49 protein-coding genes and 2 pseudogenes (2 of these 51 running past the window's edge) are annotated in these 57,671 nt (G+C 73.1%); 33 read left to right on the forward strand and 18 right to left on the reverse strand.

The features are described 5' to 3' along the window. The 3 genes in view from QC282_RS17370 to QC282_RS17380 are tightly spaced (each overlapping or abutting the next) and all read left to right on the forward strand, a layout consistent with a single transcriptional unit that may run on beyond the window. A protein-coding gene (locus QC282_RS17370) for a Gfo/Idh/MocA family oxidoreductase (protein WP_279550350.1) crosses the window boundary here: on the forward strand, positions 1-656 show its 3' portion. Its footprint begins 466 nt before the window's first position; 656 of the gene's 1,122 nt are visible here — the last part of the coding sequence; its start codon lies beyond the left edge, outside the window; its stop codon occupies positions 654-656. Next, complete coding sequence (locus tag QC282_RS17375) at positions 653-1,576, forward strand: PmoA family protein (RefSeq protein WP_279550351.1); 924 nt, start codon at positions 653-655, stop codon at positions 1,574-1,576. Before QC282_RS17370 ends, QC282_RS17375 begins: the two co-directional genes overlap by 4 nt. After that, positions 1,570-2,331 carry a cupin gene (locus tag QC282_RS17380; RefSeq protein WP_279550352.1) on the forward strand — a complete coding sequence of 254 codons (762 nt, stop codon included), beginning with the start codon at positions 1,570-1,572 and terminating at the stop codon, positions 2,329-2,331. Before QC282_RS17375 ends, QC282_RS17380 begins: the two co-directional genes overlap by 7 nt. 61 nt (positions 2,332-2,392) lie before the next feature. On the opposite strand, the gene QC282_RS17385 is transcribed toward QC282_RS17380, so the two are convergent. After that, on the reverse strand, positions 2,393-2,692 hold the full coding sequence (locus tag QC282_RS17385; RefSeq protein ID WP_279550353.1) for a hypothetical protein: 300 nt from the start codon (positions 2,690-2,692) through the stop codon (positions 2,393-2,395). Positions 2,693-2,802: 110 nt separating this feature from the next. On the opposite strand from QC282_RS17385, the gene polX reads away from it, so the two are divergent. After that, positions 2,803-4,566, forward strand: coding sequence for a DNA polymerase/3'-5' exonuclease PolX (gene polX / locus QC282_RS17390; protein ID WP_279550354.1), 1,764 nt, complete (start codon positions 2,803-2,805; stop codon positions 4,564-4,566). A gap of 247 nt (positions 4,567-4,813) precedes the next feature. Beyond that, entirely contained in the window at positions 4,814-5,479 is a 666-nt protein-coding gene (locus QC282_RS17395) for a hydrolase (protein ID WP_279550355.1), read from the forward strand. 134 nt (positions 5,480-5,613) lie between these two features. Here QC282_RS17395 and QC282_RS17400 read toward each other — a convergent pair whose 3' ends face one another. Continuing rightward, entirely contained in the window at positions 5,614-6,678 is a 1,065-nt protein-coding gene (locus QC282_RS17400; protein WP_279550356.1) for a glycerophosphodiester phosphodiesterase family protein, read from the reverse strand. 581 nt (positions 6,679-7,259) lie between these two features. Continuing rightward, positions 7,260-9,524 (reverse strand): heavy metal translocating P-type ATPase, encoded by a 2,265-nt coding sequence (locus QC282_RS17405; RefSeq protein WP_279550357.1) that lies wholly within the window; start codon positions 9,522-9,524, stop codon positions 7,260-7,262. Positions 9,525-9,710: 186 nt separating this feature from the next. Here QC282_RS17405 and QC282_RS17410 point away from each other — a divergent pair, with 186 nt between their 5' ends. Continuing rightward, positions 9,711-10,688 (forward strand): hypothetical protein, encoded by a 978-nt coding sequence (locus tag QC282_RS17410; RefSeq protein WP_279550358.1) that lies wholly within the window; start codon positions 9,711-9,713, stop codon positions 10,686-10,688. Between the two features lie 146 nt (positions 10,689-10,834). Here the strand turns inward: QC282_RS17410 and QC282_RS17415 are convergent, their stop codons facing one another. Continuing rightward, on the reverse strand, positions 10,835-11,614 hold the full coding sequence (locus QC282_RS17415) for a DeoR/GlpR family DNA-binding transcription regulator (protein ID WP_279550360.1): 780 nt from the start codon (positions 11,612-11,614) through the stop codon (positions 10,835-10,837). 134 nt (positions 11,615-11,748) lie between these two features. Between QC282_RS17415 and QC282_RS17420 the strand changes: the two genes are divergently transcribed. Together QC282_RS17420 and QC282_RS17425 are read left to right on the forward strand one after the other, a co-directional pair. Next, positions 11,749-12,630, forward strand: coding sequence for an SIS domain-containing protein (locus QC282_RS17420; protein ID WP_279550361.1), 882 nt, complete (start codon positions 11,749-11,751; stop codon positions 12,628-12,630). Positions 12,631-12,658: 28 nt separating this feature from the next. Continuing rightward, entirely contained in the window at positions 12,659-13,531 is an 873-nt protein-coding gene (locus QC282_RS17425; RefSeq protein WP_279550362.1) for a ketose-bisphosphate aldolase, read from the forward strand. On the opposite strand, the gene QC282_RS17430 is transcribed toward QC282_RS17425, so the two are convergent. Beyond that, positions 13,521-14,666, reverse strand: a complete 1,146-nt coding sequence (locus tag QC282_RS17430) for a methyltransferase (RefSeq protein ID WP_279550363.1) — start codon at positions 14,664-14,666, stop codon at positions 13,521-13,523. The genes QC282_RS17425 and QC282_RS17430 overlap by 11 nt on opposite strands. A 53-nt stretch (positions 14,667-14,719) precedes the next feature. Here QC282_RS17430 and QC282_RS17435 point away from each other — a divergent pair, with 53 nt between their 5' ends. From QC282_RS17435 to QC282_RS17465, 7 genes are all read left to right on the forward strand, one after another. Continuing rightward, entirely contained in the window at positions 14,720-15,385 is a 666-nt protein-coding gene (locus QC282_RS17435) for an alpha-ketoglutarate-dependent dioxygenase AlkB (RefSeq protein WP_279550364.1), read from the forward strand. Positions 15,386-15,433: 48 nt separating this feature from the next. Continuing rightward, positions 15,434-16,684 carry an ROK family protein gene (locus tag QC282_RS17440; RefSeq protein WP_279550365.1) on the forward strand — a complete coding sequence of 417 codons (1,251 nt, stop codon included), beginning with the start codon at positions 15,434-15,436 and terminating at the stop codon, positions 16,682-16,684. Between the two features lie 88 nt (positions 16,685-16,772). Then, a complete protein-coding gene (locus QC282_RS17445; protein WP_336621074.1) occupies positions 16,773-17,729 on the forward strand; it encodes an NAD(P)-dependent oxidoreductase in 957 nt (318 codons plus the stop codon). 52 nt (positions 17,730-17,781) lie between these two features. After that, the gene (locus QC282_RS17450) at positions 17,782-18,204 is read left to right on the forward strand and encodes a PPOX class F420-dependent oxidoreductase (protein ID WP_279550367.1); all 423 of its coding nucleotides are present in this window, start codon (positions 17,782-17,784) and stop codon (positions 18,202-18,204) included. A 361-nt stretch (positions 18,205-18,565) separates the two neighbouring features. Further along, complete coding sequence (locus QC282_RS17455; RefSeq protein WP_279550368.1) at positions 18,566-18,841, forward strand: SHOCT domain-containing protein; 276 nt, start codon at positions 18,566-18,568, stop codon at positions 18,839-18,841. Continuing rightward, positions 18,838-19,599: an ABC transporter ATP-binding protein gene (locus QC282_RS17460; protein WP_279550369.1), complete on the forward strand. Its 762-nt coding sequence runs from the start codon at positions 18,838-18,840 to the stop codon at positions 19,597-19,599. The genes QC282_RS17455 and QC282_RS17460 overlap by 4 nt, the downstream gene beginning before the upstream one ends. Continuing rightward, complete coding sequence (locus tag QC282_RS17465; protein WP_279550370.1) at positions 19,596-22,157, forward strand: ABC transporter permease; 2,562 nt, start codon at positions 19,596-19,598, stop codon at positions 22,155-22,157. The genes QC282_RS17460 and QC282_RS17465 overlap by 4 nt, the downstream gene beginning before the upstream one ends. A 77-nt stretch (positions 22,158-22,234) precedes the next feature. Here the strand turns inward: QC282_RS17465 and QC282_RS17470 are convergent, their stop codons facing one another. Together QC282_RS17470 and QC282_RS17475 are read right to left on the reverse strand one after the other, a co-directional pair. Then, positions 22,235-22,780 (reverse strand): ATP-binding protein, encoded by a 546-nt coding sequence (locus QC282_RS17470; RefSeq protein WP_279550371.1) that lies wholly within the window; start codon positions 22,778-22,780, stop codon positions 22,235-22,237. Between the two features lie 195 nt (positions 22,781-22,975). Beyond that, positions 22,976-23,299, reverse strand: a complete 324-nt coding sequence (locus QC282_RS17475; RefSeq protein ID WP_279550372.1) for a hypothetical protein — start codon at positions 23,297-23,299, stop codon at positions 22,976-22,978. A gap of 348 nt (positions 23,300-23,647) precedes the next feature. Between QC282_RS17475 and QC282_RS17480 the strand changes: the two genes are divergently transcribed. Then, on the forward strand, positions 23,648-24,772 hold the full coding sequence (locus QC282_RS17480) for a PLP-dependent cysteine synthase family protein (protein ID WP_279550373.1): 1,125 nt from the start codon (positions 23,648-23,650) through the stop codon (positions 24,770-24,772). Positions 24,773-24,778: 6 nt separating this feature from the next. Here QC282_RS17480 and QC282_RS17485 read toward each other — a convergent pair whose 3' ends face one another. Beyond that, positions 24,779-25,249 (reverse strand): SRPBCC family protein, encoded by a 471-nt coding sequence (locus QC282_RS17485; protein ID WP_279550374.1) that lies wholly within the window; start codon positions 25,247-25,249, stop codon positions 24,779-24,781. A 94-nt stretch (positions 25,250-25,343) separates the two neighbouring features. Beyond that, positions 25,344-26,177, reverse strand: a complete 834-nt coding sequence (locus QC282_RS17490) for a DeoR/GlpR family DNA-binding transcription regulator (RefSeq protein WP_279550375.1) — start codon at positions 26,175-26,177, stop codon at positions 25,344-25,346. Positions 26,178-26,469: 292 nt separating this feature from the next. On the opposite strand from QC282_RS17490, the gene QC282_RS17495 reads away from it, so the two are divergent. Next, a complete protein-coding gene (locus tag QC282_RS17495; RefSeq protein WP_279550376.1) occupies positions 26,470-28,860 on the forward strand; it encodes a hypothetical protein in 2,391 nt (796 codons plus the stop codon). Here QC282_RS17495 and QC282_RS17500 read toward each other — a convergent pair. From QC282_RS17500 to QC282_RS17515, 4 genes are all read right to left on the reverse strand, one after another. Continuing rightward, entirely contained in the window at positions 28,830-31,268 is a 2,439-nt protein-coding gene (locus QC282_RS17500; RefSeq protein ID WP_279550377.1) for a right-handed parallel beta-helix repeat-containing protein, read from the reverse strand. The two genes, QC282_RS17495 and QC282_RS17500, sit on opposite strands and share 31 nt — an antisense overlap. A gap of 107 nt (positions 31,269-31,375) precedes the next feature. Continuing rightward, a complete protein-coding gene (locus QC282_RS17505) occupies positions 31,376-31,981 on the reverse strand; it encodes a hypothetical protein (RefSeq protein ID WP_279550378.1) in 606 nt (201 codons plus the stop codon). Positions 31,982-32,180: 199 nt separating this feature from the next. Beyond that, positions 32,181-33,008, reverse strand: a complete 828-nt coding sequence (locus QC282_RS17510; protein WP_279550379.1) for an MOSC domain-containing protein — start codon at positions 33,006-33,008, stop codon at positions 32,181-32,183. Positions 33,009-33,050: 42 nt separating this feature from the next. Further along, positions 33,051-33,485, reverse strand: a complete 435-nt coding sequence (locus QC282_RS17515) for a DUF6643 family protein (protein ID WP_279550380.1) — start codon at positions 33,483-33,485, stop codon at positions 33,051-33,053. A gap of 309 nt (positions 33,486-33,794) precedes the next feature. Here QC282_RS17515 and QC282_RS17520 point away from each other — a divergent pair, with 309 nt between their 5' ends. Continuing rightward, entirely contained in the window at positions 33,795-35,069 is a 1,275-nt protein-coding gene (locus tag QC282_RS17520) for a TerD family protein (RefSeq protein WP_279550381.1), read from the forward strand. Positions 35,070-35,081: 12 nt separating this feature from the next. Here QC282_RS17520 and QC282_RS17525 read toward each other — a convergent pair whose 3' ends face one another. Next, on the reverse strand, positions 35,082-36,275 hold the full coding sequence (locus tag QC282_RS17525) for a glycosyltransferase (RefSeq protein WP_279550382.1): 1,194 nt from the start codon (positions 36,273-36,275) through the stop codon (positions 35,082-35,084). 39 nt (positions 36,276-36,314) lie between these two features. Here QC282_RS17525 and QC282_RS17530 point away from each other — a divergent pair, with 39 nt between their 5' ends. Both QC282_RS17530 and QC282_RS17535 read left to right on the forward strand, forming a co-directional pair. Further along, on the forward strand, positions 36,315-37,100 hold the full coding sequence (locus QC282_RS17530; RefSeq protein ID WP_279550383.1) for a glutamate racemase: 786 nt from the start codon (positions 36,315-36,317) through the stop codon (positions 37,098-37,100). 126 nt (positions 37,101-37,226) lie between these two features. Further along, positions 37,227-37,784 carry a hypothetical protein gene (locus tag QC282_RS17535; RefSeq protein WP_279550384.1) on the forward strand — a complete coding sequence of 186 codons (558 nt, stop codon included), beginning with the start codon at positions 37,227-37,229 and terminating at the stop codon, positions 37,782-37,784. Positions 37,785-37,940: 156 nt separating this feature from the next. Here QC282_RS17535 and QC282_RS17540 read toward each other — a convergent pair whose 3' ends face one another. Continuing rightward, positions 37,941-38,942, reverse strand: a complete 1,002-nt coding sequence (locus QC282_RS17540; protein WP_279550420.1) for an O-antigen ligase family protein — start codon at positions 38,940-38,942, stop codon at positions 37,941-37,943. Between the two features lie 354 nt (positions 38,943-39,296). On the opposite strand from QC282_RS17540, the gene lnt reads away from it, so the two are divergent. From lnt to QC282_RS17560, 4 genes are all read left to right on the forward strand, one after another. Next, complete coding sequence (gene lnt / locus QC282_RS17545) at positions 39,297-40,907, forward strand: apolipoprotein N-acyltransferase (protein WP_279550385.1); 1,611 nt, start codon at positions 39,297-39,299, stop codon at positions 40,905-40,907. Between the two features lie 67 nt (positions 40,908-40,974). Continuing rightward, entirely contained in the window at positions 40,975-41,454 is a 480-nt protein-coding gene (locus QC282_RS17550; protein WP_279550386.1) for an NUDIX domain-containing protein, read from the forward strand. Between the two features lie 54 nt (positions 41,455-41,508). Then, positions 41,509-42,309 (forward strand): 3-hydroxybutyrate dehydrogenase, encoded by an 801-nt coding sequence (locus QC282_RS17555; RefSeq protein WP_279550387.1) that lies wholly within the window; start codon positions 41,509-41,511, stop codon positions 42,307-42,309. A 73-nt stretch (positions 42,310-42,382) separates the two neighbouring features. Continuing rightward, positions 42,383-44,509 (forward strand): GAF domain-containing protein, encoded by a 2,127-nt coding sequence (locus tag QC282_RS17560; RefSeq protein ID WP_279550389.1) that lies wholly within the window; start codon positions 42,383-42,385, stop codon positions 44,507-44,509. 105 nt (positions 44,510-44,614) lie between these two features. Here the strand turns inward: QC282_RS17560 and QC282_RS17565 are convergent, their stop codons facing one another. Together QC282_RS17565 and QC282_RS17570 are read right to left on the reverse strand one after the other, a co-directional pair. Beyond that, positions 44,615-46,000 (reverse strand): MFS transporter, encoded by a 1,386-nt coding sequence (locus QC282_RS17565; RefSeq protein WP_279550390.1) that lies wholly within the window; start codon positions 45,998-46,000, stop codon positions 44,615-44,617. 459 nt (positions 46,001-46,459) lie between these two features. Next, positions 46,460-47,143, reverse strand: a pseudogene (locus tag QC282_RS17570) (SDR family NAD(P)-dependent oxidoreductase); the annotation flags it as partial. 129 nt (positions 47,144-47,272) lie between these two features. On the opposite strand from QC282_RS17570, the pseudogene QC282_RS17575 reads away from it, so the two are divergent. The 8 genes and pseudogenes from QC282_RS17575 to QC282_RS17610 all read left to right on the forward strand — a co-directional run. Further along, positions 47,273-47,368 (forward strand): annotated as a pseudogene (locus tag QC282_RS17575) (IS5/IS1182 family transposase); the annotation flags it as partial. A 333-nt stretch (positions 47,369-47,701) separates the two neighbouring features. Then, on the forward strand, positions 47,702-49,141 hold the full coding sequence (locus QC282_RS17580) for a cytochrome P450 (RefSeq protein ID WP_279550391.1): 1,440 nt from the start codon (positions 47,702-47,704) through the stop codon (positions 49,139-49,141). 3 nt (positions 49,142-49,144) lie between these two features. Then, entirely contained in the window at positions 49,145-50,131 is a 987-nt protein-coding gene (locus QC282_RS17585; RefSeq protein WP_279550392.1) for a UbiA family prenyltransferase, read from the forward strand. A 42-nt stretch (positions 50,132-50,173) separates the two neighbouring features. Continuing rightward, entirely contained in the window at positions 50,174-50,866 is a 693-nt protein-coding gene (locus QC282_RS17590) for a ubiquinone/menaquinone biosynthesis methyltransferase (protein WP_279550393.1), read from the forward strand. A 102-nt stretch (positions 50,867-50,968) separates the two neighbouring features. Beyond that, on the forward strand, positions 50,969-52,768 hold the full coding sequence (locus tag QC282_RS17595; protein ID WP_279550394.1) for a non-ribosomal peptide synthetase: 1,800 nt from the start codon (positions 50,969-50,971) through the stop codon (positions 52,766-52,768). Then, a complete protein-coding gene (locus QC282_RS17600) occupies positions 52,765-53,544 on the forward strand; it encodes a thioesterase II family protein (protein WP_279550395.1) in 780 nt (259 codons plus the stop codon). Before QC282_RS17595 ends, QC282_RS17600 begins: the two co-directional genes overlap by 4 nt. Further along, entirely contained in the window at positions 53,541-54,725 is a 1,185-nt protein-coding gene (locus QC282_RS17605) for a cytochrome P450 (protein ID WP_279550396.1), read from the forward strand. The genes QC282_RS17600 and QC282_RS17605 overlap by 4 nt, the downstream gene beginning before the upstream one ends. A gap of 68 nt (positions 54,726-54,793) precedes the next feature. Then, a complete protein-coding gene (locus QC282_RS17610) occupies positions 54,794-56,134 on the forward strand; it encodes a DUF711 family protein (protein WP_279550397.1) in 1,341 nt (446 codons plus the stop codon). On the opposite strand, the gene QC282_RS17615 is transcribed toward QC282_RS17610, so the two are convergent. Beyond that, positions 56,020-56,901, reverse strand: coding sequence for a LysR family transcriptional regulator (locus QC282_RS17615; protein ID WP_279550398.1), 882 nt, complete (start codon positions 56,899-56,901; stop codon positions 56,020-56,022). The two genes, QC282_RS17610 and QC282_RS17615, sit on opposite strands and share 115 nt — an antisense overlap. Positions 56,902-56,972: 71 nt before the next feature. Between QC282_RS17615 and QC282_RS17620 the strand changes: the two genes are divergently transcribed. Continuing rightward, positions 56,973-57,671, forward strand: the 5' portion of a protein-coding gene (locus tag QC282_RS17620; RefSeq protein WP_279550400.1) for a thiolase family protein. Its footprint extends 483 nt past the window's final position; only the first 699 of its 1,182 coding nucleotides appear in the window; the start codon lies at positions 56,973-56,975; its stop codon lies beyond the right edge, outside the window.

A 57,671-nucleotide genomic window follows, 5' to 3' on the forward strand; every position in this document is an offset into this window, starting at 1 on the left:
TCGCGCACTGCCAGACCACGTGGCACCGCGACGCCGCGTACTACGCCGTGCCCTGGCGCGGACGCTGGGCCACGGAGGGCGGCGGCCCCACCATGGGCCACGGCATCCACCAGTACGACCTGCTGCTCCACCTGCTCGGCGAGTGGGAGGAGATCCGGGCGATGACCGCGCGGCTGGTGCACGACACCGAGAGCGAGGACGTCTCGACGGCCCTCGTCCGGTTCCGGGGCGGCGCGCTCGCCACCGTCGTCAACAGCGTGCTCTCCCCGGACGAGGTGAGCCGCATCCGCGTCGACTGCGCCGACGCGACCGTCGAACTCACCCACCTCTACGGCCACGGCAACGACGACTGGACCTACACCCCCGCCCGGCACGTCGCCCCGGAACGCGCCGCCGCCTGGCGCACCCCCGCCCAGGACGTGCCCAGCTCCCACACCGCGCAGCTCGGCGCCGTCCTCGACGCCCACGACAACGGCGTACGCCCGCCCGGCAGCGGGCCCGAGGCCCGCGCCACCCTGGAGTTCGCCGCCGCCCTGTACAAGGCGGCGTTCACCGGACTGCCGGTGCGGGCCGGCGAGATCGGCCCCGGCGACCCCCACTACCCGGCCATGCACGGCGGCCACCCCGGCTGGGCGCCGAGGGAGGAGAGCGCATGACCATCCGCGTCACCCACACCCACGGCGAGCACGTCGCGGTCACGACGGCCGGCGGCACGGAGATCCTGCGCTACGTCTACCGCCCCGACCCCGACCCGTTCGAGTCCCGCAAGCCGTACGCCCATCCCGTGCGCACCCTCGCCGGACACACCGTGACCGGCTACCGGCCCAACGACCACCGCTGGCACAAGGGCCTGCAGATGACCGCGAGTCACCTGTCCGGCCAGAACTTCTGGGGCGGCAACTCCTACCTCCCCGGGGAGGGTTACCAGCGGCTCCCCGAGCGGGTCGGCTCGATGCGGCACGACGGCTTCTCCTCCTTCACCGCCGACGACGACCGGCTCGCGTTCACCGAGGACCTGACCTGGGTCGCCCACGGCGGCCAGGAGTGGGCCGCGGAGGAACGCGGCCTCGCCGTCCACTCCGTCGACGAGGTGGCCGGCGCCTGGGCGCTCGACTGGTCCATCCGCCTCACCAACGTCCGTGACGAGCCGCTGGCCTTCGGCTCCCCGACCACCGCGGGCCGCGAGATGGCCGGGTACACGGGACTCCAGTGGCGTGGGCCGCGCGACTTCACCGGCGGCGGCGTCCTCACGCCGGACGCCCTGCCCGCCGACGAGGTCATGGGCACCCGGGGGCCGTGGCTGGCGTTCACCGCCGAGCACGACGAGACCGACGGGCACTCCACCCTCGTCTTCGCGCACGCCCCCGAGAACCTGGACGAGAAGACCGCGGTCCACCCCTCGCACTGGTTCGTGCGCTCCGAGCCGTTCCCGACGGTCGCGTTCTCCTGGGCGTTCTTCGAGGAGTTCGAGCTGGCGCCGGGCGAGTCCTTCGCCTACCGCTACCGGATCGTCGTCGCCGACGGGGCGTGGGACCGCGACCGGATCGCCGCCCACCTGGAGAGCCTGCCGTGGTGAGCGGGCCGGGCCCCGCCCTGCCCCGTCCGCTGCCCGGCGCGGTCGGGCTGTCCCACCTGAGCCCGTACGACTGGGAGGCCGCCGACGGCGTGTGCGGCGGCAGCCCTCACCTGCACCTGGTGTGCACGGAGGCGTACGTCGTCACCGGCGGGCGCGGCGCGGTGCACACCCTGGGCGCCGACGGCCACCGGGAGATCCCGCTGGAGCCCGGCTCGGTCGCCTGGTTCACGCCGGGCACCGTGCACCGCATGGTCCAGGGAGCCGGCCTGCGCGTCACCGTGCTGATGCAGAACAGCGGCCTGCCCGAGGCCGGGGACGCCGTGTTCACCTTCCCGCCCGAGGTGCTCGCCGACCCCGACGCGTACGCCGCGGCGGCGTCCTTTCCGCCGGGCACGGGGCCGGACGCGGAAACCGCCGCGCGGCGCCGCCGGGACCTCGCCGTCGAGGGTTACCTCGCGCTGCGCGAGGCCGCCGAGGCCGGGGACCTCGGTCCGTTCCTCGGCTTCCAGCGCGCCGCCGCCCGTCTCGTGCGGGACAAGGTGCCCCGCTGGCGCGAGCTGTGGCGGGCCGGCGCGCTGGCCACCGCCGAGCGCACCGGCGCGCACCTCAACGCGCTGGAGACCGACGACCCCGCCCACCTCGCCGAGGCCGCCGCGTACGAGACCACGCCCACGCGCCGCGGCGGCCTCGGCATGTGCGGCCGCCGCGACGAGTACGCGCTGCCGGGCACCACCGCGCCCCGGGGCGAGGAGTAGGACCCCGCGCGGGACCCGGGCTTGCCCGGCACCGGCGCCCGGCAGCCGGGTTCAGGACGGATCAGGCGTGCGCGTCCCGGTTCCGTATGCCGTCCCAGATGGTGGCGTCGTCGGCCGGGCGGCGCTCGCGTTCCTTCTTGCGGCGGCGGTGCGTCCTCGCCGCCGACATCAGCGCCAGACCCAGGCAGAAGATCAGCGCCAGCGCGAGGCCGGAGCAGAAGACGGCCAGCGTGTTCATGGTCGCGATCTCCTGGCCCAGGACCGACACCGTGTACTCGGGGCCGCCGGACAGATTGTCGGCGATCACGAGGACGGTGAAGGCGGCCGAGCCCGCGAGGAGCAGTAGTCCGAGGATCAGCATCCGAGTCATCTCCCCTGCTAGTCGTGCCGTCCCCGGGTACCCGCCGCCGCCCGCGCCTACCGTCTCGAACCCGCACGCATGACTGCCCGATCGCTGCCTACTCGTGCCGTGTGACTCGGTCCAACGACGAGGTCGGCGCGCTGTTCTCCGAGTACGCCGACCTGATCTCGATCACCGGCGGGGACGCGTTCCGGGCACGCGTCTACGAAAAGGCCGCCCGTGCCATCGCGGGCCACCACGCCGACGTCGCGAAACTCGACGTCAAAGGGCTCCAGGAGATTCCCGGCGTCGGCGCGTCCATCGCCGAGAAGGTCGTCGAGTACTTCCGCGAGGGCAGCGTCTCCGCGGTCGAGGAACTACGGGCCAGGATCCCCGCCGGGGTGCGTCGGCTGACCGCCGTCCCCACCCTCGGCCCCAAGAAGGCCCTCGTGCTGTACGAGGAACTGGGCATCGCCTCCGTCGAGGAACTCACCGACGCCGTCCACGCCGAACGGCTGCGCGACCTCAAGGGCTTCGGGCCGAAGACCGAGGAGAACATCCTGCACGGCATCGCCCTGCTCCAGTCCTCAGGCGACCGTGTCCTGCTCGACGCGGCGACCGGCCTCGCCGAGGACGTCGTCGCCGCGCTGTCCCGCGTGCGGGGCTGCCGCGACTGCGCCTACGCCGGCTCCCTGCGCCGCTTCCGGGAGACCGTCGGCGACATCGACGTCCTCGCGGCGGCGACGGACTCGGCGCCGCTGATGCGGGCGTTCACGGAACTGCCGTACGTCACCGAGGTCGTCGCGCACGGCCCCACCAAGACGTCGGTGCGCACCAATCGCGGACTCGCCGTCGACCTGCGCGTCGTACCGCCGGACTCCTGGGGCGCGGCCCTGCAGTACTTCACCGGCTCCAAGGCCCACAACATCCGCACCCGGGAACTCGCCCTGCACCAGGGGCTCAAGCTCTCCGAGTACGGCCTGTTCGACGCCGAGAGCGGGGAGAAGACCGTCTCCAGGACCGAGGAGGACGTCTACGCCCGGCTCGGCCTGCCGTGGATCCCGCCGCCACTGCGCGAGGACCGCGGCGAGATCGAGGCCGGGCTGCGCGGCGAGCTGCCCGACCTGGTGCGCGAGACGGACATCCGCGGCGACCTGCACACCCACACCGACCTCACCGACGGCCTCGCCCCGCTGGAGGAGATGGTCGCCGCCGCGGCCGAGCGCGGCTACGCCTACTACGCGGTCACCGACCACGCCCCCAACCTGTACATGCAACGCATGACCGACGACCGGATGCTCGCCCAGCGCGAGCGGGTCCGGGAACTCGACGGGGCGTACGGCAGGCGGCGCGGCGGGCGCGCGGGCATGCGGCTGCTGCACGGCACCGAGCTCAACATCGATCCGGACGGCGAGGTCGACTGGCCGGCGGAGTTCCTGGCCGGCTTCGACCTGTGCGTGGCCTCCGTGCACTCGCACTTCAACCAGGACCGCGACGCCCTGACCCGGCGCATCGTCCGCGCCTGCGAGAACCCCCACGTCAACATCATCGGCCACCCCACGACCCGCCTCATCGGCAGGCGGCCCGGCGTCGACGCCGACCTCGACGCGGTGTTCGAGGCCTGCGCCCGCACCGGCACGGCCCTGGAGGTCAACGCCCACCCGGACCGGCTCGACCTGCGCGACGAGGACATCCTGCGGGCCCGGCGGCACGGAGTGAAGTTCGCCGTCGACAGCGACGCCCACGCCGTCCTCCACCTGGCCCACCTGCGCTACGGCATCGGCACCGCGCAGCGCGGCTGGCTCACCAAGGACGACGTGATCAACACCTGGCCGGAGGCCCGGCTGCGCCGCTTCCTGCGCAAGGGACGCGCGAAAGGCCGCCCGGCGTCCTGAACGGCCGTCCGGCGTCCTGAACGGCCGTCCGGCGTCTGACACGGCCGTCCGGCGACTGCCCGGACCTCGTCCGGCGCAGGATCACCGTCCGGCGCCCGGCTGGATCATCGTCCGGCGTCCGGCGGATCACCGTCCGGTGGCGGGACGGGCCGCCGCGATCCGGTTCGCCTTCCGCGGGTACCCGGCACGGGCGGAGTTCGAGACAGCGGCCCACGGGGCCGACCGGTCCGAGGAAACGGGTGATTTCATGATCTCCGAGATGGTGTCGGTGCCCGCCGACCGTGTCACGCTCGGGGGCGATCTCGTCGTCCCGGCGCGGGCCCGGGCGATAGTGCTGATCGCGCACGGCATCGACAGCCCTCGGCACAGTCCGGGCAGCCGTACGGTCACCGCCGCGCTGCACCGGGCGGGCTTCGGCACGCTGTCGCTCGACCTGCTCAGCGAGGCCGAGGACCGCGGCGTCACCCCGGAGGGCGACCGGCGCTTCGACGTCCGGCTGCTGGGCCGCCGCGCCGCCGCCGGCACCGACTGGCTGAAGGCCCAGCCCGAGACGCGGACGCTGCCCATCGCCCTGTTCGGCTCGGGCGTCGAGTCGGCGGCCGTCCTGGAGGCCGCCGCGGAACTGCCCGACCGGGCGCTGACCGCCGTCGTCTGGGGCGCCCGGCCCGACCTGGCGGGCGACGCGCTCGGCCGCATCCGGGTACCGGTGCTGTTCGTCGAGGGCGACCGGGACCCGGGCCTGCTGCGCCTCGACCAGCAGGCCGCGGACCGGATCCCGGCGGCCAACGCGGTCCGCGTCGTGCGGGACGCGGGGCCGCTGTTCCAGGAGCCCGGCGCGCTGGACGAGGTGGTGGCCCTGGCCACGGCGTGGTGCGACGAGCAGCTGCGCGGCGGGACGGACACCGGCCGCTGACTGGCGCGTGCGGGACGGGACGGACACCGACCGCTGACGCGCACGTGCGCGACGGAAGGTACACCGGCCGCTGACGCGCGCGGCGCCGGCGGCCGGGGCAGTGGCACCCGGGGACGGGCCCCGCGACCCGCGGCTCAGCGCGGGCCGTAGGCCTTCGGCAGGCGCATGCCGCGTTCGGCCATGACGGTGCGGAGCCGGTCCGGGTAGTCCGTGATGATGCCGTCCACCCCGAGGTCGATCAGCGCCTCCATGGTCGCCGGGTCGTTGCACGTCCACGGCACGACCTTCAGGCCCCTCGCGTGCGCGGCGTCGACCATCGCCCGGTCGGGGTAGAAGCGGAAGCCGGGGTCGCCGACCTTGCCGCTCTGCGGGAAGCCGTAGTTGGGCGAGAGCGCCGTCACGCCGGGGACGGCCGCGGCGGCCTTCACGAAGTCGCCGTCGTGGTCGTCGACGTCGATCCCGCCCAGCCAGGGGGACGCGCCGGGCTTGCCGACCTGGAGGAAGTCGTAGTTGGTGAGCGCCACCAGCGGCCACCCGGGGGCGAGCCGGTGCATCGCCTTCAGCGCGCCCCAGTCGAAGGACTGCACGGTGACCTGGTCCTCGATGCCCGAGGCGCGGATCTCCTCGTACACCCGGCGCACGAACAACTCGCGCGGCGCGGTCTGTTCGGGGGCGCCCGCCTCGACCTTCGTCTCGACGTTGAGGGTGACCTGCTTGGCCCTGTGGCTCCTGACGAGGCCCAGGACGTCCTTGAGCTCGATCATGCGGTGGCCCCGGACGACCTCCTGCCCGGGGTGGCCCGCCAACTGCTGGAACCCGCAGTCCATGGTGCGGATCTGCGCCAGCGTCAGGTCCTTGATGTACTTGCCGACATACGGGTACATCGGGTCGCCCGCCACGACCGGTGCCGTGTCCCGGCACTTCTGCGGGCTGACCTGCCGGTCGTGCGTGACGACGACCTTCTCGTCCTTGGTGACCTGGGTGTCCAGTTCCAGGGTGGACACGCCGAGCCGCAGCGCCTTGGCGAAGCCCTCCAGGGAGCTCTCCGTCGTCAGGCCGAGACCGCCGCGGTGCGCCTGGAGGTCGAAGTGGGTCTTCTGCGGCGGTACGTGCGGGCCACCGGGCGGTGCCGCGTGCGCGGTCGCGGGGACGGCGAACAGGGCGGCCAGGGCACAGGTGAGCAGTCGTCTGGAGGGCATCGCAACCTCACTCGGGTCGGTCGGGGCCCCGCAGACGCTAATGGCAGCGCGGGCGTGCGCAACGGCCCGGAGGTGAGGGTGTCGTGAACGCCGGGGGAACTCAGCCCGCGCGCCGGAGCGCCTCGCGCCTCGCCCGCCGCCGCGCGCGGTCGCGGTGCCGCGCGGTCGCGGTGCCGCAGGTGATCAGGGTTCCGTTGTGGCCCGTGGTGCCGCATGGTGGTCGAGGTCCCGTCGTGCGGCGTGACCCCGTCCCGCACCAGCCCGGCCGGTCCGCGGACCGACGGCGCCCCGGCACGGCCGTACGGGCGACGGGGCGTGGGCGTATGGGCGACGGGGCGTGGGCGTATGGGCGACGGGGCGTGGGCGAGGCGGGCGACGAGGCGTGGGCGAGGGGGGTGGCGTCGGGGGAGGCGGCCGTCCGGCGGGGACGGCGGTGCGAGGCCCCCGCCCCCGCGCAGTGCCGCACTGCGCCGCCGCCGGTCGGCGTGAGGCCGCCCGCCGACCGGTGAGTGGTCGACGGGCGGAGTCCGCTTTGTCTCAGCGTTGCCTCAGCGTTGCCTCAGCATTGTCCCAGGGGTGTGTCAGGCCTCGGCCCGGAAGGACCGCAGCCGCAGGGAGTTGCCGACGACGAAGACCGAGGAGAAGGCCATCGCCGCGCCCGCGATCATCGGGTTGAGCAGCCCGGCCGCCGCGAGCGGCAGCGCGGCCACGTTGTAGGCGAACGCCCAGAACAGGTTGGAGCGGATGGTGCCCAGCGTGCGGCGGGACAGCCGGATGGCGTCCGCCGCGGCCCGCAGGTCACCGCGCACCAGCGTCAGGTCGCCCGCCTCGATCGCCGCGTCCGTCCCGGTGCCCATGGCGAGCCCCAGGTCGGCCTGGGCGAGCGCCGCCGCGTCGTTGACGCCGTCACCGACCATCGCGACCGAACGTCCCTCGCCCTGCAGCCGCTTGACGACGTCGACCTTGTCCTGCGGCAGCACCTCGGCGATGACGTGCTCCGGCGCGATGCCCACCTCACGGGCGACGGACCCGGCCACCGCCCGGTTGTCGCCGGTCAGCAGGATCGGCGTCAGACCGAGCGAACGCAGCCGGGTGATCGCTTCCGCGCTGGTGTCCTTCACCGCGTCGGCCACCTCCAGGACGGCACGCGCCGCACCGTCCCAGGCGACCGCGACGGCCGTACGCCCGGCGGCCTCCGCCTGCGCGCGGGCCCGCTTCAGCTCCTCGGGCAGCTCCATCGCCCACTCGCCGAGCAGCCGCTCCCGGCCGACGAGCACCGCGTGCCCCTCGACGACGCCCTGCACACCGAGCCCCGGCACGTTCGCGAAGTCCTCCGGGGAGGGGAGCGAACCCAGCTTCTCCAGCGCCCCGTCGGCGACCGCACGGGCGACGGGGTGTTCCGAGGAGTGCTCCAACGCGCCGGCAAGGCGCAGCACTTCGGCCTCGTCGGTGCCGGCGCCCGGGTGCACGGCCAGCAGGGTCATGCGGCCGGTGGTGACGGTGCCGGTCTTGTCGAGGACGACGGTGTCGACGCGGCGCGTGGACTCCAGGACCTCGGGGCCTTTGATGAGGATGCCGAGCTGGGCGCCGCGCCCGGTGCCGACCATCAGCGCGGTCGGCGTGGCCAGGCCCAGGGCGCAGGGGCAGGCGATGATGAGGACGGCGACCGCGGCGGTGAAGGCGGCGGCCGGTCCGGCGCCGTTGCCCAGCCAGAAGCCCAGGGTGCCCAGCGCGAGGGCGATCACGATCGGCACGAACACGGCCGAGACGCGGTCAGCGAGCCGCTGCGCCGCGGCCTTGCCGTTCTGCGCGTCCTCCACCAGCCGCGCCATGCGGGCCAGTTGGGTGTCGGCGCCGACCCGGGTGGCCTCCACGACCAACCGGCCGCCGACGTTGACGGTGGCACCGGTGACCGCGTCGCCCGCCGCGACCTCCACGGGCACGGACTCGCCGGTCAGCATCGAGGCGTCCACGGCGGACGATCCCTCGACGACCGTGCCGTCGGTGGCGATCTTCTCGCCGGGGCGGACCAGGAAGCGGTCCCCGGCCTTCAACTCGGCGGTGGGAACCGTCTCTTCACGCCCGTCGGCGCGCAGCACCGTGACGTCCTTGGCGCCCAGCTCCAGCAGGGCCCGGAGCGCGGCGCCCGCCCTGCGCTTGGAGCGGGCCTCGAAGTACCGCCCGGCGAGGATGAACGCCGTCACGCCGGCCGCGGCCTCCAGGTAGATGTTCCCTGAGCCGTCCCCGCGGGCGATGGTCAGCTCGAAGGGGTGCGTCATGCCCGGCGTGCCCGCAGACCCGAGGAACAGCGCCCACAGCGACCAGCCGAACGCCGCCGACGTGCCCACCGAGATCAGCGTGTCCATGGTGGCCGCACCGTGCCGGGCGTTGGTGACCGCCGCCCGGTGGAAGGGCCAGGCGGCATACGTCACGACGGGCGCCGCCAGCGTCAGGGACAGCCACTGCCAGTACTCGAACTGCAGCGCCGGGACCATGGCCATCGCGACGACCGGCACGGCCAGCAGCACCGCCGTGATCAGCCGCTGCCGCAGCGGGCGCAGCTCGTCGTGGGCCTCGGCGTCGCCGTCCCCGTCGTCGGGCCGGTCCCGGGGCGGCGCCGGCTCCCGCGCCGTGTAGCCGGTCTTCTCGACGGTCGCGATCAGGTCCTGCACGGAGACGTCGCCGCCGTAGCTGACCTTGGCCTTCTCGGTGGCGTAGTTGACCGTCGCCGTGACCCCGTCCATGCGGTTGAGCTTCTTCTCGATCCGGGCCGCGCACGAGGCGCAGGTCATGCCGCCGATGGCGAGCTCGACCTCGGCCGCGGTCCCGGTCGGGGTGATGGTCATGGCTGCTCCCTCAGGAAGGTCACTGCGTCGATACGGGGTGGGGGTATCCTCGGTGCGAGATCCAGATATACCCCCTCCCCGTATCAGAAGCAAGCGTGGGAGGCGCTTGACTTCATACCCCCTAGGGGTATTGTGAGCTGCGTTGGGTCACCGCCGAAGCCGTGGCCCGGTTCCCGAGGAGACACCATGAACACCGGACTGAGGATCACCGCCTTCGCCGCCGCGCTCGCCGCGACGTTCGGCACCGCCTACGGCGTGGGCAAGGGCGTCGACCCCGTCGTCGCCGACACCGCGCCCGCACCCCACGAGGACGCCCACGGCGCGCCCACCGGTGAACCGGAGGGAGGGGGAGGGCACGGCGGCCACGAGACGCCACCGGCCGGCGGGCTGCAGATCTCCGAGAACGGCTACGCCCTCGACCTGCAGACCCCGCGAGTCACCGCCGGCGAGCGTGCCGATCTGCGGTTCACCGTCCGCGACGGCAGCGGTCGCGCGGTCACCGCCTACCGCCGCGAACACGGCAAGGAGCTCCACCTCATCGTGGCCTCGCGGGACCTGGGCACCTACCGGCACCTGCACCCGGACCGGGCGGCCGACGGCACCTGGAGCATCCCCGTCGACCTGCCCCGCGCGGGCGGCTACCGCCTCTTCGCCGACTTCACCCCGGCCCGGGAGAACGCCGGGAACCTCACCCTCGGCGCGGACCTCGCCGCCGCGGGCCCGTACACCCCGAAGGACCTGCCGGCGCCGAACCGCACCGCCCGCGTCGCCGGGTACGAGGTCGCACTGTCCGGCACCCTGCGTCCGGGCACCGCGAGCGAGGTCCGCCTGAAGGTGTCCCGCGACGGCAGGCCCGTCACCGACCTCCAGCCCTACCTCGGCGCCTACGGCCACCTGGTCGCCCTGCGCTCCGGGGACCTCGCCTACCTCCACGTCCACCCGAACGGCGAACCCGGGGACGGGAAGACGAAGCCGGGCCCGGAGATCTCCTTCACGGCGACGGCACCCAGCGCCGGCAGCTACCGCCTCTTCCTGGACTTCCGGCACGAGGGCAGGGTCCACACGGCGGCCTTCACCGTGCGGGCGGGCGAAGCGGCACCCGCCCGCACCGGGGAGAGCGGCGAACCGGCCGAGCCGCACGCGTCGGACGGTCACGGACACTGACCGCGCGACGGGCGGCGCGGGCGGCGCCTCACGGGCGGCGACCCAACCGTTCCGGGCCGGGACGCCCGCTCGGGCCGCCCGTGACACCCTCCTCGGGCCCGGGGCACGCACCTGGCCTTCCAGCTCGGGCGCGCCGGGCCGGGCCGTCAGACCGTGAGCACGGTCAGGCCCGCCTCCTCGAACCGGCGCACCGTGTCCGCGTCGGCCGCGCTGTCCGTGACCAGCGTGTCCACCGACTCGGCCGCACAGATCCGGGCGAACGCGCGCCGGCCCAGCTTGCTGGAGTCGGCGGCCACCACCACGCGCTCGGCGCGCTCGCACAGCAGCCGGTTGATCGCCGCCTCCGCGTCGTCGTGGGCCGCCGCGCCGTGCGTCACGTCGAACGCGACCACGCCGAGCACGGCCACGTCGATCGTGATCTGGCTCAGCACCCCGTCCGCGAGCGGCCCGATCAGCTCGTACGACTGCGCCCGCGCGACCCCGCCGGTCACCACGATCTTGAACTGCGGGCGCACGGCCAGCTCGTTGGCGATGTTCAGCGCGTTCGTCACGACGGTCAGGGCCGGGGACCCGGACGCCAGGTCGCCGCGCACCGCGAGGGCCCGCGCCACCTCCGTGGTGGTCGTCCCGCCGGTTAGCCCGACCGCCTCGCCCGGCGCCACCAGCTCCGCCACCGCCGCCGCGATCCGCTGCTTCTCCGAGGCGCGCCGGGCCGTCTTGTAGCGCAACGGCAGCTCGTACGACACCCCGTGCACCACCGCGCCGCCCCGGGTGCGCACCAGCATCTGCTGTTCGGCGAGCTGGTCGAAGTCGCGCCGGATCGTCGCGGCCGACACCTCCAGCTCGGTGGCCGCCTCCTCGACGTCGAGCCGGCCGCGCTCCACGAGCAGTTCCAGCAGCGTCTTCCAGCGGGCGTCGCGCGACATCCGCAGCCTCCGTCCCGGGCCGTCACCTTGCCTGCCGGCGACCCTAGCGCACCCGATCACCGACACATGCTTGATTGTGCTCGAAAGCTCGCGCTATCTTGCAAGAACAATCAGAACCGGGGAGGGTGTGCGGCATGACGCATGTCGAGGACGAGCTGACCGGCCAGCCCGAGTGCTGGCTCCGCGCCGCGTCGGAGGCGGCCGACCACGCGCGGGCGCTGCCGCGGCCGGGGGAGCGGGTCGCGATCGTCGGATGCGGCACCTCGTACTTCATGGCCCAGGCCGCCGCCGCGCTGCGCGAGAACGCGGGGCAGGGCGAGACGGACGCCTTCGCCGCCTCCGAGTTCCCGCACGGCCGCGCCTACGACCGGATCGTCGCCCTCACCCGCTCCGGCACCACCACCGAGGTCCTCGACCTGCTGGACCGCGTCAGGGGCCGCACCCGCACGACCGCGCTCACCGCCGACCCGGACACCCCGGTCATGACGGCGGCGGACGACGTCGTCGTCCTCGACTACGCGGACGAACGGTCCGTCGTGCAGACCCGGTTCGCGACCACCGCCCTCACCCTGCTGCGCGCCCACCTCGGCCTGCACCCCGCCGCGGCCGTCACCGACGCCCGCACCGCGCTCGCCGAACCCCTTCCCGAAGGGCTGGTCGGCTGTACGCAGTTCACGTTCCTGGGACGCGGCTGGACGGTCGGCCTCGCCAACGAGGCCGGGCTGAAGATGCGCGAGGCCGCGCTCGCCTGGACCGAGGCCTACCCGGCGATGGAGTACCGGCACGGCCCCATCAGCGTCACCACCCGCGGCACCGCCACCTGGATGCTCGGCACCGCCCCCGAAGGGCTCGCCGAACAGGTCCGCGCCACCGGCGGACGCTGGATCGCCGGCGGCCTCGACCCGCTCGCCGAACTCGTCCGCGTCCAGCGGCTCGCCGTGGCCGTCGCCGCCGCCCGCGGCCTCGACCCGGACCGGCCCCGTCACCTCACCCGCTCGGTGATCCTCGCCCCCTGACGTCCGGCAGCCCCGGGAAGGACCCGCCGTGCCCCTCGCCACCACCGGTGACCTCGTCACCCGCGCCGCAGCCGCCGGATCGGCCGTCGCCGCGTTCAACATCATCACGCTGGAACACGTCGAGGCCGTCCTCGCCGGCGCCGAGTCGGTGTCCGCGCCCGTCGTCCTCCAAGTCAGCGAGAACGCGGTGCAGTTCCGGCACGGCAGGCTCCTGCCGCTGGCCCGCGCCGCCGTCGCCGCCGCCGAACAGGCCGCCGTGCCCGTCGCCCTGCACCTCGACCACGTCAAGAGCGACGCCCTGCTGCGTCAGGCGGCGGACGCCGGATTCAGCTCCGTGATGTACGACGCGTCCGGGCTGCCGTACGAGCAGAACCTCGCCGCGACGCGGGCCGCCGCCGACTGGGCACATACCCAAAGCCTGTGGATCGAGGCCGAGTTGGGGGAGATCCGCGGCAAGAACGGCGAGCCGCCGCCCGACCCGCACACCCCCGGCGCGCGCACCGACCCCGCCGAGGCCCGCGCCTTCGTCGCCGATTCCGGCGTGGACGCCCTGGCCGTCGCCGTCGGCAGCTCCCACGCCATGACCAGCCGCACCGCCACCCTCGACCACGCCCTGCTCGGCCGCCTGGCCGGCGCCCTCGACGTGCCGCTCGTACTGCACGGCTCCTCGGGCGTCCCGGACGGCGAACTGGCCGCGGCCGTCGCCGGCGGCATCGCCAAGGTCAACATCGGCACCGCGCTCAACATCGCCATGACCGGCGCGATCCGGGAGTTCCTCGCCGCGCACCCCGAAGCCGTCGACTCGCGCGCCTACCTGACCGTCGGCAGGGAGGCCATGGCACGGACGGTCGCCAACCTCGTCGGCGTCCTCGGCCGGCCCGCCCGCCCCGCTACCGTTTGACGGCCTTCAGCACCACGAACTTCCGGTCACCGGCCACCAGTTGGCTGTTGCCGAACAGGCGCCGCAGCTTCACGTGGTAGCCCAGGTGCCGGTTGCCGACCACCCACAGCTCCCCGCCGGGCCGCAGCACGCGCCGCGCGCCGGTGAACATCCGCCAGGCCGTGGCGTCGGTCGTCGCCTGGTGCGAGTGGAACGGCGGGTTGTTCAGCACCACGTCGACACTGCCGGACGGCACCCCCGCCAGGCCGTCCCCGACCCGGAACTCCGCATGCCCCGGCACACCGTTGGCCCGGTACGTCTCCTCCGCCGACGCCACCGCCTGGAACGACTCGTCCACGAACAGCACCTCGGCCTCGGGATCGGCCAGCGCCACCGCCGTACCCACCACGCCGTTGCCGCAGCCCAGATCCACCACGCGTCGACCGCCGCGCACCTGCGGCAGATGCCCCAGGAAGAACCGCGTGCCGATGTCCAGCCGGTCGGCGCAGAACACCCCGGCGTGGTTGACGACCGTGCGCCCCGACACCGCGCCCACACCGTCGGGCAGCGTGTAGCGGTACGGCCACGGACTGGCGGGCGGCTCCAGCGCGGGGTCCGGCGTGCAGAAGATCAGCCGGGCCTTCTTCTCGGCGAGCGAGGTCCGGGTCGGGCCGAGGATCCGCTCGAACAGCCGCAGCGTCGAGGTGTGGATCTCCTTCACCATGCCCGTGCCGACCACGACCGTGCCCTCGTGCACCGCCGGCGCGAGCCGCAGCAGCTGGTCCTCCAGCAGCGCCAGACTCTTCGGCACCCGCACCAGCAGGACGTCGATCCGGCCGGGCGGCGGGTCCTGCGTGATCAGCAGCCGGACCGTGCCCGGTGCGACACCGGCCCGCGCGAGGTTGACGCGGGTCGCCTCCTGCGCCAGGAACGAGTCGGTGATCTGCACCGGCTCGTGCTCCGCCAGCGCGGTCACCAGGGCGCCCCAGCGGTCGCCGACCACCACGACCGTCCCGGTCAGCGGAACGTCCTGCCCGGCGAGGTGCCCGAGGAGGTACTCGTCGGAGGCGTCCCAGGCACGCAGCTGCTCGCGCGGGTCCTCGGGGAAGCGGGTCAGCGCCAGCTCGCCCCACGGCGTCGTCATACGGTCGTTCATCGCGCCCAGGCTAACCGAGCCGCATTTCGGACCGCGTCCGGCAGGATGGGGGCATGGACGCCGAGCTGTTCCCCAGGCCCCGCACCCAGGTGGCGCCCGGCGCGGTGCACGTCCCCGACTGGCTGGACCCGGCACAGCAGCGCGACCTGCTCGCCGCCTGCCGCGACTGGGCCCGCCCGCCCGCCGGACTGCGCACGGTACGCACCCCCGGCGGCGGCACCATGACCGCACGGCAGGTCTGCCTGGGACGGCACTGGTACCCGTACGGCTACGCGCGCACCGTCGTCGACGGCGACGGCGCCCCGGTCAAACCGTTCCCCGCATGGCTCGGCGAGCTGGGCCGCCGCGCCGTGACCGACGCGCTCGGCCCCGGCGCGGCCCAGGACGCCGCGTACGACATCGCCCTGATCAACTTCTACGACGCCGGCGCCCGCATGGGCATGCACCGCGACAGCGACGAGAAGTCCGACGCGCCGGTCGTGTCGCTGAGCCTCGGCGACACCTGCGTCTTCCGCTTCGGCAACACCGGGACACGCGGCCGCCCCTACAGGGACGTCACACTGCGCAGCGGCGACCTGTTCGTCTTCGGCGGCCCCTCCCGACTCGCCCACCACGGCGTCCCCCGGGTGCACCCGGGCACGGCCCCGCCGCGGCTGGACCTCACCGGACGCCTGAACATCACCCTACGGGTGAGCGGCTTCCCGGACGCCGGACCCTAGGTCACGGCGCCGGTCACCGTAGGGGCGGATCATGACAGACTCGCCCTCATGAGCGGCAAGGCGGACCCCCGGGCGGCGGGGGAAGGGACCACGTCGAGGACGCGGCTGGACCGGGGGCGCGGCGCGCTCGGGCCCGCGCTGGAGCTCGTGCACACCGGCCGCGCGCCCACCCGGGCGGTACTCACCGCCGAACTCGGCGTGACCCGGGCCACGGCCGGCGCGGTCGCCGCCGAACTGGAGGCACTCGGCCTGATCCGCGTCGACGCCCGGCCCGGCGCCGCGGCCGGTTCGCAGGGCCGCCCCTCCCACCGCCTCGCGGTCGCCGAGGAAGGCCCCGTCGCCCTGGCCGCGCAGGTGCACGCCGACGGCTTCCGGGCGGCGCTCGTCGGGCTCGGCGGCCGGATCGTCGCGACCGCGCCCGGCTGCGAGGTCGTCGACGCCGACCCGGCGAAGGTGCTCGGCTCGGTCGTCGAGGCGGGCGCGCGACTGCTGCGCGAGACCGGCCGGCGCTGCGTCGGCGCCGGACTCGCCGTGCCGTCGGCGGTCGCCGAACCGGAAGGCCTCGCGCTGAACCCCCTGCATCTGGCGTGGCCCGCGGGCGCGCCCGTGCGGGAGATCTTCGCCGAGTGCGTCCGCGCGGCCGGCATCGCCGGGCCCGCCTTCGCCGCCAACGACGTCAACCTCGCCGCGCTCGCCGAGCACCGGCACGGCGCCGGGCGCGGCTCCCGCGACCTGCTGTGCGTGGCCACCGGGCACCGCGGCGTCGGCGGCGCCCTCGTCCTCGACGGGCGTCTGCACAGCGGCAGTTCGGGACTGGCCCTGGAGGTCGGCCACCTCACCGTGAACCCCGGGGGAGGCCGCCCCTGCCACTGCGGCGGCCGCGGCTGCCTCGACGTGGAGGCGGACCCGCTCGCCCTGCTGACCGCGGCCGGACGCGCGCCGGGCCCCGAGGTGTCGCTGCTCAAGCAGGCCCAGGACCTGATCCGCGGCCACTACGACGACCCGGCCGTCCGCACCGCCACCGAGACGCTGATCGACCGTCTGGGTCTCGGCCTCGCGGGCCTGGTGAACATCCTCAACCCCGACCGCATCATCCTCGGCGGCCTGCACCGCACCCTGCTCGACGCCGACCCGGAACGGCTGCGCGCGGTCGTCGCCGACCGCAGCCTGTGGGGCCGCAGCGGCGGCGTCCCCATCCTGGCCTGCACGCTCGACCACAACAGCCTCGTGGGCGCGGCCGAACTGGCCTGGCAGCCGGTCCTTGACGATCCGCTGGGCGCACTGACGCGTTCGGCGTAGAGCGGGCGTACGCCGGTCGCGGTCCGGGCGCGGGCGCGGCGCGCACCCGGAGCAGCCGCCGCACCGCCGCGGAGAGGATCGCGGCCCGATGGGGCAGGCTGATCACAGGCACCGCGAGAATCCGCAGGCCCGCACAGAACAGGAAGCCGACGTCATGACCGACAAGCTCACCGTGAGCGTCCTGGGCACCGGCATCATGGGTGCCGCGATGGCCCGCAACATCGCCCGCGCCGGGCACACCGTCCGCGTCTGGAACCGCACCCGGGCCAAGGCCGAACCGCTCACCGCCGACGGCGCGCACGTCACCGGCACCCCCGCCGAGGCGGTCCGGGACGCCGACGTCGTCCTGACCATGCTGCACGACGGCCACGCCGCCCTGGAGGTGATGCGCGAGGCCGCCCCCGCCCTGCGCCACGGCACCGCCTGGGCGCAGTCCACCACCGCGGGACTCGACGGCATCGCCACGCTGGCCGGTTTCGCCGCCGACCACGAACTCGTCTTCTACGACGCCCCGGTACTGGGCACCCGGCAGCCGGCCGAGGCCGGACAGCTCACCGTCCTCGCGGCCGGACCGGCCGAACACCGTGCGACGGTCGCGCCCGTCTTCGACGCGGTCGGCGCCCGCACCGTCTGGACCGGCGAGGACGGCGCGGCGGGCAGCGCGACCCGCCTGAAACTGGTCGCCAACAGCTGGGTCGTCGCCGCCACGGCCGCCACCGGCGAGGTGCTCGCCCTGGCCGAGGCGCTCGGCGTGGCGCCCGACAGCTTCTTCGACCTCATCGACGGCGGCCCGCTCGACATGGGCTACCTGCGCGCCAAGTCCGCGCTCGTCCTGGAAGACCGGCTCTCCCCGCCCCAGTTCGCCGTGCGCACGGCGGTCAAGGACGCCCGGCTGATCGTCCGGGCCGGTGCGGACAACGGCGTCCGCCTCGACGTCGCCGCCGCGAGCGCCGAACGCCTGGAACGCGCCGCCGCCCAGGGCCACGCCGACGAGGACATGGCCGCCGCGTACTTCGCCAGCTTCGACGAACAGCCCCCCGCCTGAGCCCCGTTCACCACCGACACCCCCACGACCCGCGAACTTCGGAGGAGACCCCGTGTCCAAGCCCCCGCTCCCGCCCGAGGCCGTCGCCATGCTGGGCCACGCCAACCCGTGCGTCATGGCCACCCTGCGGTCCGACGGCTCACCGGTGTCCACGCCCACCTGGTACCTGTGGGAGGACGGCCGCGCCCTGATCAACCTCGACGCCGGCCGGGTGCGCCTGAAGCACCTGCGGCGCGACCCGCGGGTGACCCTGACCGTCCTGGACAAGGACGACTGGTACACGCACGTCACCCTCATCGGCCGCGTCACCGAAACGCACGACGACGTGGGCCTGGCGGACATCGACCGCCTCTCCCGGCACTACACCGGCAGCGCCTACCCGGACCGGGAGCGCCCCCGCGTCAGCGCCTGGATCGAGGTCGACCGCTGGCACGGCTGGGGCGCCCTGCGCGACAGCGACCAGGCGGCGACCTGACCGCCCGCACCACCGCCGCCCCGGGGCGGCCGGTCCCGCCCCGGGGCCCCGCGTCCCCGGCCCGCCGCGTACTCCCTCGGAGGCAGCCCGGCTCTCGCGCGCCGTCCGCGCCCGATCGCCGCCCAGGGCGGGGGCAGGCTCGCCCGTGCACGCGGTCCGGAGCGCGGCCACGCGGGCATCAGCCCCGAGCCCGGTCCGAAACGCCCCGCGCCGCGCGGCCCGGGAGCAGCGGTGACCGGCCCGCGTACTCCCCGCGGGGTACGCGCGGTGCCGCTGGCCGTACGACGACCCGGACCCCCTCGCGGAGCGACGCTCGGAAGCGACGACAACGACGACATCGCTTCCGAGGAGTTGACCGGCCATGCAGACCCTGGCGCACTTCACCGACGGCGGGCCCGGCCCGTGGATCCTGCTCGTGCCGCTGCTCTGGGCGGCCGTCATCGGCGGCGGCATCGTGCTGCTGCGCCGCACCGTGTGGCGCGGCCGGCGCGGCCCCTGGCACGCCGCCGGCGCGGACAACTCGCCGTCGGCCGTGCTCGGGCGCCGCTTCGCCTCCGGCGAGATCGACGAGGACGAGTACTGGCGCCGGCTGTCCGTTCTGGAGGAGCGGTTCGGCCGCAAGGGTGGTGCGGCATGACCTCCACGCAGACCACCACGACGACCCCCCGCACCGCCGCCCGCGTCGTCGACGCCGTGAAGGTGTACGGCGGTGGCGACACCGCCGTACACGCCCTGGACGGCGTGACCGTGTCCTTCCCGGCCGGCCGCTTCACGGCGATCATGGGCCCCTCGGGGTCCGGCAAGTCCACGCTGATGCACTGCGCGGCCGGCCTGGACACCCTCACCTCGGGCAGCGCCTTCGTCGGCGACACCGAACTCGCCGGGCTCGACGACCGCCGGCTCACCCTGCTGCGCCGCGACCGCGTCGGCTTCGTGTTCCAGGCGTACAACCTGGTGCCGACGCTCACCGTCGCCGAGAACATCACCCTGCCGCTGGACCTGGCGGGCGGCACGGGCGACCCGGAGTGGATCGACACGCTGATCGACGTCGTCGGACTGCGCGGCCGGCTCCACCACCGGCCCGCCGAACTGTCCGGCGGGCAGCAGCAACGCGTCGCCGTGGCACGGGCGTTCGCGAGCCGCCCCGAGGTCGTGTTCGCCGACGAACCGACCGGCAACCTCGACTCCCGCTCCGGCGAGGAGGTGCTCGGACTGCTCGGCCGCACCGTGCGCACCACCGGCCGCACCGTCGTCATGGTCACCCACGACCCGGTCGCCGCCGCCCACGCCGACGAGGTCGTCTTCCTCGCCGACGGCCGCCTCGTCGACCGTATGGCGGACCCGACCGCCGACAAGGTCCTGGACCGCGTCAAAGCCTTCGAGGTGCCGTCATGAACGCCTCCGTACGCCTGAGCGCGTCCTCCCTGCGCGCCCACGGACGACGCTTCGCCGGCACGTTCCTCGCCGTGTTCCTCGGCGTCGCCTTCCTGGCGGGCACCCTCGTCATGGGCGACACGCTGCGCGCGAGCTTCGACTCCATGTTCACCGGTGCCAGCAGCGGCACCGACGCCGTGGTGCGCAGTGCCGACGCCATCACCACACCGGGGGAGAGCCAGGGGGTGCGCCGGCCCGTCGACGCAGCGCTGGCCGACCGCGTCGAGCGGGTCCCGGGCGTCGCCGCCGCCGTCCCCGACATCCAGGGCGCCGGCCAGCTCGTCGGGTCCGACGGCGAGCCGATCGGCGGCCAGGGGCCGCCCACCGTCGCCGGCAACTGGATCGCCGACCCGGAGCTCAACCCGTACCGGCTCGCCGAGGGCCGCACCCCGCAGAGGTCCGGCGAGATCGTCGTCAACCGCGGCACGGCCGAGCGGGGCGGCCTGGAGATCGGCGACACGACGACGCTGCGCACCCCTGACCCGGTGCGGGTCACGATCGTCGGCCTGGCCACCTTCAGCGGCGAGGACGGCATGGCGCAGGTGACCTACACCGGCATGACCCGGTCCGACGCCGAGCGGTACCTCACCGCCGGGCCCGGCCAGGCGGCGGGCATCCTGGTGCGCGCCGAGCCCGGCGTCGCCCAGACGGAACTGGTGGACCGGCTCACGGCCGGCCTGCCCGAGGGCGTCGAGGCGATCACCGGCGAGGAGTCGGCCGAGGAGAACACCGAGATGATCTCCAGCCAGTTCCTCGGCATCTTCACCACCTTCCTGCTGGTGTTCTCCGGCGTCGCCCTGCTGGTCGCGACGTTCTCCATCCACAACACGTTCGCGATCGTGGTCGCCCAGCGCACCCGCGAGAACGCCCTGCTGCGGGCGCTCGGCGCCTCGCGCCGCCAGGTCACCGCGGCCACCCTGGCCGAGGCGAGCGCCGTCGCCGTGACCGCCTCCGCCGCGGGCCTCGCGGGCGGCATCGGCATCGCCGCCGGACTGCAGGCCCTGTTCCCGGCGATCGGCTTCCCGTTCCCGGACGGCGGCCTGGTCGTCAAGGCGCTGTCTCTGGCGCTGCCGCTCGCGGTCGGCGTCCTGGTCTGCCTCGGCTCCGCCCTGCTGCCCGCCGTACGCGCCGGGCGCACCGCACCCCTCGCCGCGCTGCGCGAGACGGCCGTCGACACCTCCGGCGCCTCCCGTCTGCGTGCGGTCACCGGCGCGTGCCTGGCCGCCCTCGCCCTCGCGGTGACGCTCACCGGCGTCCTGGCGCGGCCGTCGGTGTGGCTGGCCGGCAGCGGCGCCGTGCTGGCCCTGGTCGCCTTCGTGGTCCTCGGCCCGGTCGCGTCCGGCACCGCCGTACGGGTCCTCGGCAGCCCGCTGCCGCGGCTGCGGGGCGTCACCGGGTCCCTCGCCCGGCGCAACGCGCTGCGCAGCCCGAAGCGGACGGCGGCCACGGCCGGCGCGCTGATGATCGGCGTGGCCGTGGTGTCGCTGTTCACCGTGTTCGGCGCCTCGCTGAAGGCCACCATGGACCAGACGGTGTCCCGGTCCTTCGCCGGCGACGTCGCCGTCAGCGCGCCGTCGTTCGGCGCGGGCGGCAGCGGACTGAGCCCCCGGCTGGCCGGCGCCGTGCAGCGGCTGCCCGAGGTGGACACCGCCGTCGGTCTGGGCCGGGGCGTCGCCGAAGTCGACGGCAGGGGACGGGCGTTGACCGTCACCGACCCGGTCGCGCTGCAACGCGCCTTCGACCTTGGCGAGATACGGGGCTCGCTGAGCGGCCTCGGCGCCGACGGCATCGCCCTCACCGAGCAGGAGGCCGACAGGCTGGGCCTCGCCACCGGCGACACGACGCGGCTGACGTTCACCGACGGCGAGCGGGAGACCTTCACCGTCCGCGCGGTGTACGACCGGTCCGAACTCGCCGGCGACTACGTCATCACCCGCGAGGCCTGGGCCCCGCACCGCGCCCAGGACTCCGACACGCTCGTCGCCGTCACCTTCGAGGGCGGCGTCGGTGAGGACCAGGGCAGGGCGGCGGTCGAGAAGGCCACGGCCGCGTACGGCAATCCGGAGGTGCAGACCCGCGAGGAGTACGCGGAGTCCTCGGCGGGCGGCATCGACATGATGCTCACGCTGGTCTACGCGCTGCTCGCCCTCGCGGTCCTCATCGCGCTGCTCGGCATCGCCAACACCCTCACGCTGGCGGTCCACGAGCGCACCCGCGAACTCGGACTGCTCAGGGCCGTCGGCCAGACCCGCGCCCAGCTGCGGGCCATGGTCCGCTGGGAGTCGGTCCTGGTGGCCGCGTTCGGCACGGCGGGCGGACTCGCCCTCGGCGCCTTCCTCGGCTGGGTCCTGGTCAGGGCGTCCGACGGCGCGTCCGACAGCGCCTTCGCCTTCGCGGTGCCGCCCGTGCAACTGGCGCTGGTCGCCCTGGTGGGCCTCGCCGCCGGAGCCCTCGCGGGCCGGCGTCCGGCGCGCCGAGCGGCCCGTCTGGACGTGCTGCGGGCGATCGCCGCGGAATGAGCACCGGGGCGTCGCGCGAGATGTGCGGCGGGGGTGCCGGCCGGGAGCCGGCACCCCCGTACGGGGTCACCGCCCGGTCAGCCGGCAACGGCCGACCGGGCGGGAGCGCGTTGGGGCCCGCGGGTCTCCAGGGCCGGTTCCAGGACCGGCTCGACGGGCTCGACCTCGGGGAGCACACGTGACGCCCGCTCCCCGGCGTACAGCGGGGACAGCACGGCACCGGCCGGCGCGGGCGTGGGCAAGGTGAACCACACGACCTTGCCGGACGCACCGTCCGGCCGTACGCCCCAGCTCTCGCTGACCGCGGCCACCATGGCGAGCCCGCGTCCGCAGGTCGCCAGCGGTTGGGCGTCTTCCACTTCGGGAAGGCGCGGGTCGTGGTCGCGCACCGAGACCGTCAACCGGTCGAGCAGCAGCTCGATCTCCACGGTGCACGTCTTGTCGGGCCGGGCATGGCGGTGGACGTTGGACAACAGCTCCGTCACACCGAGCATCGCCCGGTCGATCAGGGAATCCATATGCCAGTAGCGCAATTGCGCAGATACGATTCTGCGGACCTGGCCGATCCGCGACGGCAGGGCTTGCAGCTCCACCGTGCAGTGTCTGCTTGGGTGACTGATCACGGCTGCGACTCCCCGGTGTCAGGTCCGGACAGAGTTCCGGAAGAACACGGAGTACGGATCCAGCAGGGCGCCCGCGTGACGCTGCCGCCTGCTGTCGTGGCCGGCGGGCTGGTTCGCAGCGTTATCGCCGGTAAACCCAGAGTGACGTGAGACCAGCGTGGCCCAGCCGATGAGGTACCGCAACTCACGGACATCTCAGTAACCGCGCCCCGCCGCCCTGCGCACCGCCTCGACGAACCTGCGGGCGGCCGGCGGCCCGGACTCGCCCGGCGCGGGGTCGCTCTCGCCCAGAGTCAGCAGGTACCGCTTGCCGTTGAGGTCGGCGAGCGCCCTGTCGTCCGGCACGAACCAGGGCTTGGAGGCGCGCACCGCCTGCACCGGCGCGCTGTCTATCTCGCTGCCGTAGCTGGTGAGCAACTCCAGCCTGCCGTCGTTGATCCGGACCTGTCCGGCCCGGGTGAGCGAGCGCAGTCCGTTGCCGATCCGCACGCCCCTGGCCGTGAACTCCGGCTCCGCCATGTCGTTCCGCCCCCTTGCGCGTGTCTCGGGCCGCCGGACCGTGCTCTCGTCCGCGACCCCTCCGGCTGCTGACGTGATCCAGTGTGCCCCGGTTCGGGACCTCCGCCCCGCCCGGTGCAGTGTGCCCCGGCCGCGCGCCGAGCACCAGTACGCGCGACCCCTTCGCTCCGAGTGCCCGGAGCATTGGGTCGAATGCGCCCCGCCCCGATGCGCCGTCGCTCCCCCCAGGGGTGCCTTTGGCTGGCTCAAAGATGCGTTTATGCAGGTGAGAAGCGGGACCAGGGGTGCTTATGATCGGTGTGCCGACCGCGTGACGCGCCGTCGGCGCGCAGCCTAAGGAGCACGGCCGTGAGCACCCCTCAGCAGATCAGACCCGGCGAAACCCTCGACGTCGACCGCACCGACCCCGCCTACCGGGAGTGGCTGAAAGAAGCCGTGCGCAGGGTCCAGGCCGACGCGAACCGCTCGGCCGACACCCATCTGCTCCGCTTCCCGCTGCCGGAGCACTGGAACATCGACCTCTACCTGAAGGACGAGTCGACCCACCCGACCGGCAGCCTCAAGCACCGCCTCGCCCGCTCGCTCTTCCTGTACGGGCTGTGCAACGGCTGGATCCGCCCCGGCCGGCCGGTGATCGAGGCCTCCAGCGGTTCGACGGCCGTGTCGGAGGCGTACTTCGCGAAGCTGATCGGCGTGCCCTTCATCGCCGTCGTGCCGCGCACGACCAGCCGCGAGAAGTGCCGCCTGATCGAGTTCCACGGCGGGCAGTGCCACTTCGTGGACGACCCGCGCACGATGTACGAGGCGTCGGCCGCCCTCGCGGCGGAGACCGGCGGCCACTACATGGACCAGTTCACCTACGCCGAACGTGCCACGGACTGGCGCGGCAACAACAACATCGCCGAGTCGGTCTTCCGCCAGCTGCGGTTGGAGCGCTACCCGGAACCGGCCTGGATCGTCGCCACGGCCGGCACCGGCGGCACCTCGGCGACCATCGCGCGCTACGTCCACTACATGCAGCACGACACCCGCATCTGCGTCGCCGACCCGGAGAACTCCTGCTTCTTCGAGGGCTGGACGACGGGCGACCCGGACGTCACGTGCGACTGCGGCTCCCGCATCGAGGGCATCGGCAGACCCCGCATGGAACCGAGCTTCGTGCCCGGCGCCGTCGACCGCATGATGAAGGTGCCCGACGCGGCGAGCGTCGCCGCCGTACGGGCCCTGGAGTCGGCCATCGGCCGCAAGGCCGGCGGTTCGACCGGCACCGGCCTGTGGAGCGCGCTGAAGATCGTCGCCGAGATGGTGGCCGAGGGACGGCACGGGAGCGTGGTGACCCTGCTGTGCGACCACGGGGACCGGTACCTCGACAAGTACTACTCGGACGCCTGGCTCGCCGAACAGGGCCTGGACATCGCGCCGTACACCCACGCGATCACGTCCCTGCTGAAGACGGGCGTCTGGCCCGACTGACCCCGCCTACGTCGTCAGGCGCCGGTCCAGCGCCGTGACCGAGTCGCGGAACGTCCGGCCGAGCCCGGCCCGGGCCAGGTTCAGCGCGCCGCGGAACGCCGCCGTCCCGTCCGCGGCGAAGGTCCACTGCACGCGCGTGCCCGTCCCGATCGGCACGAGCCGCCACTCCTCGGCCAGGGCGTGCACGCCGGGCGTGTTCGTGACGTCCACGCGATAGGCGTACACCTCGGGCGCCTCCGACGCGAGGACGGTCTCCAGGAAGCGGGCCCCGCCCCTGAGCCGGATCTCGCGGCCCGCGCCGTCGCGCACCGGGCGGGCCACCCGCACCGCCGAGAACCACTCCGCCCAGCCCACCACGTCCTCGGCGAGCGCGCGGAACACGGCCGCGGGAGGAGCGGTGATGCCACGCGCGAAGACGAGCCGGACCGGCGCGGTCCGGACGAAGTCGTGCCCGACGGGGCGCAGACGATGAGCCATGGGACCAACTCCCTTGTCAGAGAACAAAGTTCCATCAGGGCATACACGACGCGGCAGCCGTCGGCGGGCCGGAAGTCCCCGGCCCCGCTGCGGCTCAGTCCTCGGTGCCGTCGTCCTCGGGCTCGCCCGCGACCACGAGCCGCCGCAGGTGCTCCGACACCTCGTCGCGCGCGCCGGCCGGCAGCCCCGCGTCCGTCACCAGCGTGTCGACCTGCTCCAGCGCCGCGAACGAACTCAGGCCCACCACACCCCACTTGGTGTGGTCGGCGACCACCACGACCCGCCGCGCCGACTGCACGAGCCGCCGGTTGGTCTCGGCCTCCGCCAGATTCGGCGTCGACAGACCGGCCTCGACCGATATGCCGTGCACGCCGAGGAACAGCAGATCGAAGTGGAGCGCCGCGATCGCCTGGTCGGCGACCGGGCCCACCAGCGAGTCGGACGGGGTGCGCACACCGCCGGTCAGCACGACCGTCGCCGCGCCCTGCCGGGGCCCCGAGGTGCGCTGCGCGGCGTGGAACACGTCGGCGACCCGCACCGAGTTGGTGACCACCGTCAGATCCGGCACGTCCAGCAACTGGTGCGCCAGGGCGAACGTCGTCGTGCCGCCCGACAGCGCGATCGCCGCGCCCGGCGCGACCAGCCCGGCCGCCGCCCGCGCGATGTCCTCCTTGGCGGTCAGCTCCAGACTCGACTTGGCCTCGAACCCCGGCTCGTGCGTGCTCGCCTCGGCCACCGGAACCGCGCCGCCGTGCACCTTCTCCAGCACACCCTGGCGGGCCAGCGCGTCGAGGTCACGGCGGACCGTCATGTCCGACACCCCGAGCTTCCGCGTCAGCTCGTTGACCCGCACACCACCTCGGCGCCGGACCTCGTCCAGGATCAGGGCGCGCCGCTGCTCCGCGAGGAGGTTCTGATTCTCACTCACGTACGCTCCGGTCCTTTCGCCTGGGGCCGCCGTCCGACACGCTCGGCGCACCCGCTCCGACAAGGACATTCTTACCGGCTCCGGTGCGCGGACGTCCCATCCTCGCACGCCCCCGCGCACGCCGCGTCACCGCCCGTTCCGATGTGCGCATGTCACATTGGCATCGGAAGGGTCACACCTGTCGCACGGATCGGGGAGATTCGGTGTCGACGGGTGCGCACCCGCCCGGAACGGGAGATCCTGGTCCCCGCACACAGACAGCCGACGGCGCGTCACGGGGGAAGTGCCAACAGTGGAACGTGCGCAGGAACGCGCGACGACGGGCGACACGGAAGGCCCGGCACCGCGGGCCACGGGAGCCGCTCTGGAACTCCTCGTCCACGGAGTGGGCGGGACGACACCCGGGGAGATGCTGAACGATCCGCGCACCGTGCGGATCACCGGCGACGACACGGCGGCCGTCTTCCGGCGCGCCGACGACGTCGACGCCGAAAGCGACCCCGGCACCCGACGCGACGGCCCGGTGCCCGAGGCCTACGTCTGGTGCAACCTCACCTCCGGCAACGGCTCCCGCGCCCTGTGGCTGCTGCTGTTGCCGTTCATGGTGGCCAACCTCGCCCACTGGATGCGCCCGAACACACACGGCCACAGCCGCACGGTCCGCCTCTACGGACTGCTGGTGCGGCTCGCGGGACTGTCCCTCACCGTGCTGCTCGTGGCCGCCGCCTGCGAGGTCGCCCTCGATCTGACGGCCTGGCAGTGCGCGGGCACCTCCGCCTGCGCCGGCCGGCACTCCTGGCTCGGCTTCCTGTCGCCCGAGGCCTCGGACGGCGGCTGGTGGAGCCTGCCCGGACGCCGCCTCGCGCTCGCGGCCCTGGTGCCCGCCGCGCTCACCGGCCTGCTCTGGTACCTGTCCCGGCGCACCTGGAGCGAGTACGAGTCCCAGCAGCCGATGACCCGCGCCGCCGAGTCCGAGGAGGACATCGCCGACTCCGCGCCCACCGCGCTCGGCCGCCCCGGCTTCTGGTACGGCCGCCGCCTGGTGGCCCGGCTGCGCGCCGCCCACACCGCGGCCGCCCTGCTCACCGTCGCCGCCGCGGTCGGCACCTCGGCCGCCCGCTTCGACCGCGCGTCCGGCGGCTCCGCGACGCTCGACACCGCAGGACGACTGCTGGAGGCGGCACTCGTCGCCGGCGCGGCGGCCGTGCTGTGGGTGGTGTGCCGCCGCGGCCGCAGCGAACGCCACCTGGACTCCGAGCTCGACCGGAACGTCGTACGAGGACTCCCGCTCGCCGCCCTCGTCCTCCTCGCGCTCTCCCTGCTGTACGCAGGGTGGGAGCGCCCCGGCTGGGAGTCGTCGGGCCGGCTGCCCGGCGACGCGACCTTCGGCGGCATCGTCCTGGGCCAGGGGCTGCTGGTGATCGCCCTGGCGGTGGTCGCCCACCTGCTGCACCGCACCAGGCCCGACCCGCGCGCCGTCATGCACGGCCTCGGCGGGCCCGCCGTCGCCATGCTGGCCTGCGCCCTGGGCGGCGTCATGTCCGGCGGCGTGGCCCAGCGTGTCGCCGACTGGCTGGACGGCACCGGGACGTCCATCCCCGGCCCGCCGGTCATGCTGACCTGGCAGGCCTCCGCGATCCCGCCGCTGCTCCTGCTGCTGCTGGTGCTGTGCGCCGAACTCGCCCGGCGCACCTGGCTGCTCGCCCGCGCCGAACGCGCCGCCGTGGAACGCGACCACCCGCACGAGGTCGGCGACCCCGGACGCACCCGCCGCATCGCCACCGTGCGCGCCATGGCCAGGCTCACCGACCGGGCGCCCCTCATCGTCGCCGTCACCTCCACCGCGACCCTGCTGCTCGGCGCGGGCGCCCTCGTCGGCGCCCTCACCACCGACGAGACACCCGGCGAGGCCGCCGGCGGCTCGTACGCCTTCGTGCACGGCGCCGCCCAGACCGCCGAGGCGCTGGGCTCCTGGCTCATCGGGTTCGGCTTCATACTCTTCGTCACCTGGGGCCGGCGCGCCTACAAGGACCCCTCCGCGCGGCGCACCATCGGCATCCTGTGGGACGTCGGCACGTTCTGGCCGCGCGCCGCCCACCCCTTCGCGCCGCCCTGCTACGCCGAGCGCGCGGTGCCCGACCTGACCTGGCGGATCGCGACCTGGACCCGCGTCACCGGCGGCCGTCTCGTCATCTCCGGGCACTCGCAGGGCAGCGTCCTCGCCGCCGCGGCGGCCTGGCAGCTCGAACCGTCCGTCCGCAAGCGGGTCGGGCTGCTGACCTACGGCTCGCCGCTGGAGCGGCTCTACGGCCGGTGGTTCCCGGCCCACTTCGGGCCGGACGCGCTCGGTTCGCTGCACCAGGAGGTGGACTGCTGGCGCAACCTGTACCGGGTCACCGACCCCATCGGCGGCCCCGTGCGGCTGCCCGGCGACCGCGGCCCCGAGGTGGACCGCGAGGCACTCAAGGACCCGCTCGCGTACGGCCGCACCGAACTGCTTCCGCTGCCCGCGCCGATCCTCGGCCACTCCGAGTACCAGGCCGACCCGGCGTTCGTCGAGGAACGGCAGCGGCTGCTGGCCCGGCTGCGGCCCGATGTGCCCGCGCCGCGGCGCACGGCGCGGGAGGACGGGCCCGGCCCGGAGGGGGAGCCTCAGGGCAGCTCGGGCAAGTCCTCGGCGTAGAGCAGGGTCAGGTCGTCCGTGCTGGGGTCGGCCACCTGGGCGACCCGGCTCGCGTGCCGCTCCACCATCGCCTCGAACGTCTGCCGCGCCGTACGGCCGTTGCCGAACGCCGGGCCCTTGGGGATCGCCGTGAAGTACTTCAGCAGGGCCTCCCCGGCGCCCGGCGCGAGCCGGTACTCGTGCTCCTCGGCCTGCTGCTCGACGATCCGCAGCAGTTCCTCCGGGCCGTAGTCGCCGAAGGTGATGGTGCGGGAGAAACGGGACGCCACGCCCGGGTTGACCGACAGGAACCGCTCCATCTCGGCGGTGTAGCCCGCCACGATGACCACGACGGCGTCGCGGTGGTCCTCCATCAGCTTCACGAGCGTGTCTATGGCCTCCCGGCCGAAGTCCCGGCCCGAGTCCTCCGGGGACAGCGCGTACGCCTCGTCGATGAACAGCACGCCGCCGCGCGCCCGTTCGAAGGCCTCCTGCGTGCGGATCGCCGTGGAACCGATGTGCTCACCGACCAGGTCGACGCGGGACACCTCCACGAGGTGGCCCTTCTCCAGCACGCCGAGGGAGGCGAGGATCTCGCCGTACAGCCGCGCCACCGTCGTCTTGCCGGTGCCGGGGGAGCCCGTGAAGACCAGGTGCCGCTTGACGGACGCCGCCTTCAGGCCCGCCTGCTGCCGGCGCCGGCCCACCTCGATCATGTCGGTGAGGGCCCGCACCTCGCGCTTGACGCTGTCCAGGCCGACCAGGGCGTCCAGTTCACCCATCACGTCCTTCGCGGACCGCGCCGGCTGCTCCGGCTGGGCGCCCGCGACGAGGGCCTCCTGCTCGGTGCTGCGCTGCCCGGGGATCGCGCCGAGCAGCCCGGGGGAGGGGGCCGTCGTCTGCACGGCGGTCTCCCGGGCCGCGGGAGGCCTGAGCCCACCGCTCTCGTCGCTGGTGCAGTCCTCCACGACGGGACCCCCGCCCGAGCCGGCGTCGGTCCCGCCGTCCGCGAACTCGTAACCCCCGCGTGAGCAGCGCTCCGTGCGGCACTTCTTCAGCGTCGTACGGCAGCCGTCGATCACGTGGAAGCCGTAGCCGTCGCTGTCCGACACCCGGCAGTCCAGGAAGCTGCCCCGGCCGCCCGCCGAGACGTAGAACCCGGCCTCGGAGGGCGAGTCGACGGTGCAGCGCTCGATGGTCGGGTCGGCGCCCTTGGTGACGATCACGCCGGTCTGCGTGCCGGTCAGCACGCAGTTGTTGAGTGTGCCGCCACTGCCGTGGTCGCGGAACCAGGCGCCGGTGGCCGCGTCGCGGATGCGGCAGTCGTCGAGCTGCGCCGTCGCGCCGTCGCTCACCGACACCGCCGTGTTGCGCACCTGCGTGAGGTCGCTGTCGACGACGTCCGCGCGGGAGCCGCGGTCCAGCACGAACAGCGCGTCGGGCACGTCGTGCACCCGGCAGGAGTCCAGCACGGCCGTCGCGCCGTCGCTGACCCACACCGCGGGGTAGTCGCCGGTGCTGTCGAAGATCTCGCACTGGTTGGCGTCCACGCGGGTGCCCGGGTCCCACACCGACAGGCCGTTGCGGCCGAACTGCCGCACGCTGGTGCGGGTCAGCGTCAGGACGGAGCGGGAGCGCAGGTCGACCGCGTTCTCCGGGATGTCGTGGATGCGGCAGTCCGCCAGCGTCAGGACGGCGTCCGTGTCGAGGGTGACACCGTCCCCGGTGGTGCGGTGCACGTCGCAGTCGGTGAGGTGCGCGGTGGCCCGGCCGGTGACCTGGACGCCGCTGCCCCGCACCTCGTAGACCTCGCAACCCACCGCCTCCAGCGCGGAGTTCTCACCGGTCGCCGTCAGGCCCGAGCCCGAGGCGTGGTGCACGCGGCAGCGGTCGAGGCGCGGATGGGCACCGCCGCGCACCGCGACGCCGGCCTGCCCGGCCGCGACGACCTCGCACTCCTCGAACACCCCGGCGCCGCCGTCGAGTACGGCGATGCCGATGCCCGCCGGATTGTCGACCGTGCAGCGCCGCACCGTCGGCCGGGCGCTGCCGCGCACCTCGATGCCCGCCGCGGACCGGGTGACGACCCGGACGTCCAGCAGCTCCGGGGTGCCCTCCTCCACCAGCAGGGCCGGCGCCGCCGCGTCCTGCCCTTCCACGAGCAGGTCCTGGATCACCGCCGAGGCCCGCACGGTGAGCGGTACGCCCTCGGTCGGCGCGATGCGGACGGAACCGGGGGAGCCCTCCGGGCCGCGCAGGGTGACCGCCTGCTGGACGACGAGGTTCTCCCGGTAGGTGCCGGGAGCGACGGTGAGCACGTCACCGTCCGTCGCGGCCTCCAGGGCGGCGGCGAGCGTCGCGTACTCACCCGTGCGGCGCCGCCACCGCGATGTGCCGGTGTGCGTCACCTGGACCGTGCCCTGTGCCATGGCGTTGCTGTGCCCCCACCTCGTCGTACGCGGGTCGTCGCCGATCGGTTCGGCCGGACCACCGTAGCGTGTGCGCAGGCGGTGAGTTGACCGGAGGCTCCAGGCCGTCAGCTGCCGGTGCCGGTCCTGCCCCAGTCGGGGCCCGCCCGGTCCCAGGCCTGGTCCCAACGCGCGTGTCTCAGGCGGGTCATGCGCCGCATGATCAGCCGCCGTCCGGTCTCCACCAGCCCCGCGGTCAGCAGGGCCGCGCCGAACCCGGCGAGGACCGCGTGCGTCGTCGCCGTGGCGGAGTCGAGCGGCCGGGCCACCAGCCGGCCCTGCCGGTCGGTCCAGATCGTGAAGCGGTCGCCGGGGCGGGGGTCCTTGAGGCCGGCCATGACGGCGCCGTGGTGCGTGCTGCCGTCCGGCGCGGTCCAGCGGGCGAGGACGCGGCTGCGCAGGTCCCGTCCGGTGCTCGCCTCGGGGTCGGTGTCCAGGAGGGAGTCGTCGAGCCGGCGTATCACCGAGGCTCCGACCCGGTGCCGGGTCTCGTGCTGGTCGCGCACGGAACGTCGCAGGGACTCCTCGGCCGCGCCGCCCACGAGCGTCCCGGCCACCGGTGCCACGAGGAGGAGCAGCAGCAGGGCGGCCAGGGCGAGCCGGGCCTCGGCCAGGTCGGTCGCGCGGCACAGCGGATTGTGCCGCCAGCGCCAGAGTCCGCTGATCGCACGCACGGTCCGCACCCCCTTCCCCGCTCCGTGATATCCCCCGGCGGAGCCGCTCGTCCAAGACCTCGGCGAAGAGAGAGTCACATCACCCCCGCACACGCCGGGACCGGAGTTCTCACGAACTCCTCACACCACGTCAACGGGCCTGCTCAGCGCCGGGTTCCCGCCCCCGGGCCCCCGGGCCGCCGCGCCGACCGGACGAGCCTCAGGCGACGACGCGGACCGGGTCGCCCACCCTGATCGTGCCGGGGGAGAGGGGCACCAGGTTCTGCCCGAAGACCAGCTTGCCGCCGATACGGCGGTGCCGGCCCAGCGTGTGCAGCGGCTCCTTGCCGCGCTCGGCGCTGGCCTGGTCGGTCGTGGTCACGACGCAGCGCCCGGACATCTTGGCGACGCGGAAGTCGACCTCGCCGATGGACACGCGAGACCAGCCGTCCTCGGCCCAGGCGTCGGTGCCCGTCACGACCACGTTCGGCCGGACACGGTTCATGGGCAGCGGGCCCTCGTCCCCGTGCTCGCCCCGCGCGATCAGGGAGTTGAGGGCGTCGAGGGAAGCGGTGGTGGTGACCAGCAGGGGATAGCCGTCGGCGAACGAGACGGTCTCACCGGGCAGCGCGAACTCCGGGTCGACGGGCCGACAGGAGGCCGGGTCGGCCATGTGCACCAGGCGCACGTCGGCGCCGAGGAACGCGCGGCACCAGGCGTGCACCGCCGCGTCCTCGGCCGGGACCGCCTCGACCTTGTCCCGGACGATCTCCACCGGCACGGCCCCGGCCGGACGCGGAACGGGCACCGTCACCGGCTCCGCCCCGGGCGCGGACAGCCGGACACCGCCGCCGGGCAGCAGCTCGGCGGCGGCCGTCGCGAGGCGCGGACGCTGGCGTTGGGTGACGACCCTTCCCCCGTCGTCGACCAGCATCCAGCGCCGGTCCCCGGCCAGCCCCCAGGGCTCCACGACGGCCTGCCGGGGCGACATGCCCCGGAGCGCCTTGACCGGGTGGACGTGTATCGACAGCAACTGAGCATTCCCCATGGGGCCATCGTGCCAGGCGGCACCGACAGCCCGGGGAATGTCTCAGTAACCGCGGTACTGCTGGTTGTTGTACGGGTCCTGATACGGCGCCGGGGCCGGAGCCGGCCGGGGTGCCGCAGGGCGCATCGCCTCGTAGCCGGCGGGCGCCGCGGGACGCGGCTGCTGGGGCTGCGGTCCCGGGTAGCCGCGCGGCGCGGTGGCCTGCTGCGGGATGTACGCCGCGGGCGCCTGCTGCAGCGGGGCCGGATGCTGAGCCTGCGGATAGCCGTAGGAGGGCTGGGACGGTGCCGCCGGGAGGGCGGGCAGTGCCGCCGGGAGGGCGGGCAGCTGGCTGCCCGGCATGTCGTAGGCGGCGGGGACGCGGATCGGGGCGATCTGCGGGGTGCCCCGCTCGGCCACGAGCGAGTCGTAGATCGGAGTGTCCGGGAAGGAGGCGGAGTAGTAGCCGCCGCCATAAGTGGAGCGGGGGGAGGTCATGGCACATAAGTTAAGCCCACGATGTGCTGGTTGGGGAGACCGATAAGAGGGTTGTTTTCCGTGCCCTGGGTGACGCGGGATCCCCAATGCGAGCGAAGTCGGCAAAAAGGGGCAGCGAGCGGGCCTCTGATCGTGTAAAGCCCGAGTTCCGAGCGGGTTACCGGCGGTTGGACAGTTGTCTCTCCATGCTTCGCGTGACGGTTCGCGAACGTGGAATAGGTTGTGCGGGCAGAACGCGGAACGTCGAGAATCGAGAAGGGCAGCCGGAACGGGCCGGCGCGGTGACACGTGATGGGGGCGGACATGTCAATGCCGAAAGGATCCAACACGCCGGTGCCGACGGCGGCACTGAGGGTGGAACTGGGGTGGCGTTCCGGACCGGGCGTGCCCGACGCGGACGCCTCGGCGCTGCTGCTGGTCGGCGGAAAGGTCCGTACCGACGGCGACTTCGTCTTCTACAACCAGCCCGTGCACTCCTCCGGCGCCATCCGCCACGAGGGCAAGCAGAACGCCGGCGGCCGGGTCACCGACACCCTCCTCGTCGACCTCGCGCGCGTGGAGCCCGCGATCGAGACCGTCATCCTCGCGGCCTCCACGGACGGCGGCTCCTTCGGGCAGATCCCCGACCTGTACATCGAGGTCCGCGACGCCGCGCAGAACACCGTCGCGGCCCGCTTCGACAGCACCGGTGCGAGCGTCGAAACGGCGTTCGTGCTCGGCGAGTTCTACCGCCGCCAGGGCGCCTGGAAGTTCCGCGCGGTCGGCCAGGGCTACGGCACCGGACTGGAGGGCCTGGCCACGGACTACGGCATCTCCGTGGACGAGCCGCAGCAGGCCGCGCCCGCGGTGACGCCGACGCCCGCCCCGCCCGTCACCGCGGCGCCTCCCGTCGCCCCGCCCGTGGCCGTGCCCCCGCCCCCGCAGACGGCACCCCCGGCCACCCCGGTCCGGCTGACCAAGGTGACGCTCACCAAGGCGGCCCCGTCGGTGTCCCTGACCAAGCAGGGCGGAACCTCCGGCCACCTCCGCGTGAACCTCAACTGGCAGGTCCGCAAACAGTTCTCCGGCTGGGCCGGCAAACTGGGCCGTGCCGTCGCCATGCACGACGATCTCGACCTCGACCTGTGCGCCCTGTTCGAACTCAGCGACGGCCGCAAGGGAGTCGTCCAGGCACTCGGCAACGCCTTCGGCTCCCTGCACCAGCCGCCGTACATCCACCTCGACGGCGACGACCGCACCGGCGCCGTGGCGACCGGCGAGAACCTCACCGTCAACCTGGACCACAGGAACGACTTCCGGCGCATCCTCGTCTTCGTGACCATCTACGAGGGCGCCCGCTCCTTCGCCGACCTGAACGCCACGGTCACCCTCCAGCCGCAGCACGGCGCCGCGATCGACTTCTCGCTCGACGAGTGCACGGTCCCCTCACCGGTCTGTGTCCTCGCCCTGATCACCAACAACGGCGGCGACCTGGTCGTCCAGCGCGAGTCGCGGTTCCTCGTCCCCGAGCGCGGCGTCAGCCCGCAGCGCACCGTCGACTACGCCTACGGCTGGGGCATGACCTGGACGCCGGGCCGCAAGTGAACCGGCCCGCCCTCAGCCCTCGTCGGGCACGGCGTCCGGACGCGCGTAGGTGCGGCCCTTCCAGGCCGCGCCGCGCCCCCGGTAGTGCCGCACCGCGGAGTCGACCGTCATCAGCAGATACAGGGAGGCGGTGAACGGCAGCAGCGGAGCGAGCCACAGGGGCTGGCGGTAATAGCGGAGCATCGGCAGGTACGTCCCGGTCATCACGAGCCACGCGAGCGCCCCGCACAGCGCCGCCGTCCGGTCCCCGGTGGCCGCGCCCACGGCCACCGCCACCGGCGGCACCAGGTACACCAGCGCGAGTCCGGCGACCGTACCGGCCAGCAGGACAAGGCTGTGCCGCAACTGCGCGTACGCGCTGCGCGACACCATCCGCCACAGATCGCGCAGCGCCGGACAGGGGCGCACGCTGTCCACCCGGTCGGCCAGCCCCAGCCAGAGGCGGCCACCGCTGTTCCGCACCGCCCGCGCGAGCGCCACGTCGTCGATGACGGCGTGCCGGATGGCGTCCGGGATCCGTGCCCGCTCGGCGGCCCGGGCACACAGCAGGACGCAGCCGCCCGCCGCCGCGGCCGTCCGCGTCCCCTCCTTTCCGATGCGCCGGAACGGATACAGCTGCGCGAAGAAGTAGACGAACGCCGGGACCACGAACCGCTCCCACACGCTCTCGACCCGCAGCCGGGCCATCTGCGACACGACGTCGAAACCACCCGTGCGGGCCGCCGCCACCAGGTGCCGCAGGCTGTCCGGCGCGTGCGCGATGTCGGCGTCCGTCAGCAGCAGGTACTCGGGCGCACGCGCGCGTGCCAGACCGATGCCGTGCCGCACCGCCCAGAGCTTGCCCGTCCAGCCCGCGGGCGGCTCGCCCGGCGAGTCCACGGTGAGCGGCAGCCCGCCGTGCCCGCGGGCCAGCTCCCGGGCCAGGTCCCCGGTGCCGTCCGTACTGCCGTCGTCGACGAGGAAGATCTCCGCCCGGCCCGGATAGTCCTGCGCGAGCAGCGACGGCAGGCTCGCGGGCAGCACCGCCGCCTCGTCGCGCGCGGGGACGACCACGCACACCGACGGCCACGCGTCCGGCTCCCGGCGCGGCGGGAGCCTCACGTCCGTCCGCCAGAAGAAGCCCTGGCAGAGCAGCAGCCACAGCCAGGCGGCGAGTGATCCTGCGGCGGTCCATGCGATGGCGCTCACGCCCGCAGTCTGCCCCACGGCACGGGCCGCGGACGGCTCATCGTCTATCGTGGCCGGGTGAAGATCGCGCTCATGGACTCCGGAATCGGTCTGCTCGCGGCCACCGCCGCGGTACGGCGTCTCCGCCCCGACGCCGATCTCGTCCTCTCCCTCGACCCCGACGGCATGCCCTGGGGACCGCGGACCCCCCAGGACCTCACCGAGCGCGCGCTCGCCGTCGCCGAGGCCGCCGCCGCGCACCGGCCCGACGCCCTCGTCGTCGGCTGCAACACCGCCACCGTGCACGCCCTGACCGCGCTGCGCGCCCGCCTGGAACCCGGCGTCCCGGTCGTCGGCACCGTTCCGGCGATCAAGCCGGCCGCGGCGGGAGGCGGGCCCTTCGCGATCTGGGCCACGCCCGCCACCACCGGCAGCCCCTACCAGAAGGGCCTCATCCGGGACTTCGCCGACGGCGTGCCCGTAACCGAGGTGCCCTGCTGGGGGCTCGCGGAGGCCGTCGAGCGAGCGGACGAGGCGGCGATCGACGACGCCGTGGCCGCCGCCGCGGAGCTGACACCCGACGACGTGACGACCGTCGTCCTGGGCTGCACCCACTACGAACTGGTCGCCGAGCGCATCCGGGCCGCCGTCCAGCGCCCCGGCTTCCCGCCGCTCGTCCTGCACGGGTCCGCCGGAGCGGTCGCCGCCCAGGCGTTGCGCCGCATCGGCGAGCGGCCGGCGCAGCGCGCCGCCGGCGGCGGCACCCTGACGGTGCTGCTCAGCGGCCGCGAGGGCCCGCTGCCCGCCGCCGCGCTGTCCTACGCGGAGGGGCGGATGCTGCGGACGGTGGCGCCGGCGGGCTGACCGGGACCAGGACGCGACCCCGGCCGCCGGCCGAACCGGAGCCCGGGATTCCCGCCGCCGCCCACCCGGCCCAGTCACCGTCCGCGACGAGGGACCCGCGCGGGGAATCGTGCGTACCCTCGAAACATGAGGGACCACTCCCACGGCACAGGGCACGACGCGGGCAGCGCGCCCCCCGACGTCTGGACCGGTCGCGCCACGAACCGGGCCCAGTGGCTGGCGGCGCTCGCCGGTGCGGCCTGCCTGGCCCTCGGTATCGGGCTCGCCGTGGACTCCGCGTGGACCTCCGGCATCGCCCCCCTGGCCATGGCGGTCGTCGGCTGCATCGCGGCCGGCCTGCTGGTCCTCTTCGGCACCCTCGCCTTCGTGCACGTCGCGCTGCGCGTCGACGAGGACTTCCTGGAGGTGCGCTGCGGCCACATCGGCATACCGCGCCGCCGCATCCCGCTCTCCCACGTCGCGGGCGCCGACTTCACCCCGCAGGTCACGCCGCGTCAGTGGGGCGGCTGGGGTTACCGATGGCGTCCCGAGAAGGGCACGGCGGTGGTCGTGCGCCGAGGCGAGGGCATCGTGCTGCGCCTGTGGGACGGGCACGTGTTCACGGTCACCGTGGACGACGCCGAAGCCGCCGTCCGCGTCATCAGGGACCGACTGCGGCCGACGACGCCCGGCTCGGCCCACTGAGGGTCGCCGCTTCCCGCGCCGCGCTCACGTGGTGAGCCGGTCGTTCCGCCGGTGTTCATGGGGCGCGGGGGTCCGGCGGTTCTTCCGTGGGGGGCGTGCCGTGGCCGGTCCCGTCGTACTCGGCCCACTGAGGGTCGTCGGCTTCTCGCGCCGCGCTTACCTGGTGAGCCGGTCGTTCTGCCGGTGTTCATGAGGCGCGGGCTCCGGCGGCTCCTCCGTGAGGGGTCGTGCCGTGGCCAGTCCCGCCAGTACTCCCGTGCCCGCCGTGACCGCCGTGAAGCTCAGCGCGTTGCCGACCGACGCGACGGCCGCGAGCACCGTCAGGGCCGCGCCCGCCGTGAGCGCGACCGGCGTCGGACGCGGGGTGCGCCAGAGCGCGTGAAGCACCCAGCCGAAGGCCGCCGCCAGCAGAACCACCCCGACGACACCCTGCTCGGCCGCCTGCTGGAGCGGCGCGGAGTGCGGCTTGCCGTCGGACAGCAGCGAACCCGCCGCCGTCGCGCTGAGCTCTCCGAAGCGCCCCGGTCCGACGCCCAGAGCGGCGTCCTGCCCGGCCATGGCGAGCGCCTCGTGCCACAGCCGTACACGGTGCGACGTCAGCTGTCCCTCCAGGGCGGAGCCGAGCCCGCCCGGCAGATGACGGGCCGCGACGGCCCAGGTCAGCCCGGCTACCAGGACCACGGCCGACGCCAGCCCCGCGATGCCCGCCCCGCGGTGCCGCATGCGGCCGGCCACCAGCGAGCACAGCAGCACCGCGCCACAGGCCAGGCACCCGGCGGTGGAGCCGAGCACGGCGGCCGTCACCACGGTCCCGACCGCCGGCACGCTCAGCAGCAGGCGCACGACCCGGGCCCGGGCGGCCCAGGCCGCGCAGCACGCGGCGCCCGCCGACAGGGCCAGCACGGCCGCGGTGGCTCCCGTGTGCCCCAGCGGCGTGAAAATCTGCGGCCCCGGCGCGAGATGCGGAACGGCGACCGTGAGAGCGACGCCGGCCAGCGCCCAGGCGCAGGGCGCGGCGACCGGCAGCAGCGCGCCGGAGATCCGGCCCGCGGCGTAACCGGCGGCCACGGCCAGCACCGCCAGCAGCACGCCCTCGGGCCGGCCGTCGTGTGCGGCGGCCGTGACCAGCGACCACACGGCGCAGGCGCCGAGGATCATCGCCCCCACGACATCGGAAACGCCACGTCTTTCGCCGTCCGCGGACTCCTCGGACGTCATCCCCGTGAGACCCACCCCGCCCCCCGAACCAAGTCGCCCCCGACCTGTGACAGTCCCGGTCACGTGCCCGCGAGAGGTCAGGGACCAGGATCTGGCCACCGTAACCGCTGGTGGACGGTTTGTGGATGAGTCGCGGACGAGTTATGTGGGAACGGCGGGGGCGGGCGGACCCGGATCGCCGTCCGAGTGGTCGGCCTGCCGCCCCCGCGCGGATCACCGCCCGGCGAGACGAGCGGGGCCGGGCGCCCCCGACCGCGCTGTCGGTGCCCAGGTCAACCGCCGTACACTCCCGGAGTGACCGTCACCGCAACCTCCGTCGGCGAGTCGGACCGGCTGGAGCCCCAGGCGGCGTCCGCGTCCCTCGGCGCACGCCTCGCCCGGCTCGCGCCGTACGCTGCGGCCGCCCTCTCCGGAGTGCTGCTCTACGTCAGTTTCCCGCCGCGCACCCTGTGGTGGCTGGCCCTGCCGGCGTTCGCCGTCTTCGGCGGGCTGCTGCGCGGCCGAACCTGGAAGGCGGGCCTCGGCCTCGGTTACCTCTTCGGCCTCGGCTTCCTGCTTCCGCTGTTGGTGTGGACCGGCGTGGAGGTCGGCCCGGGGCCCTGGCTGGCGCTCGTCGCGGTGGAGGCGGTGTTCGTCGCGCTGGTCGGCGCGGGCATCGCCGCGGTCTCGAAGCTGCCCGGCTGGCCGGTGTGGGCGGCGGCCCTGTGGATCGCGGGCGAGGCGGCACGCGCGCGTGCGCCGTTCAACGGCTTCCCCTGGGGCAAGATCGCCTTCGGGCAGGCGGACGGCGTCTTCCTGCCGCTCGCCGCCCTGGGCGGCACCCCGGTGCTCGGCTTCGCGGTCGTCCTGTGCGGCTTCGCGCTCTACGAGACCGCCCGCCTCGCCGCCGACGCACGCCGCACGCGCGCGGTGCGGCGGGGCGCCGCCGCCGCGGCCCTGCTCGGCCTCGCCGTGCCGGTCGTCGCGGCCGTCGCCGCCCGCCCGCTGGTCACCGACGCGGCCGAGGACGGCACCGTGACCGTCGCCGTCGTCCAGGGCAACGTGCCGCGCGCGGGCCTCGGGTTCAACGCCCAGCGGCGCGCCGTGCTCGACCACCACGCGCGCGAGACGGAACGCCTGGCCGCCGAAGTGCGGGCCGGGAACATCGCCCGGCCCGACTTCGTGCTGTGGCCCGAGAACTCCTCGGACATCGACCCGTTCGCCAACGCCGACGCGCGTGCCGTGATCGACGGCGCCGCCAGGTCGATCGGCGTGCCCATCTCCGTCGGCGGCGTCGTGGAGAGGGACGGCAAGCTGCTCAACGAGCAGATCCTGTGGGACCCCGAGAAGGGGCCCGTCGACACCTACGACAAGCGGCAGATCCAGCCCTTCGGCGAGTACCTGCCGCTGCGCCCGCTCATCGGGGCGATCAACGAGACGTGGACCTCCATGGTCCGCCAGGACTTCAGCCGGGGCGACGAGCCGGGCGTCTTCACCCTCGACGGCACCCGGGTCGGCCTCGCCACCTGCTACGAGGCCGCCTTCGACTGGGCCGTGCGCGACACCGTCACCGGCGGGGCCCAGATGATCTCCGTGCCGAGCAACAACGCCACTTTCGACCGCAGCGAGATGACCTACCAGCAGCTCGCCATGTCCCGCATCCGGGCCGTCGAGCACAGCAGGACCGTGACCGTGCCGGTGACCAGCGGGGTCAGCGCGGTCATCATGCCGGACGGGACCATCACGCAGAAGACTGGCATGTTCGTGGCCGACTCGCTGGTCCAGGAGGTGCCGCTGCGCTCGTCGCGGACGCCCGCCACCCGGCTGGGCATCCTGCCCGAGATCGCTCTCGTGCTGGTCGCGGCCGGTGGCCTCGGCCGGGCGATCGGCGCCGGCGTGCGCGGTCGACGCGCGGGTGACGTGTAGCCGTACGACCGCCGTACGCCCCCGGAACCCGGCAGGGGCCGCGGAGTCCGGCCGTTAGGGTCGCCCCATGGCAACTCCTGAGTTCATCCGCTCCCTGCGGGCATCGGCCGGTCAGCAACTGCTGTGGCTCCCCGGAGTCACCGCGATCGTCTTCGACGACGCGGGCAGAGTGCTGCTGGGGCGTCGTTCGGACAACGGCAAGTGGTCGCTGATCGGCGGCATCCCGGAACCGGGCGAGCAGCCGGCGGCCTGCGCCGTGCGGGAGGTCCACGAGGAGACGGCGGTGCACTGCGTCGCGGAGCGGGTCGTCCTCGTGCAGGCGCTGGAACCCGTCACCTACCCCAACGGGGACGTCTGCCAGTACATGGACATCACCTTCCGCTGCCGCGCGGTCGGCGGCGAGGCCCGCGTCAACGACGACGAGTCGCTGGACGTCGGCTGGTTCGAGGTGGACGCGCTGCCGCAGCTCAACGAGTTCGCGCTGCACCGGATCAAGCAGGCGCTGTCGGACACGCCGACGTGGTTCGACCCCACCACTTTGCTGTGAAGAGTGGGTGGTGAGCACATGGGGCGGTGGGGGGCCGCTGCCTAGGGTCGAGCCATGACCGCGCCCAGTCCCTTCCCGGGTCCCCACGCCTCCCCGCTCGACCTCGGCGGCCGCACCGCCCTCGTCACCGGTGCCGCCGGCGGCATAGGCCGCGCCTGCGTGCTGCGGCTGGCCGCCGCCGGGGCGAAGGTCAGAGCGGTCGACCGCGATGCCGCCGGGCTGGAGGCACTCGCCGAACCGGCCGCCGACCTGCCGGGCACCGTCGAACCGCACGTCCTCGACCTCACCGACCTGGACGCCGCCGAACACGCCGCCGCGGGTACCGACATCCTCGTCAACAACGCCGGGCTGCAACTGGTCAGTCCCCTTGAGGACTTCCCGCCCGACGTCTTCCACACCGTGCTCACCGTCATGCTGGAGGCCCCGTTCCGGCTCGTCCGAGGCGCCCTGCCGCACATGTACGGACAGGGCTGGGGCCGCATCGTCAACATCTCCTCCGTCCACGGCCTGCGCGCCTCGCCGTACAAGGCGGCCTACGTGTCCGCCAAGCACGGCCTGGAGGGCCTGTCCAAGACGGCCGCGCTGGAGGGCGCCCCGCACGGCGTCACCTCGAACTGCGTGAACCCCGGCTACGTCCGCACCCCGCTCGTGGAGAAGCAGCTCGCCGACCAGGCCCGGACCCACGGCATCCCGGAGGAGCGCGTGCTGTCCGAGGTGCTGTTGCGGGACAGCGCCCTCAAGCGGCTCATCGAGCCGGACGAGGTCGCCGAGGCCGTGGCGTACCTGTGTGGCCCGGCCGCGTCCTTCGTGACCGGTGCCTCGCTCGTCCTCGACGGCGGGTGGACCGCGCACTGACCACCGGCCCGCCGGCCCGGTGAGTTTTCCACAGGCCTGCCGGACGGACGGGGCGATGGTGAATCCTGTGAGCATGTCCCGCGATCACGTGCAGTCGGCCGGGCGCCCCACCACCGGCACCGAAGCCGAGGTGGAGCGCTCGGCCCTCCATGCCGCAGGTACCGGCACCGGTACCCGAGCTGCTTCCGGCGCCGCTGCCGATGCCGCTTCGGGTGCTGGTGCCGGAGCCACGGCCGCGGTCGGGAGCGCTGCCGCTCGTGGCGGAGCCGCGTCCGGCGACGAGGGCGCCGCCGTCCGTGGAGGTGCCCTTTCCCGTCCCACCGAGGCTCCGTTCCTCGAACTGCTGGCCAGAGGCGCGACGGCCGACGCCTACGAGCAGCCGGTGCTGCGGGCCCGCGCCCAGGGGGCGTCGGCCGAGCGGATCGCCGCGCTGGAGCACGCGAAGCTGCTCGCGCTGCGGGTCCGCGGCGAGCTGGAGGGACGGCGGCGACGGGAGGCCGAGCTGTCGGCGCTCTTCGAGACCGCGCACGACCTCGCGGGCCTCAGAGACCTGGACGCCGTCCTCCAGGCCATCGTGCAGCGCGCCCGCTCCCTGCTGGGCACGGACGTCGCCTACCTCAGCCTGAACGACCCGGAGCGCGGCGACACCTACATGCGCGTCACCGAGGGATCGGTCGCCGCCCGCTTCCAGCAACTCCGCCTGGGCATGGGCGAAGGGCTCGGCGGCCTCGTCGCCCAGACCGCCCGCCCCTACGTCACCGACGACTACTTCAAGGACGCGCGCTTCCAGCACACCGACACCATCGACTCGGGCGTACGGGACGAGGGACTGGTCGCCATCCTCGGCGTGCCCCTGATGCTCGGGTCCGGCGTCATCGGCGTGCTGTACGCCGCCGACCGCCGCGCCCGGGTCTTCGAGCGCGAGCAGATCGCCCTGCTCGGCTCCTTCGCCGCGCTCGCCGCGGCCGCCATCGACACGGCGAACCTGCTGACCGAGACCCGCGCGGCCCTCGCCGGCCTGGAGCGGGCCAACGAGATCATCCAGGACCGCAGCGCCGTCATCGAGCGCGCCTCCGACGTCCACGACCGGCTCGCGGAGCTCGTCCTGCGCGGCGGCGGGGTCCACGACGTGGCCGCCGCCGTCTCCCAAGTACTGGACGGGACGGTCGAGTTCACCGAGGCGGCCGACGCGCCCGCCGGCGCCCTGGAGGCCTCCCGCGCCGAAGGACACGCGGTGCGGCACGGCGACGCGTGGATCGCCGCCGTCACCGCGGGCGGCGAACTGCTCGGCGCGCTCCTGCTGCGCGGCCATCCAGGACTCGACCCCGTCGACCAGCGCACCCTGGAGCGCGCCGCGATGGTCACCTCGCTGCTGCTGCTCGCCCGGCGCTCCGCCGCCGAGGCCGAACAGCGCGTCCGCGGCGAGCTCCTGGACGACCTGCTCGACGCCCACGACCGCGACCCGCGCCTGCTGCGCGAACGCGCCACCCGGCTACGTGCCGACCTCGACGCCACGCACGTCGTGCTCGCCGCCCGCCTCGACAGCACCGCGGAAGACGCCGAACAGGAGGCGGACGCCCGCCGCCGCCTGTGGGCCGCCGCGTCCCACCTCGCCGCGACTCGGCAGGGCCTCGCCGCCGCCCGCGACGGCGGCACCGTGCTGCTGCTGCCGCTGGCCACCGGGGACACCGCCACCGACGTGGCCCGCCGCACCGCCCGCCACCTCGGCACGGCCGTCCACGAAGCCGTCACCGTCGGCGCCTCGGCACCGGTCGAGGACCTCGCCGCCGCCCCGGACGCCGTGGCCGCTGGCTACGCGGAGGCCAGACGCTGTCTCGACGCGCTGCGCCTGCTCGGCCGCGCGGGGGACGGCGCCGCCGCCGAGGACTTCGGGTTCCTCGGGCTGCTCCTCGCCGGGGACCGGGACGTCGCGGGTTTCGTCGAGCGCACCATCGGCCAGGTCGTGGCGTACGACGAGCGGCGCGGCACCGAACTGCTGCGCACCATCGACGCGTACTTCGCCTGCGGCATGAGCCCGGCACGCACCAAGGACGAACTGCACGTCCACGTCAACACGGTCGCCCAGCGCCTGGAGCGCGTGGGCCGCCTCCTGGGCGACGACTGGCAGAGCCCGGCCCGCGCGCTGGAGATACAACTCGCCCTGCGCCTGCACCGTTTGTCGGCGCCGGCACAGCACTGACCCCCGTACGCGCGGGGGCGTACGGGGGCCGGTCGGCGCGGGCTGGTCCCGGTGCGGGGGCCAGAGGCTTCCTGTCGTCCTTGCGGGCGGCCTCCTGCGAGTCGGTCAGACCTTGTGCGGGTCGGCCGCCCGGGGCTCCGCCGGGGCTCGGCCGGCGACGGGAGCCACGTCGGCCAGGTCGCGGTTGCGGGTCTCCTTGGCCGCGACCACGGCGACCACCGTCAGGAGGGCGGCGGCGATCACGTACAGGGAGATCGGCGTGGAGGTGCCGTAGCTGGACAGCAGCGCGGTCGCGATCAGCGGGGCGGGCGCGCCCGCCGCGACGGAGGCGAACTGGGCGCCGATGGAGGCACCGGAGTAGCGCATCCGGGTCGCGAACATCTCGGAGAAGAACGCCGCCTGGGGCGCGTACATCGCCCCGTGCAGCACCAGGCCCACGGTCACCGCGAGGAGCAGGGCGCCGAACCCGCCGGTGTCGATGAGCGCGAAGAACGGGAACATCCACAGGCCGATGCCGACCGCGCCGATCAGATACACCGGCCGGCGGCCGAGCCGGTCGGACAGCGCGCCCCAGAGCGGGATGACCGCGAAGTGCACGGCCGAGGCGATCAGCACGGAGTTGAGGGCGGTCTGCTTGGAGACGCCGGCCGAGGTGGTGGCGTAGACGAGGATGAAGGCGGTGATGACGTAGTAGCTGATGTTCTCGGCCATGCGCGCGCCCATCGCGACGAGCACGTCACGCCAGTGGTGACGCAGGACGGCCACGAGGGGCATCTTCTCCGCGATCGCGTCCACGTCGGCCTTGCGGGCCTCGGCCTGCGCCAACGCCTCCTTGAAGACGGGTGATTCATCGACAGACAAACGAATCCACAAACCGACGATCACCAGCACACCGGACAGCAGGAAGGGGATCCGCCAGCCCCAGCTGCCGAAGGCGGAGTCCGACAGCACGGCGGTGAGCAACGACAGCACACCGGTCGCCAGCAGTTGGCCGGCGGGTGCGCCGGTCTGCGGCCACGAAGCCCAGAAGCCGCGCCGCCGCGCGTCCCCGTGCTCGGAAACGAGCAGCACGGCCCCGCCCCACTCGCCGCCCAGCGCGAAGCCCTGCACGAGACGCAGCACGGTCAGCAGCACGGGCGCGGCGGACCCTATGGTCGCGTGGGTGGGCAGCAAGCCGATGGCGAACGTCGCCCCGCCCATCAGCATCAGGCTCAGCACCAGCAGCTTCTTGCGCCCGAGCCGGTCACCGTAGTGCCCGAACACGAGGGCGCCCAGGGGGCGCGCGGCGAATCCGACCGCGTACGTGAGGAACGACAGGAGTGTGCCGACGAGCGGGTCGGACTCCGGGAAGAACAGCTTGTTGAAGACGAGCGCGGCGGCGGAGCCGTAGAGGAAGAAGTCGTACCACTCGATGGTGGTGCCGATGAGGGACGCGGCGACGATGCGCTTGAGACTGTTCGGCGTCGGGGGAGCGGATGCTGCGGAGGCCATGTGCGCCACTTCCTCGTGTGCGGTGGGGACGGGTACGTGTCGGCACACCGTAGAAACATGCAGGTCAGGCGCACATGTGGTGGGGCAACATAGTTCGGGTGTTGGCTATGCGCGCAGCCACCATGCCAGGGCGTGGCGGGGTGGATCAAGGATCTCGATGGTGGTCGAAACGAGCGCCGTCCGGGACGCGTGGTTCAGGGTGATTCGACGGTGCGGTGCTGACTTCCCGTGCTGGGTTGGTGCTGACTACGCTCCGTTGAACTCGGGCACCTGGGATTGATCGGCTTGGAGTCGTTGCGTGGCAGGTGACCGGGCTGAGAGACCGAGCCCGGCTTGCCGCTCAGCCGTCTGGAGATCGACGACCGAACCGTGAGCCAAGTGGTCCCTCGCTGACCAGGTCCACCCATAACGCGCACCAGCACTTGCGGCTTCGGTGTCGCCGCACCCCGGTGCCGGTCGTCAGCCGATGTCGAAGCGGGCGGCGGCTCGTAGCAGGGCCGGGGAGAGGCGGCCGAGGAGGCGGGCGGCCCTTGCCTCGGGGGTGACTGGTCCGACTGCCTTGTCCTTGCGGACGGCGCGGAGGATCTGGCGGGCGACCTTGTCCGGGGTGAAGTTGCGCTTGGCGTAGAGGCCGGAGATGCGGTCGCGGGTGGCGGTGAGCTGGTCGTTGGACTGCCCGGAGAAGGTGGTGGTGCGGGTGATGTTGGTGTTGACGATGCCGGGGCAGATGGTGCTGACGCCGATGCCGGCGGGGGCGAGTTCGGCGCGCAGGCGGTCGGAGAGCATGAAGACGGCGGCCTTGCTGGTGGCGTAGGCGGCGAGGATCTTGCTGGGCAGATACGCCGCGGCGGAGGCGAGGTTCACGATGTGGCCGCCCTCGCCGCGGTCCGCCATGAGGGTGCCGAAGGCACGGCAGCCGTGGATGACGCCGCAGAGATTGATGTCCAGGACTCGGCGCCACTCCTTCTCGGTGGTCTGCAGGAAGGTGCCGGAGTGGCCGACGCCCGCGTTGTTGACCGCGATGTCGGGGACGCCGTGGGCGGCGACCACGTCCGCGGCGAAGGCGTCGACCGCCGAGCCGTCGGAGACGTCGACGCGGTATGCGTGGGCGGTTGCGCCGCGAAGGCGGGCGAGTTCGGCGGTGGCGAGGTCGAGGTCGCGGCGGCATCCCGGCGCAGGGTGGGGCACGTGGAGAAGTGGCGTCCTGGCGGAACTGCATCCACGCCAACCCGTCGGGGCTCACCGCAGTGACGTGCTCGGCGCCGGTATGCGGCCGGTCCGGTTCGCGGGCGGCGGTGGGCCGACCGCCGTCGCCCGCGCGAGGCCATCGCGTGGATGTACCGCAGCAACTCGCCCTGGCGGGACCTCCGCGACGAGCAGTGAACGGCGCGGCGAGTGGGACCCGGCGGTGCGCGTGATGGCGGGCTGGGTTTTCTCGTAAATCGAAGGCGAACTCGCATTTTCCGCGGAATGCGGGGTTCGCAGGTAGTTGCAAAGGAACCGCGCGGTCCTGGACCCCCTTGGCCACTTGCTGACAAGTTGTTGCACCGCTCGACAAGCTGAGCGTAGGAAGATCCTGGAACGGCGGGGGGATGTCGGCATGCCTGCTTCAGGCTGCGACCACGGGTCCTCCCGGTACTCGATATGTGCTCCATATCCGGCGCACTGCACGACACGTCGGCTGACCGAGGGGGAGCGGCAATGGAGGGGCCTGTCAAGAGCGCGCTGCCGACGCGGCGGATACGGCACGACAGCGGGGTTCTCGCGGCACCGAAAGCGCCACGCGTCCACGTTCCGGTCGTCGGGGGCCTTTTGCGGCTGCGCTCCGACCTGCTGAATGCCATTCAGTACGCCGCTTCGTCCGGCAGTGAGGTGACGTACTTCACCCTCGGTTCCAAAAGCATGGTCTTCGTCAATAGGAGCGCTGCCGCGGATGTCGTCCTTTCCGACATCCACACGTTCGGAAAGCCGGGCGGCGAGAATCCGCTGAGGCTGGTGCTCGGGGACGGTCTGATCAGCAATCCGGACCACGACAACTGGCTGCGGCGCCGCAGGGCCCTGCACCCCATGTACAGCCGCTCGAGTCTCGCGACGATGCGGGAGAAGATGACCGGCGTGGTCGCCGATCGCACGAAACGCTGGGAGGACCACGACCGAACCGATCTGAACGTCCACGAGGAAATGCTGTCCTGCACCCTGGACATCGTTTCCGTGTGCATGTTCAGCCGGTACGGCGACACGGTGTCGGACATCATCACGCCGCAAACCGCCTCCTTCCTGCTCGACTTCGTCGAACGACGGCTGCGGGGCCCGTTCTCCCTGCCGGTCGGCACGCCGAGCCGGCGCAATCGCCGGTTCGCCGCGACCCTGAAGAACCTCGACGAACTCGTTCACCGGCTGATCGACGAGCGCCGCGGCAGCCGCGAACACCACGGTGACCTGCTGGACCTCCTGTTGGAAGCCAGAGTCGGCGACGATGCCGAGAGTTTGACCGACACGGAGGTGCGTGACGAGGTCCTGACCACGTTCCTCGCCGCCTACGAGACCACGGCCAGCGCGCTGACGTGGGTTCTCTACCTCCTCGCCTGCTACCCGGGCATCCAGCAGCAGGTGCGGGAGGAGGCGGCCCGGTCGGGTGCGTCCGGGCACGGCGAGGCGCAGCGGGGCTCCCTCCTGGAATGCGTCATCAATGAGGCCATGCGGCTCTTTCCGCCGTCCCCGACCATTCCGCGTCAGGCCAAGAAGGATGCTCTCATCGGCTCGGCCAGGGCCCCGGAGGGGGCGCTCGTCATGCTCAACGTCGCGGCCATCCACCGGGATCCGGACGTCTGGGAAAGGCCCGACGAATTCATACCCGAGCGCTTCATGTACAGCACCCCCGGAAAGGGCGAGTATCTGCCGTTCGGTGCCGGAGCCCATATGTGCATCGGCAAGGGGTTCGCCATGATGGAGATGTCCTTTGCTCGTGGCGAGCATGGTCGTCAAGTTCCGGATATCACTGCGCGATTCCGCGGGGCCGGACCCCAGGGCCCTCATCACCCTCAGGCCCCGCGACGGTTTCGGACTGACGCTCACCAGGATCTGAAACCGCCGCTTCTGCCGCTTGCCTTCCGAAACGCGCGACATCATGAGAGAGGTTGACCGATGCGCCGCCTGGCACGTTTCAACGCGACAGTCGAGCTCGTGCGTCCCCGCACGCTGCTCGTCTCCCCGCTCTCATACTGCGTGGGTGCCGCCGTGGCGGATCACCGCCTCGACTTCACGGTGCTGCTCGGCGTCATCATTCACATCGCGGCACCCCTGGCCGCCAACGCCCACAACGCGGTGACCGATCTCGTCGAGGACGGGAAGAACGTACCGGGCCGTCTGAAGTTGGTCGAAACAGCGGGCGTCGAAACGCTGCAAAGAATCGTGTACGCGGGGCTGGGAGTCATGCTCCTGCTGTCGCTGATGATTTCTCTCGCCCAGAGCCTCCTGTGGATATTCAGCGCCTTCCTCGTCCTCGGCTACTCCTCACCGAGACTCCGGCTGAAGGGCCGGCCGATCATAGGAATGGCCGTCTTCTCGATGGCCGTCACGGAGCCGTACATCGCGGGCGCGCTGCTCGGTGACTCCTGGTGGGAGATCCCTCAGTACGACTCCTACCAGCCGGTCGTTCTCGGGGTGTTCCTGTTCTGCTGGTACTTCGCCAAGGGAATCATGAAGAACGTCCCCGACTACGAAGGGGACAAGGCGGCCGGGCTGCGGACGATTCCCGCGCTCATGTCGTCGAAACAGTCCGCCGCCTGGGCCGCCGCGGCGGCGACCACGCTCGTCTACGTCGCCTTCCCGGTCCTCGTTCTCGCCAGTGACATACCCGACCGGCTGGTTTTCGTCGGCCTGATGGTGCTGCCGGCCGTGGGTAATATGGCCGGCATGGTCCTGGCCCGAACTCCGGTCGAGTACAACCGAGTCGGCCAACGGGACATGTATGTTTCCGTCGTTTTCCTCGGCCTTCTGCTCTTCGGATGGCGGCCGTCGGTCGGCTCGGCGCTGATCGGGCTCCTCGCTGTCGCAGTCATGGTCTGGACGGACGTATCGGGAAGGGACTCCAGGGCGAGTCGCCATCTCGCCGGGGCCGAGTCGGCATGAAGAATTCAGGTGGAGGAGGCCCGACAGGTGACAGTTGACCGCATGCCCCGAGGCAAGGGATCCGAAGTACACGGGATCTTCGAGAAGATCGCCGGGTACTACGACCGGATGAACTTCGTCATGACGCTCGGACGTCATGAGAAGTGGTGCCGCGAGGTGGCCGAACGAGTCGCCCCGCCCGCGAGCGGACAGCTCCTGGACCTGGCCACGGGGACGGGTGCCATCGCTCTGAAGGCGGCCGGGATGTACCCCGCCGCCACGGTGACGGGCGCCGACTTCTCCGAGGAGATGCTGCGTCGCGCCAAGACCAAGCCCGGGGCGGAGTCCGTCCGCTGGCTGCAGGCGGACGCGACCCGCCTGCCGTTCGAGGACGAGTCCTTCGACGGGATCACCGAGGGATATCTCCTCAGGAATGTCGAAGACCTGGACGGAGTACTGCGCGAACAGTACCGAGTTCTCAAACCCGGTGGCCGGATCGTCATTCTGGAAACGTGCCCCCCGAGCGGCCTGGTGAAGCCGGTCGTGACGTTGGGAGTACGCGTCCTTGTCCCGCTGCTGGGCCAGGTCGTGGCACGTGACCGGTCGTCCTACACGTATCTCGAATCGAGCACCCTGGCCTTCCAGTCACCCCAGCATGTCGCCGGCATCCTGAAGGGCCTCGGCTTCCAGGACATCGGGTGGCGAAAGAAGTTCTTCGGCACGAACGTCATTCTCTGGGCCACCAAGCCGAGGTGACGCGCCGGGAACCATTCCTGGCGAACGAGGGGGGAATTTTTTGTGACCAGACCTGTTTCCGCGCACGATGTGCCGCTTGCGAAAAGGGCACTTGAACGCTGGGTGTCCGAATGTCCCGACCGCGTCGGGTCGGTCGGCATCGACGGCAGCGGTCTGACGTGGAGGGACATCGCCACGTCGGTGCGCACCCTGGCCGGCGGGCTCCGGCAGGCCGGTGCGGGACCGGGCGACCGGATCGCCGTCATGGCCGGCCGCTCGCGGTACGCGCTCAGCAGCCTGCTGGCGATCTGGGCCAACGGGTCGTCGGCGGTCCTCCTCGACGAACGGCACCCGGCCGAGCGCCTGCGCTGGACCGTGCGGGACGCCGGGTGTTCCGTACTCGTGTCGTCGGAGTCGGAACCGAACGCCGCGGAGCTCGGGCTTGCGTTGATCGAGACGTCCGGTTCCGAGACCGAGACCGAGACCGGGGCCGCGGCAGGTACGGAGGCTGTGGCTGGGACTGGGGGTGCAGGTCGGCCGCTCGCCGGGTTCGGCCTCGACGAGTGGACCCGTGGCCCGGACGAGTCGGAGGCGTACGTCGTCTACACCTCGGGAACCACCGGCCGTCCCAAGGGCGTTCGGATCGGTTCCGCCGCCCTTGAGCACTTCCTGGCAAACGCCGCATCACTGGGCTACCGGCCGGGCAGCCGGGCCGTCTGCGTCGTCTCTCCGGGCTTCGACGGCTGGCTGTGGTCGGTCCTCACCCCCTTCGTCAACGCCGTCACGTGCGTGGCGATCGACACCGCCTTCGGGCAGATCGAAGACGCCCTGGCCGCACAGGAGATCGACAACCTCTGCATGACGCCCTCGCTCTACGCCGCGATGGAGAAGCTGCCGAGGGCCGAGGTCGCCGTGGTGGCCGGGGAGCGCTGTCCGGACTCCCTCGTCGCCCGACTCCGGGAGAGCGCCGACCGCGTGCTCAACGTCTACGGGCCGACCGAGGCCACCATCGCCACCACCATGGCCGACACCGCACGCGGTGACGACCCCCGCACGATCGGCCGCCCGATGCCCGGCTGCACGGTCACGGTCGTCGACGCCGACCTGAACGAGGTCCCCCCGGGCGTCACCGGTGAGCTCCTGATCGGCGGCGCGGGCGTCGCGCTCGGCTACGTCGGCACGAACGCGCCGGGCGCCGACCGGTTCCTCGAGCGGGACGGGGTCAGGTACTTCCGGACGGGCGACCGCGGGATGCTGCGTGCCGACGGACAGCTGACCTGCCTCGGCAGGATGGACAACCAGGTCAAGATAGGCGGCTTCCGCATCGAGCTGGAGGAGATCGAGAGCATCGCCTGCGCGGTACCCGGCATCGAACGCGCGGTGGCCTACGTGCGCGGTGAACCGGGCACGCTCGCGCTCGGCCTCCTGACGGCATCGGGCGGCCCGCTGGACGCCGACCTGCGCGAGCGGCTGACCCACGAGTTCGCCTCGCGACTGCCGCGCCAGCTGTGCCCGACCCTGCTGCACCGCATGGCCGAGGTGCCGCTCGAACCGACCGGCAAGGTCTCGCGCCGCGAGGTGGCCGAGCTCGGTGACTCCGAACCGTCCGGCGGCGGACATGACAGGGACAGCGCCGGGGACAGCGCCGGGGACGAGGGCGCGGACATCACCCGGCCCGCGCGCGGGGACGCGTCCCAACAGCCGGTTCTCGACTCGGTCATGGAAGCCTGGAACAGCGTGTTCGGGCAGAGCGTCGCCGAGGACGCCGACTTCTTCGCCATCGGCGGGCATTCCCTTCTCGCGGCCCAGCTGGCCTCCCGCATCGAGCTCCAGCTGGAGGTGGCCGTGTCCATCACCGACGTCCTCACGGCCAGGACGCCCCGGGCACTGGCGGACCGGATCGACGAGACGAGGGCGGCGTGACGTATCTGCGGCACTTCACGGCAGGCACGGGCACCGGGACGCAGGGGGCCGGGGTCCAAGACGAATCCCCGACGGTGGTCGTGTTCCCGCAGGCCGGCGCAGGCTGTCTCCGCCTGCACGCTGTTGTGCCCGTGCTGCCGCCCGGGTTGGACCTGCTGGGGGTGCAGTTGCCCGGGCGTGAGGACCGGTTGGCGGACGTTCCGGCGAACGACCTGTCCGAGGCGGTCGACTGCATCGCGGCCGAATGCCTTGCCGACGCCCGGTCGCCCGCCCCCGCACGTCGTGGACCACTGCACCTCCTCGGCGTCAGCCTCGGCGCGGTCATCGCCTACGAGGTCGCGCGGAAGCTCGAATCCCAGGGCGCCGCGGCTCGTTCACTGGTGGTGGCCGCGGCCCGATCGCCGGAGCACTGGAGGACGTACCCCGCGGCCGACCCACCGTCCGCAGAGGTGACGGCCCTGCTGCATCCCTCGGTCCGTGAGTCCGCGTTCGCCCGCTACGCCGCCGCGACGATGCGCTCGGACCTGCGTCTCATGGTCGGCTACGAAGCCCCGTCCACCAGGCTGACGCGCACCTCGCTGCGGTCCGTGTCGGGGCGCCACGACAGCGTCGCCACCACCGCGCACATGTCCGGGTGGCGTAACCGAACGACCGACTACCGAGGCCATCAAGTGATCGATGCGGACCACCACGCGTTCATGAGCCAGGACATCCTGGTGGGCATGCTCACCGAGATCGCGTCCGAGACCGTTTCGGGCCCGGCGGTGCGCGCATGAAGCAGCGGACGGCACCCGACCTGTTCGAGCCCGGCCTGTTCGACGGAACCCGGTTCTACGACGTCTTCGCCTGGTACCGGGAGAACGAACCGGTGTCCTGGCAGCACCCCGCCGGAGAACCGGAGGGCTTCTGGAGCGTCACCAAGTACCGCGACATCGTGGCCGTACACCGGGACACCGCGCGGATGAGTTCGACGAAGGGCATGCGCCTCGGCTCGACGGAATCCGCCGTCGCCGCCGTCGCGAACAAGATGCTCATCGTCTCCGACCCGCCGGACCACACGCGCATGAAGCGCGTGCTCATACAGCCGTTCTCGAACGAGGTCCTCGCGAGGGCGGAGGAGTACGTGGACCAGGTCGTCGCCGACGTCGTCGCAACGGCCGTACGGAACCCGGAACCGGATCTGATCACGCACCTCGCGCGCATCCCCACCGACGTCATTTGCGCGATCATGGGAATTCCCCAGTCCGACTGGGCGTGGATCGGGGCGAAGACCACCGAGGCATTCGAATCTCCCTCGGAGGTTCAGCGCATCATGGCGAACGGTGACATCTTCAAGTACTTCACCGACATGGTGAGCGCGAACCGCAGGACGGCCACGAACGACTTCATCAGCGGCCTCACCGCCCGGCACGACGGCGGCACACAATTGACGGACGAGGAACTGGTCTTCAACCTCAGCGGCGTTCTGGCCGGCGGAAACGAGACCACCCGGTACACGCTGGCCGCGCTCACCCACCAACTGGCGGAGCACCCGGACCAGTGGCGTCGAATCGCCGGGGGAGAGGTCGTGCCCGCCGACGCCACCGAGGAAGGTCTGCGCTGGTCGGTGCCCGGCATGCACGTCATGCGGACCACGACCGAGACCGTCCGCGTCGGAGACGTCGAGATCGGGCCCGGCCAACGCGTCGTGACGTGGATCGGCTCGGCCAACCGGGACCCCGAGATGTTCGACGACCCGGACACGTTCGACGTCGGACGCAGCGGAAACCGGCATCTGAGCTTCGGCGCGGGCCGCCACATATGCCTGGGAAGCAGGCTCGCGCGGCTCGAAATCACGGCGTATCTCCGGGCGCTGCGCACGATGGTGAGCACCATCGGGCTGGAAGGCGAGCCGCGCTACAACGGGTCGAATTTCACCTGGGGACTGAATGAGCTACCGGTGGTGCTGCGCGCATGACGTCGCCGCGTACCAGCGTTCTGAATACGACTGTTCCGAGCAGGGTTCCTTCGCGCCTGAGAGAGACCATGTCCGCTTCACACGTACGCGCCGTGACCCTCTGCCTTCCCGACGACGTCTTCGAGGGCGGACGAGTCGATGTCGCCGGTGTCGCCCGATACGGCGAGCGGGCGGTGGAGATCGGTGGCCGGATCGTGCGCGCCGGTTTCGACGTCCAGACCGTCCGGCTGTCCAGCCCGGCGCTCGGCGAGCCGGTGAGCCGCGAGCAACTCCGGGCCCGGGCCGCTGGTCTCGTCGAGGGGTGCCGACGCGCGGGCGTGGGCAGTGCCGCCCTGAGCGCGCTGCGGCCTGCCGCGCTCGCGGCGCTCAAGCCCTCGGACGTCGCGGAAGTCCTGGTCGAACACCCTTCGCTGTTCTTGGCGGTCGTCGTCGCCGAGGGCGCCGAAGTGGACCATTCCGCCGCCGAATTCAGCGGCGCCGTGATGCGCGAACTGGCGAGCCGTGACAGTGAGGCCAACTTCCGGTTCGCGGCGGTCGCCAATCTGGGCCCCAACGCACCGCTGTTTCCGGGCTCCTTCAGCGACGGCGGAAAGGCCGGCGTGAGCGTGGGGCTCCAGTCGACCGGCGCGCTGCTCGCACGCGCCCGAGCCAATCCGCCCCGCGATCTCGCCGAGGCGACGGAGCTGACGAGGGCCTGTCTGCGGGACGAACTGGACACGTTCACGGCATTGCTGGAGCCGGACTGCGAGCGGCACGGCCTGCTGTTCCACGGGTTCGACCCGTCGCCGGCCTGCGCCCCGGACGTCGGCATCGGGGAATTCCTGGAGATCGCCGGAGGTATCCGGTTCGGCCGCCCCGGCACGCTGGCGACCTGCGCCGCGGTGACCGCCGGCATCCGGTCGGTGGGCCGTCCCGCCGTCGGATACGCGGGTCTCATGCTTCCGGTGCTCGAGGACAGGGTGCTCGCACGCGCCTGGCAGGAGGGCCGGATCGGCGCCGACTCGGTACTCGCCTACTCGTCGGTCTGCGGGGCCGGGATGGACACCCTTCCCCTGCCCGGCTCGACCCCGCAGCACGAGGTCGTCGCCATGATCGAGGACATGGCGGCCCTGTCGGCGCGGTGGGGGAAACCCCTGTCCGCGCGCTTGATGCTCGCACCGGAGGACGGCGATCCCCGGCGCACGGAATTCCGGGCGGAGCAGATCGTGAACGTCGAGTATCCGACGCCTTGGGGGCGCGTCACATGCGTGAGCGGCGGCGCTGAACCGTCCGGCGAGCGAGCTGCTGTCGTCGATCACGTGATCCGCCGGATGACGTCGATGGTGCGGGCGAGATGGGGTTCGGTCCGGTCGGCACGGTGGGCGACCGCGAGGTCGACGCCGGCCGCGGGGCGGACCAGCGGCCGGTAGGCGACGCCGTCGAGTGTCAGCGCGGTCACCGGTTCCGGGACGATCGCGACACCGAGCCCGCCGGCGACCAGCGTGATCAGGGTCGAGGTCTCGCCGACCTCGTGTCTGACGTGCACGTCGATCCCGGCGGTGCGGAAGAGTCCGAGCACCACGTCGTACATCACCGAGCGCCGGTCGGCGGAGTGCACGATGAGGTCGGCCTGCCGCAGGTCGGCGATGCGCACCTGACGGCGACCGGCCAGCCTGTGGTCCGCCGGGACCGCCACCACGAGACGGTCACGCCGCAGCGGCGCGACGGTGAGGGACGGGTCGGCCGCGGTCGGGCGCAGCAGCGCGACGTCGATGGCACCGCTGCGCAGCGCCTCGGCCTGGTCGGGGGCGAGCATCTCACCGCGGAAGGAGAAGTCCACCCCGGGGAGCTCGGCGGCGAGGTGGCGGGAGAGCGGGGGCAGCAGGCTGTACGTCGCCGAGCCGACGCAGCCGATCGACAGGTGGCCCACCGATCCGGCGGCCACAAGGCGGGCCTCGTGCGCCGCGTCGTCCACGTCCGCCAGGATCGCACGCGCCCTGGCCAGGTAACTGCGGCCCGCGTCGGTGAGTTCGACCCGCCGGGTGGTGCGGTGCAGGAGTTCCACGCCCAGGTCCGCCTCCAGGCGGCGGATCGCCTGCGACAGGGCCGGCTGCGCCATGTGCAGCCGGTCGGCGGCTCGGCCGAAGTGGCGGTCCTCGGCCACGGCGACGAAATAGCGGAGCTGCCGGAGATCCATAAGCGCCTCGTATTAATCACGCATGATATTGATACTTCACGATATCGCTGACCGCGCCTACCGTCCTAGGCATGAGTTCTTACGTCTACACCGCCGTGCGGACCCCCTTCGGCCGTTTCGGGGGCGCCCTCGCCGGCGTCAGGCCCGACGATCTGGCCGCCGGCGTCATCGAAGCACTGCTGGCCCGGACGCCCGGACTGGACCGGGCGGCCATCGACGAGGTGATCTGGGGGAACGCGAACGGCGCGGGGGAGGAGAACCGCAACGTCGGACGGATGGCCGCGCTGCTGGCCGGCCTGCCGACCGGCGTCCCGGGCACCACCGTCAACCGCCTGTGCGGCTCGTCGCTCGACGCCGCCATGATCGGGTCGCGCGCGATCGAGACCGGCGACGCGGACGTCGTGCTGACCGGCGGCGTCGAGTCGATGACGCGCGCTCCCTGGGTGCTCCCGAAGCCCGCCAAGGGGTTCCCGGCAGGAGACGTCACGGCGGTCTCCACGACACTGGGCTGGCGGCTCGTCAACCCCCGCATGCCGAAGGAGTGGACGGTCAGCCTCGGCGAGGCCAACGAACAGCTCCGGGACACGTACGCCGTCGCCCGTGAACGGCAGGACGAGTTCGCCGTCCGCTCCCACCGGCTCGCGGCAGCCGCCTGGGACGAGGGCTTCTACGACGACCTGGTCACCCCCGTCGAGGGCCTCACCCGCGACGAGGGCATCCGTCCGGACTCCTCGCCCGAGAAGCTGGCCGCGCTCAGGCCGAGCTTCCGC

This window comes from Streptomyces sp. DH24 (assembly GCF_029813775.1).
Taxonomy (GTDB): domain Bacteria; phylum Actinomycetota; class Actinomycetes; order Streptomycetales; family Streptomycetaceae; genus Streptomyces.

Excerpts from the sequence above, each read along its gene's own strand:
- QC282_RS17375 (WP_279550351.1), top strand. The coding sequence starts at position 653 with ATGACCATCCGCGTCACCCACACCCACGGCGAGCACGTCGCGGTCACG.
- QC282_RS17385 (WP_279550353.1), bottom strand. The coding sequence starts at position 2,692 with ATGCTGATCCTCGGACTACTGCTCCTCGCGGGCTCGGCCGCCTTCACC.
- QC282_RS17395 (WP_279550355.1), top strand. The coding sequence starts at position 4,814 with ATGATCTCCGAGATGGTGTCGGTGCCCGCCGACCGTGTCACGCTCGGG.
- QC282_RS17400 (WP_279550356.1), bottom strand. The coding sequence starts at position 6,678 with ATGCCCTCCAGACGACTGCTCACCTGTGCCCTGGCCGCCCTGTTCGCC.
- QC282_RS17405 (WP_279550357.1), bottom strand. The coding sequence starts at position 9,524 with ATGACCATCACCCCGACCGGGACCGCGGCCGAGGTCGAGCTCGCCATC.
- QC282_RS17410 (WP_279550358.1), top strand. The coding sequence starts at position 9,711 with ATGAACACCGGACTGAGGATCACCGCCTTCGCCGCCGCGCTCGCCGCG.
- QC282_RS17415 (WP_279550360.1), bottom strand. The coding sequence starts at position 11,614 with ATGTCGCGCGACGCCCGCTGGAAGACGCTGCTGGAACTGCTCGTGGAG.
- QC282_RS17420 (WP_279550361.1), top strand. The coding sequence starts at position 11,749 with ATGACGCATGTCGAGGACGAGCTGACCGGCCAGCCCGAGTGCTGGCTC.
- QC282_RS17430 (WP_279550363.1), bottom strand. The coding sequence starts at position 14,666 with ATGAACGACCGTATGACGACGCCGTGGGGCGAGCTGGCGCTGACCCGC.
- QC282_RS17435 (WP_279550364.1), top strand. The coding sequence starts at position 14,720 with ATGGACGCCGAGCTGTTCCCCAGGCCCCGCACCCAGGTGGCGCCCGGC.
- QC282_RS17440 (WP_279550365.1), top strand. The coding sequence starts at position 15,434 with ATGAGCGGCAAGGCGGACCCCCGGGCGGCGGGGGAAGGGACCACGTCG.
- QC282_RS17445 (WP_336621074.1), top strand. The coding sequence starts at position 16,773 with ATGGGGCAGGCTGATCACAGGCACCGCGAGAATCCGCAGGCCCGCACA.
- QC282_RS17455 (WP_279550368.1), top strand. The coding sequence starts at position 18,566 with ATGCAGACCCTGGCGCACTTCACCGACGGCGGGCCCGGCCCGTGGATC.
- QC282_RS17460 (WP_279550369.1), top strand. The coding sequence starts at position 18,838 with ATGACCTCCACGCAGACCACCACGACGACCCCCCGCACCGCCGCCCGC.
- QC282_RS17465 (WP_279550370.1), top strand. The coding sequence starts at position 19,596 with ATGAACGCCTCCGTACGCCTGAGCGCGTCCTCCCTGCGCGCCCACGGA.
- QC282_RS17475 (WP_279550372.1), bottom strand. The coding sequence starts at position 23,299 with ATGGCGGAGCCGGAGTTCACGGCCAGGGGCGTGCGGATCGGCAACGGA.
- QC282_RS17485 (WP_279550374.1), bottom strand. The coding sequence starts at position 25,249 with ATGGCTCATCGTCTGCGCCCCGTCGGGCACGACTTCGTCCGGACCGCG.
- QC282_RS17500 (WP_279550377.1), bottom strand. The coding sequence starts at position 31,268 with ATGGCACAGGGCACGGTCCAGGTGACGCACACCGGCACATCGCGGTGG.
- QC282_RS17510 (WP_279550379.1), bottom strand. The coding sequence starts at position 33,008 with ATGGGGAATGCTCAGTTGCTGTCGATACACGTCCACCCGGTCAAGGCG.
- QC282_RS17515 (WP_279550380.1), bottom strand. The coding sequence starts at position 33,485 with ATGACCTCCCCCCGCTCCACTTATGGCGGCGGCTACTACTCCGCCTCC.
- QC282_RS17520 (WP_279550381.1), top strand. The coding sequence starts at position 33,795 with ATGCCGAAAGGATCCAACACGCCGGTGCCGACGGCGGCACTGAGGGTG.
- QC282_RS17535 (WP_279550384.1), top strand. The coding sequence starts at position 37,227 with ATGAGGGACCACTCCCACGGCACAGGGCACGACGCGGGCAGCGCGCCC.
- QC282_RS17540 (WP_279550420.1), bottom strand. The coding sequence starts at position 38,942 with ATGATCCTCGGCGCCTGCGCCGTGTGGTCGCTGGTCACGGCCGCCGCA.
- QC282_RS17550 (WP_279550386.1), top strand. The coding sequence starts at position 40,975 with ATGGCAACTCCTGAGTTCATCCGCTCCCTGCGGGCATCGGCCGGTCAG.
- QC282_RS17555 (WP_279550387.1), top strand. The coding sequence starts at position 41,509 with ATGACCGCGCCCAGTCCCTTCCCGGGTCCCCACGCCTCCCCGCTCGAC.
- QC282_RS17560 (WP_279550389.1), top strand. The coding sequence starts at position 42,383 with ATGTCCCGCGATCACGTGCAGTCGGCCGGGCGCCCCACCACCGGCACC.
- QC282_RS17565 (WP_279550390.1), bottom strand. The coding sequence starts at position 46,000 with ATGGCCTCCGCAGCATCCGCTCCCCCGACGCCGAACAGTCTCAAGCGC.
- QC282_RS17580 (WP_279550391.1), top strand. The coding sequence starts at position 47,702 with ATGGAGGGGCCTGTCAAGAGCGCGCTGCCGACGCGGCGGATACGGCAC.
- QC282_RS17585 (WP_279550392.1), top strand. The coding sequence starts at position 49,145 with ATGCGCCGCCTGGCACGTTTCAACGCGACAGTCGAGCTCGTGCGTCCC.
- QC282_RS17590 (WP_279550393.1), top strand. The coding sequence starts at position 50,174 with ATGCCCCGAGGCAAGGGATCCGAAGTACACGGGATCTTCGAGAAGATC.
- QC282_RS17605 (WP_279550396.1), top strand. The coding sequence starts at position 53,541 with ATGAAGCAGCGGACGGCACCCGACCTGTTCGAGCCCGGCCTGTTCGAC.
- QC282_RS17610 (WP_279550397.1), top strand. The coding sequence starts at position 54,794 with ATGTCCGCTTCACACGTACGCGCCGTGACCCTCTGCCTTCCCGACGAC.
- QC282_RS17615 (WP_279550398.1), bottom strand. The coding sequence starts at position 56,901 with ATGGATCTCCGGCAGCTCCGCTATTTCGTCGCCGTGGCCGAGGACCGC.